Origin of the sequence: Pseudomonas sp. HD6422 (genome assembly GCF_025377065.1) — a bacterium.
In the GTDB taxonomy this organism is placed as follows: Bacteria; Pseudomonadota; Gammaproteobacteria; order Pseudomonadales; family Pseudomonadaceae; genus Aquipseudomonas; species Aquipseudomonas putida_U.
On sequence record NZ_JAHWIW010000023.1, the window covers coordinates 1 to 57,671 of the forward strand.

The 57,671-nt window shown below is 61.9% G+C and carries 44 protein-coding genes and 2 pseudogenes (1 of these 46 running past the window's edge); 25 read left to right on the top strand and 21 right to left on the bottom strand.

The window, feature by feature from the left end:
- Positions 1-607 precede the first annotated feature (607 nt).
- The 10 genes and pseudogenes from KY379_RS27440 to KY379_RS17250 all read left to right on the top strand — a co-directional run.
- Positions 608-1,573 (top strand): annotated as a pseudogene (locus KY379_RS27440) (HAMP domain-containing protein); the annotation flags it as partial.
- Positions 1,574-1,675: 102 nt separating this feature from the next.
- Positions 1,676-2,431, top strand: a complete 756-nt coding sequence (locus tag KY379_RS27445; protein WP_409977283.1) for a methyl-accepting chemotaxis protein — start codon at positions 1,676-1,678, stop codon at positions 2,429-2,431.
- An 83-nt stretch (positions 2,432-2,514) separates the two neighbouring features.
- Entirely contained in the window at positions 2,515-3,531 is a 1,017-nt protein-coding gene (locus KY379_RS17215) for an ABC transporter substrate-binding protein (protein ID WP_261240376.1), read from the top strand.
- A 77-nt stretch (positions 3,532-3,608) separates the two neighbouring features.
- Entirely contained in the window at positions 3,609-4,220 is a 612-nt protein-coding gene (locus tag KY379_RS17220; protein WP_261240375.1) for a cell wall hydrolase, read from the top strand.
- 244 nt (positions 4,221-4,464) lie between these two features.
- Positions 4,465-5,316 (top strand): CAP domain-containing protein, encoded by an 852-nt coding sequence (locus tag KY379_RS17225; protein ID WP_133326604.1) that lies wholly within the window; start codon positions 4,465-4,467, stop codon positions 5,314-5,316.
- A gap of 60 nt (positions 5,317-5,376) precedes the next feature.
- On the top strand, positions 5,377-5,988 hold the full coding sequence (locus tag KY379_RS17230) for a LysE family translocator (protein ID WP_261240374.1): 612 nt from the start codon (positions 5,377-5,379) through the stop codon (positions 5,986-5,988).
- A gap of 346 nt (positions 5,989-6,334) precedes the next feature.
- Complete coding sequence (locus KY379_RS17235; protein ID WP_261240372.1) at positions 6,335-8,539, top strand: TonB-dependent receptor; 2,205 nt, start codon at positions 6,335-6,337, stop codon at positions 8,537-8,539.
- 242 nt (positions 8,540-8,781) lie between these two features.
- Positions 8,782-11,199 (top strand): glucose/quinate/shikimate family membrane-bound PQQ-dependent dehydrogenase, encoded by a 2,418-nt coding sequence (locus KY379_RS17240; protein WP_261240371.1) that lies wholly within the window; start codon positions 8,782-8,784, stop codon positions 11,197-11,199.
- Between the two features lie 136 nt (positions 11,200-11,335).
- Positions 11,336-12,604: pseudogene (locus tag KY379_RS17245) on the top strand (carbohydrate porin).
- Positions 12,605-12,727: 123 nt separating this feature from the next.
- The gene (locus KY379_RS17250; RefSeq protein WP_196173569.1) at positions 12,728-13,294 is read left to right on the top strand and encodes a hypothetical protein; all 567 of its coding nucleotides are present in this window, start codon (positions 12,728-12,730) and stop codon (positions 13,292-13,294) included.
- A gap of 49 nt (positions 13,295-13,343) precedes the next feature.
- On the opposite strand, the gene KY379_RS17255 is transcribed toward KY379_RS17250, so the two are convergent.
- From KY379_RS17255 to KY379_RS17270, 4 genes are all read right to left on the bottom strand, one after another.
- On the bottom strand, positions 13,344-15,023 hold the full coding sequence (locus KY379_RS17255) for an MFS transporter (protein WP_261240368.1): 1,680 nt from the start codon (positions 15,021-15,023) through the stop codon (positions 13,344-13,346).
- A gap of 264 nt (positions 15,024-15,287) precedes the next feature.
- A complete protein-coding gene (gene catA / locus KY379_RS17260; protein WP_133326620.1) occupies positions 15,288-16,223 on the bottom strand; it encodes a catechol 1,2-dioxygenase in 936 nt (311 codons plus the stop codon).
- A 50-nt stretch (positions 16,224-16,273) separates the two neighbouring features.
- On the bottom strand, positions 16,274-16,564 hold the full coding sequence (gene catC / locus KY379_RS17265) for a muconolactone Delta-isomerase (protein ID WP_133326623.1): 291 nt from the start codon (positions 16,562-16,564) through the stop codon (positions 16,274-16,276).
- 85 nt (positions 16,565-16,649) lie between these two features.
- On the bottom strand, positions 16,650-17,771 hold the full coding sequence (locus KY379_RS17270) for a muconate cycloisomerase family protein (RefSeq protein WP_261240367.1): 1,122 nt from the start codon (positions 17,769-17,771) through the stop codon (positions 16,650-16,652).
- 131 nt (positions 17,772-17,902) lie between these two features.
- On the opposite strand from KY379_RS17270, the gene KY379_RS17275 reads away from it, so the two are divergent.
- The gene (locus KY379_RS17275) at positions 17,903-18,769 is read left to right on the top strand and encodes a LysR family transcriptional regulator (RefSeq protein ID WP_133326627.1); all 867 of its coding nucleotides are present in this window, start codon (positions 17,903-17,905) and stop codon (positions 18,767-18,769) included.
- Positions 18,770-18,794: 25 nt separating this feature from the next.
- On the opposite strand, the gene KY379_RS17280 is transcribed toward KY379_RS17275, so the two are convergent.
- On the bottom strand, positions 18,795-19,697 hold the full coding sequence (locus tag KY379_RS17280; RefSeq protein ID WP_133326629.1) for a LysR family transcriptional regulator: 903 nt from the start codon (positions 19,695-19,697) through the stop codon (positions 18,795-18,797).
- Between the two features lie 123 nt (positions 19,698-19,820).
- On the opposite strand from KY379_RS17280, the gene KY379_RS17285 reads away from it, so the two are divergent.
- Entirely contained in the window at positions 19,821-20,906 is a 1,086-nt protein-coding gene (locus KY379_RS17285; protein WP_261240366.1) for an AbrB family transcriptional regulator, read from the top strand.
- Positions 20,907-20,980: 74 nt separating this feature from the next.
- Here KY379_RS17285 and KY379_RS17290 read toward each other — a convergent pair whose 3' ends face one another.
- Complete coding sequence (locus KY379_RS17290) at positions 20,981-21,460, bottom strand: VOC family protein (RefSeq protein ID WP_261240365.1); 480 nt, start codon at positions 21,458-21,460, stop codon at positions 20,981-20,983.
- 258 nt (positions 21,461-21,718) lie between these two features.
- Between KY379_RS17290 and KY379_RS17295 the strand changes: the two genes are divergently transcribed.
- The 3 genes from KY379_RS17295 to KY379_RS17305 all read left to right on the top strand — a co-directional run bounded on the left by KY379_RS17295 (position 21,719) and on the right by KY379_RS17305 (position 23,942).
- Complete coding sequence (locus KY379_RS17295) at positions 21,719-22,369, top strand: TIGR04211 family SH3 domain-containing protein (RefSeq protein ID WP_133326635.1); 651 nt, start codon at positions 21,719-21,721, stop codon at positions 22,367-22,369.
- 81 nt (positions 22,370-22,450) lie between these two features.
- Positions 22,451-23,137: a GNAT family N-acetyltransferase gene (locus KY379_RS17300; protein ID WP_261240364.1), complete on the top strand. Its 687-nt coding sequence runs from the start codon at positions 22,451-22,453 to the stop codon at positions 23,135-23,137.
- A gap of 31 nt (positions 23,138-23,168) precedes the next feature.
- Positions 23,169-23,942 (top strand): NAD(P)-binding domain-containing protein, encoded by a 774-nt coding sequence (locus KY379_RS17305; protein WP_261240363.1) that lies wholly within the window; start codon positions 23,169-23,171, stop codon positions 23,940-23,942.
- A gap of 206 nt (positions 23,943-24,148) precedes the next feature.
- Here KY379_RS17305 and KY379_RS17310 read toward each other — a convergent pair whose 3' ends face one another.
- The 3 genes from KY379_RS17310 to KY379_RS17320 form a co-directional block, all read right to left on the bottom strand.
- Positions 24,149-27,076 (bottom strand): RHS repeat domain-containing protein, encoded by a 2,928-nt coding sequence (locus KY379_RS17310; RefSeq protein ID WP_261240362.1) that lies wholly within the window; start codon positions 27,074-27,076, stop codon positions 24,149-24,151.
- A gap of 26 nt (positions 27,077-27,102) precedes the next feature.
- Positions 27,103-31,449, bottom strand: coding sequence for a SpvB/TcaC N-terminal domain-containing protein (locus tag KY379_RS17315; RefSeq protein WP_261240360.1), 4,347 nt, complete (start codon positions 31,447-31,449; stop codon positions 27,103-27,105).
- Positions 31,450-31,538: 89 nt separating this feature from the next.
- Entirely contained in the window at positions 31,539-39,131 is a 7,593-nt protein-coding gene (locus KY379_RS17320; protein ID WP_306466503.1) for a neuraminidase-like domain-containing protein, read from the bottom strand.
- A gap of 304 nt (positions 39,132-39,435) precedes the next feature.
- Between KY379_RS17320 and KY379_RS17325 the strand changes: the two genes are divergently transcribed.
- Positions 39,436-39,753 carry a DUF2388 domain-containing protein gene (locus KY379_RS17325; protein WP_261240359.1) on the top strand — a complete coding sequence of 106 codons (318 nt, stop codon included), beginning with the start codon at positions 39,436-39,438 and terminating at the stop codon, positions 39,751-39,753.
- Between the two features lie 247 nt (positions 39,754-40,000).
- The gene (locus KY379_RS17330; RefSeq protein WP_133326650.1) at positions 40,001-40,339 is read left to right on the top strand and encodes a hypothetical protein; all 339 of its coding nucleotides are present in this window, start codon (positions 40,001-40,003) and stop codon (positions 40,337-40,339) included.
- A gap of 27 nt (positions 40,340-40,366) precedes the next feature.
- Here the strand turns inward: KY379_RS17330 and KY379_RS17335 are convergent, their stop codons facing one another.
- Positions 40,367-41,377, bottom strand: coding sequence for an AraC family transcriptional regulator (locus KY379_RS17335; RefSeq protein ID WP_261240356.1), 1,011 nt, complete (start codon positions 41,375-41,377; stop codon positions 40,367-40,369).
- A 168-nt stretch (positions 41,378-41,545) separates the two neighbouring features.
- Here KY379_RS17335 and KY379_RS17340 point away from each other — a divergent pair, with 168 nt between their 5' ends.
- The 3 genes from KY379_RS17340 to KY379_RS17350 are packed head-to-tail and all read left to right on the top strand — an operon-like array spanning position 41,546 to position 44,219.
- Positions 41,546-42,730 (top strand): acetyl-CoA C-acyltransferase family protein, encoded by a 1,185-nt coding sequence (locus tag KY379_RS17340; RefSeq protein ID WP_261240355.1) that lies wholly within the window; start codon positions 41,546-41,548, stop codon positions 42,728-42,730.
- Between the two features lie 13 nt (positions 42,731-42,743).
- The gene (locus KY379_RS17345; RefSeq protein ID WP_133326656.1) at positions 42,744-43,592 is read left to right on the top strand and encodes a 3-hydroxybutyryl-CoA dehydrogenase; all 849 of its coding nucleotides are present in this window, start codon (positions 42,744-42,746) and stop codon (positions 43,590-43,592) included.
- Positions 43,593-43,604: 12 nt separating this feature from the next.
- Complete coding sequence (locus tag KY379_RS17350; protein WP_261240353.1) at positions 43,605-44,219, top strand: TetR/AcrR family transcriptional regulator; 615 nt, start codon at positions 43,605-43,607, stop codon at positions 44,217-44,219.
- Here the strand turns inward: KY379_RS17350 and KY379_RS17355 are convergent.
- From KY379_RS17355 to KY379_RS17375, 5 genes are read right to left on the bottom strand one after another with little or no spacing between them, the layout of a single operon-like run.
- Positions 44,201-44,578 carry a response regulator gene (locus KY379_RS17355; protein ID WP_133326660.1) on the bottom strand — a complete coding sequence of 126 codons (378 nt, stop codon included), beginning with the start codon at positions 44,576-44,578 and terminating at the stop codon, positions 44,201-44,203. The two genes, KY379_RS17350 and KY379_RS17355, sit on opposite strands and share 19 nt — an antisense overlap.
- A 44-nt stretch (positions 44,579-44,622) precedes the next feature.
- Positions 44,623-45,849, bottom strand: coding sequence for a hybrid sensor histidine kinase/response regulator (locus KY379_RS17360; RefSeq protein ID WP_133326662.1), 1,227 nt, complete (start codon positions 45,847-45,849; stop codon positions 44,623-44,625).
- Complete coding sequence (locus KY379_RS17365; protein ID WP_133326664.1) at positions 45,819-46,418, bottom strand: chemotaxis protein CheB; 600 nt, start codon at positions 46,416-46,418, stop codon at positions 45,819-45,821. The genes KY379_RS17360 and KY379_RS17365 overlap by 31 nt, the downstream gene beginning before the upstream one ends.
- Positions 46,415-47,236, bottom strand: a complete 822-nt coding sequence (locus KY379_RS17370) for a CheR family methyltransferase (RefSeq protein WP_133326666.1) — start codon at positions 47,234-47,236, stop codon at positions 46,415-46,417. Before KY379_RS17370 ends, KY379_RS17365 begins: the two co-directional genes overlap by 4 nt.
- Positions 47,233-50,697 carry a response regulator gene (locus KY379_RS17375; RefSeq protein ID WP_261240350.1) on the bottom strand — a complete coding sequence of 1,155 codons (3,465 nt, stop codon included), beginning with the start codon at positions 50,695-50,697 and terminating at the stop codon, positions 47,233-47,235. The genes KY379_RS17370 and KY379_RS17375 overlap by 4 nt, the downstream gene beginning before the upstream one ends.
- 252 nt (positions 50,698-50,949) lie before the next feature.
- Here KY379_RS17375 and KY379_RS17380 point away from each other — a divergent pair, with 252 nt between their 5' ends.
- On the top strand, positions 50,950-51,300 hold the full coding sequence (locus tag KY379_RS17380) for a response regulator (protein WP_133326670.1): 351 nt from the start codon (positions 50,950-50,952) through the stop codon (positions 51,298-51,300).
- Positions 51,301-51,313: 13 nt separating this feature from the next.
- On the opposite strand, the gene cobF is transcribed toward KY379_RS17380, so the two are convergent.
- Together cobF and KY379_RS17390 are read right to left on the bottom strand one after the other, a co-directional pair.
- Positions 51,314-52,063: a precorrin-6A synthase (deacetylating) gene (gene cobF, locus KY379_RS17385; RefSeq protein ID WP_261240349.1), complete on the bottom strand. Its 750-nt coding sequence runs from the start codon at positions 52,061-52,063 to the stop codon at positions 51,314-51,316.
- A gap of 67 nt (positions 52,064-52,130) precedes the next feature.
- A complete protein-coding gene (locus tag KY379_RS17390) occupies positions 52,131-53,420 on the bottom strand; it encodes an OprD family porin (RefSeq protein WP_261240347.1) in 1,290 nt (429 codons plus the stop codon).
- Between the two features lie 355 nt (positions 53,421-53,775).
- Here KY379_RS17390 and KY379_RS17395 point away from each other — a divergent pair, with 355 nt between their 5' ends.
- The 3 genes from KY379_RS17395 (at position 53,776) to KY379_RS17405 (ending at position 55,229) form a co-directional block, all read left to right on the top strand.
- Positions 53,776-54,135, top strand: a complete 360-nt coding sequence (locus tag KY379_RS17395) for a histone-like nucleoid-structuring protein, MvaT/MvaU family (protein WP_133326676.1) — start codon at positions 53,776-53,778, stop codon at positions 54,133-54,135.
- Positions 54,136-54,363: 228 nt separating this feature from the next.
- Entirely contained in the window at positions 54,364-54,891 is a 528-nt protein-coding gene (gene gloA, locus KY379_RS17400; protein WP_133326678.1) for a lactoylglutathione lyase, read from the top strand.
- 95 nt (positions 54,892-54,986) lie between these two features.
- On the top strand, positions 54,987-55,229 hold the full coding sequence (locus KY379_RS17405; protein WP_133326680.1) for a hypothetical protein: 243 nt from the start codon (positions 54,987-54,989) through the stop codon (positions 55,227-55,229).
- 53 nt (positions 55,230-55,282) lie between these two features.
- Here the strand turns inward: KY379_RS17405 and KY379_RS17410 are convergent, their stop codons facing one another.
- Positions 55,283-56,104 carry a shikimate 5-dehydrogenase gene (locus tag KY379_RS17410; protein WP_133326682.1) on the bottom strand — a complete coding sequence of 274 codons (822 nt, stop codon included), beginning with the start codon at positions 56,102-56,104 and terminating at the stop codon, positions 55,283-55,285.
- A gap of 160 nt (positions 56,105-56,264) precedes the next feature.
- On the opposite strand from KY379_RS17410, the gene KY379_RS17415 reads away from it, so the two are divergent.
- The gene (locus tag KY379_RS17415; protein ID WP_133326684.1) at positions 56,265-56,597 is read left to right on the top strand and encodes a hypothetical protein; all 333 of its coding nucleotides are present in this window, start codon (positions 56,265-56,267) and stop codon (positions 56,595-56,597) included.
- Between the two features lie 375 nt (positions 56,598-56,972).
- Here the strand turns inward: KY379_RS17415 and KY379_RS17420 are convergent, their stop codons facing one another.
- The 3 genes from KY379_RS17420 to KY379_RS17430 form a co-directional block, all read right to left on the bottom strand.
- Positions 56,973-57,227, bottom strand: coding sequence for a hypothetical protein (locus KY379_RS17420; protein ID WP_261240345.1), 255 nt, complete (start codon positions 57,225-57,227; stop codon positions 56,973-56,975).
- Positions 57,227-57,520 (bottom strand): hypothetical protein, encoded by a 294-nt coding sequence (locus tag KY379_RS17425; protein ID WP_261240344.1) that lies wholly within the window; start codon positions 57,518-57,520, stop codon positions 57,227-57,229. The genes KY379_RS17420 and KY379_RS17425 overlap by 1 nt, the downstream gene beginning before the upstream one ends.
- A gap of 78 nt (positions 57,521-57,598) precedes the next feature.
- A protein-coding gene (locus KY379_RS17430; protein ID WP_133326690.1) for a hypothetical protein crosses the window boundary here: on the bottom strand, positions 57,599-57,671 show its final stretch. 134 nt of this gene lie beyond the right edge of the window; the window shows 73 of its 207 coding nt (coding positions 135-207); the start codon falls outside the window, past its right edge; its stop codon occupies positions 57,599-57,601.

The following is a 57,671-nucleotide window of genomic DNA, read 5'->3' on the forward strand; positions in this document are numbered from 1 at the left end:
GCGGGCCCGCAAGCCGCCGGAGCGAGGGGACCCCGAAGCGCAGCGTAGGGGCCGTATGTGGGAGCAAGCGGTTTTGCCTACTTTTCCCAAGAGAAAAGTAGGCCACCGAAGGCGGAAGGGGCCAGTAGCGCCGCTACACAAAACGGATCTTCCCCCAGTCTCAATGCCAAACCAGCCAGGCCCCCGGCCAATCCAGGAACAACCAAATCAAGCTCCCGCCTCAATAAAGTCGGCGTCAACGCTGCCGATACAAAGTCAGCCACACTTCATCTACAAGGGTCACTTCATGCCTCTGCGTCAACTCTCCATCCAGTGGAAGATCACGCTGCTCGCCGGCCTCTGCCTGGCCGGTATCGTCAGTCTGCTCGTCGGCCTTTCGCTTTACCGCATGGATCACAGCTCCGAGCTGGTCAAGGCAAGCAGCTCGCAGATGCTCGCCGAAGCAGCCCAGGCACGGATCGAATCGCAAGGCGAAGTGCAGGCTTTGAACATCCGTCGGCAATTCATGGATGCCTATCAATATGGCGCCGGTTTTGCCCGGCAGGTGCTATTCCTGCGCGAACAGGCGGAAAAGCGCTTCATCGATGCCTTCGACCTGCGCGAGGACATGACCCGCCAGGTCCACGCCGCCCTCCAGGCCAACCCCGAACTGCTCGGCCTGTCGCTGGTGTTCGAGCGCAACGCCCTGGACAACAAGGACAGCCTGTTCGTCAACCAGGAGGCTCTGGGCAGCAACGAGACCGGCCGTTTCGCCCTGTACTGGTCGCAGCCGCAGGCCGGTAAACTGACCTCGATGGCCCTGCCTGAACATGACATGGCCAATACCGAAGTCGGCGCAGCGGGCCAGCCGGCCAATGCCTGGTGGACCTGCCCACGGGAAACCGCCAAAGTCTGCCTGATCGAACCTTACTTCTATGACATCGAAGGCCAGCGTGTGCTGATGACCAGCATCGCCTTCCCGCTGCAGGTCGACGGCAAGGTCATCGCCACCCTGTCGGTGGATATCAACCTCAATAGCCTGCAGGCAGTGAGCCAGGAGGCCAGCCGCAGCCTTTACCAAGGCCGCACCACTGTCGGCATTCTCAGCCCGGCAGGCCTGCTCGCCGGCTACAGCGCCGATGCGAGCAAGCTGGCCCAGCGATTCGACCAGGTCGACCCACGCCAGGGCGCCGAGCTGATCGGCAAGCTGGCCAATGGAAAAATGACCATTGCCCATGACCAGCAACGCCTCAAGGTGCTGGCTGCTTTCGCGCCGATTCCCGGCAGCCGCCCGTGGGGCGTCATTCTGGATGTGCCGGAAGAGGCCCTGACCGGACCTGCCGATAGCCTCAAGCGAGAACTCGATGGACTCAACACCCGCGGCACACTGCTGGAACTGTGCCTGGGCCTGGCCGCAGCGGTGGCCGGACTGCTGCTGATCTGGCTGATGGCCCGCAGTGTGACACGACCGATCCTCGGCGTGGCTGCCATGCTCGAAGACATCGCCAGTGGCGAAGGCGACCTCACCCGCCGCCTCCATTACAACAAGCAGGACGAACTGGGCAAACTGGCCAGTTGGTTCAACCGCTTCCTCGACAAGCTGCAACCGATCATCGCCGAGGTCAAGCGCTCGGTGCAGGATGCCCGGGGCACCGCCGACCGCTCCTCGGCCATCGCCACCGAGACCAGTGCAGGCATGGAGCAGCAGTATCGCCAGGTCGATCAGGTGGCCACCGCGTCCAATGAAATGAGCGCCACTGCGCAAGATGTCGCCCGCAGCGCAGCGCAAGCCGCACAGGCGGCCCGTGACGCTGACCAGGCAACCCGTGAGGGCCTGGCGGTAATCGAGCACACCACTCGCAGTATCGACACCCTGGCCGCCGAGATGGCCAATGCCATGACCGAGGTCGAGGGTTTGGCGCAGAACAGCGAGCGCATCGGCTCGGTGCTCGAGGTAATCCGCTCGATCGCCGAGCAGACCAACCTGCTAGCCCTCAACGCGGCCATCGAGGCTGCCCGGGCCGGGGAAGCCGGACGCGGCTTCGCCGTGGTGGCCGACGAAGTCCGTAACCTCGCACGTCGTACCCAGGAGTCGGTGGAAGAAACCCGCCAAGTCATCGAAACCCTGCAAAACGGTACCCGTGAGGTGGTCGGGGCGATGGACAACAGTCATCGTCAGGCCCAGGGCGGTGTCGAACAGGTTGGCCAGGCAGTGACTGCGCTCGAACGTATCGGCCAGGCAGTGACGGTGATCACCGACATGAACCTGCAGATCGCCTCGGCCGCCGAGGAGCAGAGCGCGGTGGCCGAGGAAATCAACAGCAACGTCGCGACCATCCGCGATGTCACCGAGTCGCTGTCGGGGCAGGCGAATGAATCGGCCCGCGTCAGCCAGTCGTTGAACAGCCTGGCCAATCAGCAGCAGGCGCTGATGGACCAGTTCCGCGTCTGACCGCGTCGGCGGGGCCTGAACGGCCCCGCACGCTCGTCGTCTACACTTGGCGAACCGCAAGTATCTGCCATCGACGAGGGCTCATGAACAGAATGTCCACCCTAGTGGCTGGTTTGCTGCTGGCCATCGGCCTGGCCAGCAGCGAATCCGCCGCCTCGAAAGACCAACGCGACCCCATTCACTTCGGCGCCATCACTTGGGAAAGTGGCGCCTTCACCACCGAAGTCCTGCGCCTGATCGCCGAGCACGGTTACGGCTACCCGACCGACACCCTGCCCGGCAGCACCGTGAGCATGGAAGTCGCCCTGGCCCGCAACGACCTGCAGGTCATCGCCGAGGAATGGGCCGGACGCAGCCCTGCCTGGATCAAGGCCGAAAAGGAGGGAGAGGTGTTCGCCTTGGGCGACACGGTGAAGAACGCCGAGGAAGGTTGGTGGGTACCCGCCTATGTGATCAAAGGAGACCCCAAGCGTGACCTTGCGCCCCTGGCGCCAGACCTGCGCAGCGTCTATGACCTCAAGCGCTATCCCCAAGTGTTCCGCGATCCTGAGAGCCCCGACAAAGGCCGTTTTCTCAACAGCCCCAGCGGCTGGACCTCGGAAACGGTGAATAGCCAGAAACTGAAGGCCTACGGTCTCGATGACCTGTACAGCAATTTCCGCACCGGCTCCGGTGCTGCGCTGGATGCCGAGATCGCTTCGGCCATCCGCCGCGGCCAACCGGTACTGTTCTATTACTGGAGCCCCGCGCCTCTGATCGGCCGCTACGACCTGGTGCGCCTGACAGAACCTGCCTATGACGCCGACGCCTGGTCTACGCTGATGGATCCGCGCAACCCCAAACCGCGCGGTAGCCAATCCTTGCCGGCGAAGCTGTCGATTGGCGTGTCGAAGGCGTTTCGCGATGACTACCCCGATCTGGTCGCGGTCTTCGAGAAGGTCGACCTGCCCATCGACCGCCTGAACAAAGCCCTGGCACAGATGAGCGAAACCCGCCAGCCCTCCCGAGAAGCCGCGATCGAGTTCCTGCGTGCCAACCCGGACGTCTGGAAACCGTGGCTACCGGCCGAGCGTGCGGCCAAAGTCGAGGCTGGGTTGTAAGAGGCCATTGCCCCCTCAGGCCAGTTCGATTCCGTTTGGCTAGACTGTGAGTCAGCCCACAGTTCGAGTATTCGTCCATGCGCCTGACGGGAATGCTGATCGGTTTGACCGCAGCCTTGCTGGCTGCCTCTTTGTCCGCTGCAGAGGCAAACAAAGCGGCCGTCGCCGAAGACAAGGCCCAGGCGCTCGAAGAAAAGGTGGTGGAGGATGCCTCGCCCCCCAGATCGGACGAAAAGCTCACCTCGGGCGAAGTACGCGCGGTGGACCCGGCCGGGCAATCGCCGATGGATGATAGTATCACCTGCCTGGCCCGCACCCTCTATTGGGAAGCCAAGGGCGCCGACGACAAGGACATGCGTGGCGTCGCCAGCGTAGTGCTCAATCGCCTGGGTCATGAAGGCTTTCCCGACACCATCTGCGGCGTGGTCAAACAGGGCGTCGAACATCGCGCTTGCCAGTTTTCCTGGTGGTGCGACGGACGCCCCGACCAGGTCGAAGAGCCGCAGCGCTATGACATCGCCAAGGAGATCGCACGCAAGGCGCTCAACCAACAGCTCCAGGACTCCACCGGTGGCGCGCTGTACTTCCACGACCGCCAGGTCCACCCGGACTGGGCCAAGGTCTATCGCAAGACAGCCGAGACCCGCCACTTCATCTTCTACAAACCCAACCAGGCCCTGGCCCGCTGAACCCAGGCGCAAGGAACGGCCAGCGCCCGCTACGGTCGATGGTTGAAGGCAACACGCCAGATGGCAACAAGAACGATTCATGCTTGATCGCACTTTTCCCTACCAGGGAGGTCTATCCATGCTTTTGCCGCCAACACCCTTTGCCGGCTTTTTTTCGCTTTGCACATGACCGGGGCCAAAAGCGCCAGGCTTGTGTAGGATGAGCAGCGCAAACCACGACGCTGCCAGTCATAGGGAGATCCACATGCGCGTCCTGTCATCCGTTGCTGCCTTGTCGGCAGGGCTGGTCATCTCGACCTCGGCCCTGGCCGTAACCGGCGAAGAGGCGCAACTGATCGATTCGATCAACGTCTACCGCAGCCAGGCCCAACCCTGCGGCGACGGCGCGTCGCTGGAACTGCCCCCGCTCAACAGCGACACGCGGCTGGCCCTGTCGCCGGAAGGCACCCGCGACCTGCAGCAGGCCATGACCCGAGCGGCCTATCCGATGGTCAATGTCCAGGCGATCAGCCTGTCGGGTCCCCGCGACGCACGGGCGGCCATGCATGCCATCGAAGAAAGCTTCTGCCAAGTCGTCCTGGACCCGCAATTCGTCGACATCGGCGTCAGCCAGGAAGGTCGCGACTGGCGTATCGTGCTGGCCCGCCCCTTGCTCAGCGGACGCCTGGGAGACTGGCAGGCCGAAGGACAGAAACTGTTGCAAGAGGTCAACGCCGCACGCAAGGCTCCCCGCCAGTGCGGTGGGCAGCCGTTCGCTGCGGCACCGGCCCTCAGTTGGAACACCACGCTGGCCGGTGTCGCAGCCAGCCATACCCGAGCCATGGCCAACCAGAATTTCTTCGACCATATCGACCGCGACAATCGCACCCCGGGGGATCGTGCCGAGCTGGCAGGCTACCTGTACCAGCAGATCGGCGAGAACATCGCCGCGGGACGCGACAGCGCGCGCAAGGTCGTCGATGGCTGGCTGGCCAGCCCGGGCCACTGCGCCACGCTCATGAACCCGGACTTCCGGGAAATGGGTGCCGCCTACGCAACCGACCCCAAGAGCGACGCAGGCATCTATTGGACGGGCCTGTTCGGAACCCCGCAATGATCACCCCGGGCCGACGCCCGGCCGCACTGGCCGCTACATGACTGCACAAGGCTGACCCGCATGGCGCTCGACACCTGGTTCATCTACTTGCTTGCCAGCATTGGCTTGTCCCTCACTCCAGGCCCCAACAGTTTGCTCGCCTTGACCCACGGCGCCATCTACGGCGGCCGACGCACGCTGTTCACCATCGCCGGTGGCGTCATTGGCTTCAGTGCGCTGATCGCCCTGGCGATGTTCGGCCTGACCGCCTTGCTGCAAACCAGTGCCTCGCTGCTGACCGTCCTGAAATGGGTGGGCGGGGCCTACCTGGTGTGGCTTGGCATTCAGCTGTGGCGCAGCCCTGCGCTGCATCTGCAAAGCACCGCGCAGACGCCGAGGTTGAGCAACGCCGGTTTACTGCGCCATGGCTTGCTGTCAGCCATGGCCAACCCCAAGGTGCTGCTGTTCTATGGCGCCTTCCTACCGCAATTCATCGATCCGCAGCGTGACCTGCTGCTGCAGTTCGTGGTGATGGCTGCGACCTTTGCAGGGGTGGAGTGTGTGGTCGAGTATCTGTTGGCGCGCATGGCGTTTCGCATCCGCCCCTGGCTGGCCCGGGGGGGAAAACGCTTCAACCGCTGCTGCGGCAGCTTGTTCGCACTCATCGGCGTGGCGTTGCCACTGGGACGCTGAGCCTGTCAGGTGGCCATGAACATCTTCATCGCCAAGAATTTGTCCATAAGTGTCTCGGCATCCAAATCAGAGAACGGTCCTACAAACAGCGTGGACGGTCAAGAAGCGCGACATTGAGGCAATACGTCCATAGTGGAGTACCACCTCTACCGCGAGTTTCCCCATGACACCTACCAAACTGCCGACGCCCCTACCCACTCCAACCGTCTGGCTGGCCGTGTTCTACCGCGGCGACGCGCCCGCCCCTTCCGCCTGACCCCAAAACCCACCGACCCTCCTTTTGATGCCTGCCTGGCCTACCAGGCAGTGGTAGTGCGCTCGTGCGCCTGAAATCTGGACATCCGCTATGCACCTCACGATCCCCGACCGCCGTCTTCGTCATGTCTTCACCGCCTCCGCGCTCGGCCTGGGCTCCACCTCGACATGGGCCGACAGCCTATTCGAGCCACCCTCTACGCTCGAAGTGGCGGCCACCGAAATCATTGCACCGGCACCCGGGCTGCGTACCGAATTCTCGGCTTCGCACAAGCTTCCCGCCCCGTTGTTCGACACCCCGCAGACCATCACCGTGGTACCCGCGCCACTGATCGCCAACCAGCAGGCACTGGGCTTACGCCAGGTGCTGAGCAATGTCTCGGGCATCACGTTCAATGCCGGCGAAGGTGGCGGCGGCTCCGGTGACAGTATCAGCATCCGCGGCTTCTCGGCCGACAGCAATCTGTTGCTCGACGGCTTGCGCGATACTGCCCAGACCACCCGATCGGATACCTTCAACACCGAGCAGGTCGAAGTCATCAAGGGGCCCAACTCGGTGTTCGCCGGGGCCGGTACCACCGGCGGCAGCATCAATGTCATCAGCAAGGAGCCCGCACAGCGCGCGTTCACCCACCTGAGTACAGGATTGGGTAGCGACCACTACCAGCGCCTGACCCTGGACACCAACCAGCCGCTGCAGACCATCGGCGACAACAGCGCTGTTCGCTTGAACCTGATGCAGCACAAGAACCAGGTGCCTGGCCGGGACAGCATCAGACGCGAGCGCTGGGGCGTGGCCCCCAGTCTGAGCCTGGGCCTGAATGAAAGTACCCGGCTAACACTCAGCGCATCCCATCAGGTCGACGACAACCTCCCCGATTACGGCGTGCCAGCGCTCGATGGCCGGCGCCTGACAGGTGTTGAGCGCGACGCGTATTTCGGCTTGCAAGGTCTGGACAAGGAAGAGGTCGAGCACAGCCTCTTCACCCTCAAGCTGGAGCACGATTTCAATGATGAAGTACGCCTGCTGCACATGAATCGTTATAGCCGCCTCGAGCGCGATACCGTGGTCTCCGCCGCCCAGGTCGAAACCCGTGGGCTACCCGCTGGGCGCTATCGCCCGGCGGGGCCACAGGGTTACGGCCGCGACGCCACCACCGAACTGTGGATGAACCAGACCAGCCTGATCGGCAACGCCCGCTGGCTGAACATGACCCATGACTGGGTCGCGGGGGTGGAGCTGTCCCGCGAAACACTGGATCTCGAAACCTACAACCATGGCCTTGATAAAACGAGCTACCCCGCCAACGGCTATGCCCTCGGCAACCCACCGGGCCACTGGTCCGGCCACCTCGCTCGGACGACCACGCGCTACAACGAAAACACCCTGGACGCCTATGCGTTATATGTGTTCGACACCATTGCCCTGGACGAGCGCTGGGACCTGCACCTGGGCCTGCGCCAGGACCACCTCGTCGGCAAGACCGCTGCCTATTCCCCGGCACATGCCCGCACCTCGGCATTCAAGACCAGCGATAGCGTGCTCAGCAGCCGCGCCGGGCTGATCTACAAGCCCAACGAGATCGGCCGCATCTACGTCTCCTGGGGCAACTCCTTCGACCCGACCGTGGAACGCCTCACAGGCAACGGACGAGGCCTGGATGGCGACACCCAAGTGCTCTCACCCGAGCGCTCCCAAGCCTGGGAGCTTGGTAGCAAGTGGGCGTTGCTGGAGCACGCGCTGGAGCTCGATGCCGCGTTATTCCACATCGTCAAGCACAACGCCCGCGAAACACTGTCAGATGGCTCGACACAACTTTCTGGCAAGCAGCGGGTGCAAGGCTTGGAGGTGGGTCTGACCGGTCGCCTGAGCCCGCAGTGGAATGTGTTCGCCAATTTCACCTTCCTCGACAGTCAGGTCCTCGCAGCCGCTCCGGGCAATGCCAGCTCGGCGCGAAAAGGACAAGCGCTGGCCAACACGCCACCGCGCTCGCTGAACCTGTGGACCACCTATGAACTGAACGACGCCTGGACGCTGGGCTACGGCGCCCACCATGTCAGCCGGCGCAATGTCACCTCCAGTACCAACGCCAAGCTCGACGCCTTCTGGCTGCACAACGCGATGCTGAACTATCGGGTCGAGGAACGATTCGACATCCAGTTGAACGTCAACAACCTTTTCAACAAGACCTATGTCGAGCGGGTCCGCCAACGCAGCGGCTCTGCAGCACGCTCCTCGGCCATCGAGTACGGGGATGCCCGCGCAGCCGTCGTAACCGCCAGCTATCACTTCTGAACGATCCGGGCCTGCCTTCGCATGGCAGGCCCGGCGTTAGATGAATGCGTGAAGTTCAAGTCGTTTTGATTTGTGCCGTTTCAGCGTCCTACGTGCATTTTTCGCCGCTTTTTCTAGAATTTTCAGCACATTGACGCAAGTTCACGCCTGCGACAATCAGCCCCACAAGACAATGTACTAACTTGTTAATTAGCTTGCTAAGGGCTTAAACTGCGCCGATTCCACCAGCTGAGATCTCTGGCATGAACGAAACACCGCGCGCCTCTGGCGCCTCCACTTTCATCCTGGCCGGCCTGGGCGTGATCATCGCCCTGCTTGGCCTCCTTCTCGCGGCTGGCGGCATCAAGCTCGCTGGCCTCGGCGGCTCCTGGTACTTCCTGATCGGCGGACTGGTCATGGCCATTGCCGGGGTCCTGATCGCCCGACGCAAGCCTGCCGGAGCCTGGCTGTACGCCGCGTTCCTGCTGGGCACGGCGATCTGGGCGGTGATCGACGCCGGCCTGGTATTCTGGCCGCTGTTCTCTCGCCTGTTCATGTTCGCCGCGATCGGCATGGTCGTGGCGTTGGTCTACCCCATGCTGGCCCGTGCCAGCGGTGCTAGCGCCGGGCGTGGCGCCTATGGTCTGGCCGGCGTGTTGGCCGTGGTGCTGGCGATCGCCATCGGCAACATGTTCGTCGCGCACCCAAGCGTTGCACCTAACGGCAAAGGCCCGGGCATCACCCCGGTCGAAGCTGGCAAGGAGCAGAAGGACTGGGCCCACTACGGCAACACCGAAGGTGGCAGCCGCTTCGCCGCGCTGGACCAGATCAACCGCGACAACGTCGACAAGCTCAAGGTGGCCTGGACCTACCACACCGGTGACGTCGCCATCAGCGACGGCAACGGTGCCGAAGACCAGTTGACCCCGCTGCAGGTCGGCGACAAGGTGTTCATCTGCACTCCGCACAACAACCTCATCGCACTCGACGCCGACACTGGCAAAGAGCTGTGGAAAAATGAGATCAACGCCCAGTCCAAGGTCTGGCAACGCTGCCGCGGCATGGCCTACTTCGACGCCACCGCCGCGATCGCTCAGCCGACCCAGCCGAACAGCTCGCCGATCACCAGCGTCAGCGTCCCGGCCGGTGCCAACTGCCAGCGTCGCCTGCTGACCAACACCATCGACGGTCGCCTGATCGCCGTGGATGCGGACAGCGGTGAGTTCTGCCAGGGCTTCGGCAACAACGGCCAGGTCGACCTGAAGGCGGGCCTGGGTGACGTACCGGACTCTTACTACCAACTGTCCTCCGCGCCACTCATGGCCGGCACTACGGTAGTGGTCGGCGGTCGTGTTGCCGACAACGTCCAGACCGACATGCCAGGCGGCGTGATCCGCGGCTTCGACGTGATCACCGGGGCCATGAAGTGGGCCTTCGACCCAGGCAATCCAGAAGACCGCAAGGCGCCCGCGGACGGTAGCACCTACGTGCGCAGCACGCCGAACAGCTGGGCACCGATGTCCTACGACCCAGACATGAATACCGTCTTCCTGCCGATGGGCTCCTCGTCCACCGACATCTACGGTGTCGAACGTAGCAAGCTCGACCACACCTACGGTGCGTCGGTACTGGCGCTGGACGCCACCACCGGCAACCAGAAGTGGGTGTTCCAGACCGTGCACAACGACCTCTGGGACTTCGACCTGCCAATGCAGCCGAGCTTGATCGACTTCACCAAGGATGACGGTAAAACCGTCCCTGCAGTAGTGATCGGCACCAAGGCCGGGCAGATCTACGTGCTCGACCGGGCCACCGGCAAGCCGCTGACCCAGGTGGACGAAGTACCGGTCAAGCCGAGCAACATTCCTAACGAGCCCTACTCCCCGACCCAACCGAAATCGGTGGGCATGCCGCAAATCGGCGCGCAGACCCTGACCGAATCGGACATGTGGGGCGCTACCCCATACGACCAACTGCTGTGCCGCATCGACTTCAAGAAGATGCGCTACGACGGCCTGTACACTGCACCGGGCACCGACTTGTCGCTGAGCTTCCCAGGCTCGCTGGGCGGCATGAACTGGGGCAGCATCTCGACCGATCCGGTGCATGGTTTCATCTTCGTCAATGACATGCGCCTGGGCCTGTGGATCCAGATGATTCCGTCGCAGAACCAGGGCAAAACCTCTTCCGGCGGTGAAGCGCTGAACACCGGCATGGGTGCCGTGCCGCTCAAGGGTACCCCTTATGCGGTGAACAAGAACCGCTTCCTGTCGGTCGCAGGCATCCCTTGCCAGGCACCGCCTTTCGGCACCCTGAGCGCGATCGACATGAAGACCCGTCAGGTGGCCTGGCAGGTTCCGGTCGGTACGGTCGAGGACACCGGCCCCCTGGGTATCCGCATGCACCTGCCCATCAAGATCGGCTTGCCAACGCTGGGCGGTACCCTGTCCACCCAAGGCGGCCTGGTGTTCATCGCCGGCACCCAGGACTTCTACCTGCGCGCCTACGACAGCAGCAACGGTAACGAAATCTGGAAGGCCCGCCTGCCGGTCGGTAGCCAAGGTGGCCCGATGACCTACGTCTCGCCCAAGACCGGCAAGCAATACGTGGTGGTCACCGCCGGCGGTGCTCGCCAGTCGACCGATCGTGGCGACTACGTGATCTCTTACGCACTGCCATAACACTTCGTCGCAACCTTCACGGCGTTCGTCGCCACGGCAAACCCGCTCTACAGGTCACTGTGATCCCTGTAGAGCGGGTTTCTCGTGACGATGAACCGCCGCGAACGGGCCCTGAGAAACACTACGAGACACAGCAATGCCATCCGCTATTCGCATCACCCCTACCCTGTTGCTGGCCCTGGCCAGCACTTCTGCCCTGGCCGACGGCGACCTGCTCTCGCGCAGTACGATGACCGGCGACTGGGGCGGCCTGCGCCACCAGCTCGAAGATGAAGGCATCAAGTTCACCGGCGACTACAGCGGTGAAACCGCCTATAACGCCCACGGCGGTCTGCATCGCTCGGCGCGCTATTCGCAGAACGTCAAGCTGGGCGTGCAGTTCGACCTGTCGAAACTGTATGGTCTGGAGAACGGCGGCAAGGTCCAGCTGACCATCAACGACCGGCGCGGCAACAGCGCCTCCGAAGACCTGGTCGGCAACCGCCTGCCGATTCAGGAGAACTTCGGCGGCCTGTACACGCGCCTGACCGAACTGAGCTACGAGCGCACCCTGTTCACCCCGGCACTCAACGTCAAGCTTGGCTACATGGCCATGGGCAACGACGTCGGCGGACTGGACAGCGGCATCCTGTGCAACTTCATAAACGCCGGTTTCTGTGGACACCCGCTGAACATGTCCGGTGGCAGCGGCTGGGCAAACTACCCCAACGCCCATCTGGGCGTGCGGGTGAAATACGATCTGTCACCCGCGTGGCAACTTCGCGTGGCGGCGTTCAACGTCGACCCTGAAAGCAATGGTAACTCCAGCCGTGCCTGGCACCTGGGTCCCAAGCACACCACCGGTACCGTGGTGCCCGTGGAGCTGGTGTACAAGCTGCAGGGCGAGCTGCCGGGTGAGTACAAGCTGGGCTATTACTACGACAGCTCAGACGTCAAGCGCATCGGCAGCGACAAGGAAGTGTCCGGACGTGGCGGCCACTACCTGTTGATCGATCAGGCCGTGTAGAACGATGAAAACTCTGCAGGCCGCAGTCTGCATGCCTTCGGTCAATATTCGGCATCGAGCAAGGCGGCTTCGCCGTTCACCAAGTGGTATGGCGCCGGCGTCGTGCTGTACAAGCCGTTCGCAGGTCGTCCGCGCGATACCGTGGCCCTGGGCTATGGCCGTGCGGTGCCCAATCCACGCAGCCGCGACGTGCTCGAGGACGCCGCTCTCAACGCCGGCGAGCAGTTCCCCAACATCGACAATGCCGAACGGTTGATCGAACTGAGCTATGGCTATCAAGCCACCCCGTGGCTGAACCTGCGCCCTGATGTGCAATACATCATCGAGCCGGGCGCCTTCTCGGGCAAAGACATCGACAATGCCCTGGTGTTGGGCCTGCAAGTCAAGGCCACCTTCTGATCCCCCCGCAGCCGAGCCGGTCCGATGGACCAAGCTCGGCACTTTGAGCGCGGCCTCTGGCAGGGCGCAGTTGGGTTCGCTACATTTGCAGCTGTGACTTGTGCGCCACAACAAGGAAAACAGATGCGCCACGAATTCAGCGAAGTCCTCAACGACCTGGTGGATTATTTCCTGCTCGGCGACATCCAGGTGCTCGAACGCTTCAAGCTCGATCATCACCTGCCCGACGACCTGGCCACTGAATTCACCCGCACCGACAGCGGTGACCGAGCCGTGCGGGAAGGCGTGGTGGTACCACTGGCCGGGGTCGACAACCTGCCCTACCACATCCTCTTCACCCTCGACGGGCACAAGCCTGCGCTGCGGGAACCGGGCAGCCGTTTGAAGCACCAGCGCACCGGCTACATCCTGCGCGTCGAACACCGTGCCGTGATGCTCTATACCTGGCGCATCCTGCAGCACTTCACCAACAAGACGCTGGGCGACCTGTTGGCCCGCTACCAGGTGCCGGGGCGGCCGATCATCGAGATCGACAACGGTTGGTACGATGTCGAAGTGCTCGCGGGGGCCGTGGTGCGCGACGGGTTGTACGAGCCGGCGTTCGAGTTCGTGCTGAACAGGCGCACGCATCAGGGCGAGGCAGCCGTGGACACCAGCTATCTGTTCAATTTGCGCGGCTATTTCGATTGAGCCTGCAGACCGGCGCCGAGCAACGACGCCGGTACGCAGCATGACGACTTCACGCGTGATGGATATCCCGGTCCTTGGTTTCCGGTAGGAAGAAAATCCCCAGTACCGCTGTCATCACTGCAATCACGATCGGATACCACAATCCGTAGTAGATATCCCCCGTGGCGGCCACCATGGCGAACGCCACCGTCGGCAAGAACCCGCCGAACCAGCCGTTGCCGATGTGATACGGCAAGGACATGGAGGTGTAGCGAATGCGCGCTGGGAACAGCTCCACCAGCCAGGCGGCGATCGGTCCGTAGACCATGGTGACGTAGATCACCAGCACGGTCAGCAGCAACAACACCATCGGATAATGGATCTTCGCCGGATCGGCCTTCTCGGGGTAACCGGCTTCCTTCAGCGCCCCGCCGAGGGTGGCGGTGAACGCATCGTTCTGCACCTTGAAGTCGGCGGCTGCCAGCGCGGTGCCATCGAAGCTCGGCAACACACGCTCACCAATGCGGATCTGGGTCAGGCTACCTGGCTCGGCTGCCTCGTTGGTGTAGGGAATGGCGCGCTTGGCCAGCAGGCTCTTGGCGATGTCGCACGAACTGGTGAATTTGGCCTTACCCACCGGGTCGAACTGGAACGCGCACTGGTCAGGATCGGCCACCACCACCACGGGGTTCTGCTCCTGAGCCACGAACACGTCGGGGTTACCGTACTCGGTCAACGCCTTGAAGATCGGGAAGTAGGTGAGCGCAGCGATGATGCAACCGGCCATGATGATCTTCTTGCGCCCGATTCGGTCGGACAGGCTACCGAAGAAGATGAAGAACGGCGTGCCGATCAGCAACGACCCGGCGATCAGAAGGTTGGCCGTCTGTGGATCGATCTTGAGCATCTGCAACAGGAAGAACAGCGCGTAGAACTGCCCCGTGTACCACACCACAGCCTGGCCGGCGGTGCCGCCCAGCAGCGACATGATGACCACCTTGAGGTTGTCCCAGCGAGCGAAGGACTCGGTCAGCGGCGCCTTGGACGCCTTGCCCTCGGCCTTCATTTTCATGAACACCGGCGACTCGTTGAGCTGCATGCGGATGTATACCGAGACCGCCAGCAACAGGATCGACAGCAGGAACGGGATGCGCCAGCCCCAGGCTTCGAAGGCCTCGGTACCCAGTGCCGTGCGGCAGGCGAGGATCACCAGCAAGGACAGGAACAGGCCCAAGGTCGCGGTGGTCTGAATCCAGGCGGTGAAGAAGCCCCGCCGCCCCTTGGGCGCGTGTTCCGCCACGTAGGTCGCAGCGCCGCCGTATTCACCGCCCAACGCCAGGCCTTGCAGCAGACGCAAGGTGATGAGTATCACCGGCGCGGCCACGCCGATGACCGCGTAGCTGGGCAGCAAGCCCACCACTGCCGTGGACAGGCCCATGATGACGATGGTGATGAGAAAGGTGTACTTGCGCCCGATCATGTCGCCGAGCCGGCCGAACACGATGGCCCCGAACGGTCGGACGGCGAAGCCTGCGGCAAAGGCCAGCAAGGCGAAGATGAACGAGGTGGTTTCGTTGACGCCGGCGAAGAAATGCTTGGCGATGATCGCCGCCAGCGAGCCGTAGAGGTAGAAGTCGTACCACTCGAATACCGTGCCCAGGGACGACGCGAAGATGACCTTGCGCTCCTCCTTGGTGATACCGCGTTGGGGCGCGCTACTGCCCGTGGATGCGCTGTCGAGAACCGCCATGGGTTGCCTCCGTCTTGTCATTGTCGCAGGCCGGAGCACCTCACACCCATTTCACCTTCGTACCCAGGCCTCAGGGCTTGCAGCGGATCACCAGGCACAAGATGCCGGGCCTCGGATCACAGCAAGGTATCTGAAGCATAATCGGCTTTGCCGAGATATCCACTGGCCAGTACCCATGGCCTTGATCGCGATGACGCAAAACGAAAAAGCCCAGGCCCTCCCCGCACGGAAAGACCCGGGCCAAACCTTCACGATCCGCTTCGATCAGTTACCCTGCAAGGCCCGTGGCCGGTGACTGCGGGCTTCGGCTTCGGGAGCGTTGGCCGCCTGCAGGTGGAAGTCGAACGCCAGTTCGGCGAAGCGGTCACCCTGCACGCCACGGTCGCGCGCCGCCGCGGCGTCCTCGACGAAGCGCAGGTCGCCGATCAGCCCGTCGCGGGTCGCATAGGCGAAATCGTCCCACAGGTACTGATCACCGGCGAAGTTGATCTGCGTGGTCAGGTGGCGATGCCCCGGTGCGGAAATGAAGAAGTGCACGTGCGCCGGACGCTGGCCGTGACGGCCGAGCAAATCCAGGCATTCCTGGGTCGGACCCTGGGGATCGCAGCCATAGCCTGACGGCACGATCGAGCGGGCGCGGTAGCGGCCCTCGGCATCGGTGACGATGCGCCGGCGCAGGTTGTATTCGGACTGAGTCGAATCGAAGTAGGAATAGGTACCCTGGGTGTTGGCATGCCACAGATCGACGGTGGCTCCGGCCAGCGGCTTGCCTTCGGCGTCGAACACCTGGCCCTGGAGGAACATCACCACACCTGGGTCGGTCCCGTCGTCCATGCGCGCCTCGCCCTCGGACAGCGGCGCGCCAGCGACGTACAACGGGCCTTCGATGGTACGTGGAGTGCCACCGGTGAGACCGGCTTCGGCATCCTTGGCGTCCTGCAGCAGGTCGAGGAAGTGCTCGATGCCCAGACCTGCGGCCAGCAGGCCGGCTTCATTACGCCCACCGAGGCGGTTGAGATAGTCGACGGCGTGCCAGAACTCGTCCTCGCTGATCTCCAGGTCTTCGATCATGCGCGCGGTGTCCTGCAGCAGGCGCAGGATGATCTGCTTGACGCGGGGATTACCCTCGGCATGGCCTAGGCCTGCCACTTCTTCGAAGAAGGACTTGATGTCGGCAGTATGGGAAATTTTCACGGTCATGGTGTTTACCTCGAATTGTTCTTGTCAGGTAGTCGCTGGGTCAGGTCGGATCAGCGGTCGTCGGCGTGGATCGACGACGGGTGGCGACACAGGCCATCCACCTCGATGTCCATGTAGGGGAACAGCGGCAGTTGCATCAAAGTGTCGTGCAATGCTTCGACGCTTGGCACATCGAACACGCTGTAGTTGGCATAGTGGCCGGCGATGCGCCACAGGTGGCGCCAGGTGCCCTCGCGTTGCAGACGCTGGGCCAGTTCCTTCTCGTCGGCCTTCAGTCGTGCAGCCTTGGCCGGGTCCATGTCGACGGGCAGTTTCACGGTCATCTTCACGTGGAACAGCATGTAGTTCTCTCCTGTCTTGCGATATGTCTGGAGGCTTACGCGGCCCGATCCCGAAGGGATCGGCGTATGACCTCAACCCGTGGTTTCAGCGGCGGGCAAAGCGCGCCAAGCGTTGCTCATCGAGCGTCAGACCAAGCCCCGGCGTACGCGGCACATGCAGTTGGAAATCGCGGTACTGCGGCGGCTCGTTGACGATTTCCTCGGTCAGCAGCAGTGGCCCGAACAACTCGGTGCCCCAGGTCAACTGGCGCAGGGTGAGGAAGGCATGTGCCGAAGCCAGGGTTCCGATCGAACCTTCCAGCATGGTCCCGCCGTACAGCGCGATACCGGCCGCCTCGGCGATCTGCGCGGTACGCAGCACGGCGCGTGGGCCGCCGTTCTTGGCGATCTTCAAGGCGAAAATGCTCGCCGCACCGTCGGCGGCGAGGCTGAAGGCGTCCTCGACGCTTTCGATCGACTCGTCAGCCATGATCGGCGCCGGGCTGCGCTGGTTCAGGCGCACCTGGCCACCGCGGTTGATGCGCGAGATCGGTTGCTCGATCAGGTCGATGCCGTTGTCGCCCAGTACCTGGCAGGCATGGATTGCCTGGGACTCGTCCCAGTACTGATTGACGTCGACGCGGACACTGGCACGCTCGCCCAGTTCACGCTTGATCGCCACCACGTGCTTGAGGTCCTGCTCGAGCGGGTTGGCGCCGATCTTGAGTTTGAACAGACGATGGCGGCGCACCTCCAGCATGTGTTCGGCCTCGGCGATGTCGCGGGCGGTATCGCCACTGGCCAGGGTCCAGGCCACCTCCAGGCTGTCACGCACCCGTCCACCGAGCAGTTCGCTGACCGGTAGACCAAGGCGCTTGCCCTGGGCATCGAGCAAGGCACTCTCGAGGCCGGATTTGGCGAAGGTGTTGCCTTTGGCCAGCTTGTCCAGCTTGAGCATGGCCGCATTGATATTGTCCGCCGGCAGGCCGATCAGCGCCGGTGCCAGGTGTGCATCGATGTTCGCCTTGATGCCCTCGGGGCTTTCGTAGCCATAGGCCAGGCCGCCGATGGTAGTGGCCTCGCCGATACCTTCGACACCGTCGCTGCAGCGCAGGCGCAAGACCACCAGGGTCTGCTGCTGCATGGTGTGCATGGCCAGCTTGTGCGGGCGGATGGTAGGCAAGTCGACGATGATCGCGTCGATGCGCTCGATCAGGGCATGAGTCATGGTTCACAGGTTCCGGCTAGTCGGCGCGCACACTGCGCGGCCGCCACATTTACTTGATGATTCAAGCATTGCGCGAGACCCTGCCCATCGTCCAATATCAAATGAATCTCCCACGATACCCTGGAGGTCTGATGGAGCTGCGCCACCTTCGCTACTTCAAGGTCCTGGCCGAAACGCTGAACTTCACCCGCGCCGCCGAATTGCTGCACATCGCCCAACCTCCGCTCAGCCGGCAGATCAGCCAGCTCGAAGATCAATTGGGGACCTTGCTGGTGGTGCGTGAGCGACCGTTACGCTTGACCGAGGCCGGGCGCTACTTCTACGAGCAGACCTGCACGCTGTTGCAGCAACTGCAGACCGTGGGCGACAACACCCGGCGCATCGGCCAGGGCCAGCGTCAATGGCTGGGCATCGGTTTTGCCCCCTCGACCCTGTACACGGTGCTGCCCGAATTGATCCGCGAGCTGCGCAAGGATGCCGAACTGGAACTCGGGCTAAACGAAATGACCACTGTGCAACAGGTCGAGGCGTTGAAGAACGGGCGCATCGACATCGGCTTCGGCCGCATCCGTATCGACGACCCGGCTATCACCCAGCAGGTGCTGCGCGAGGACCCGCTGGTAGCGGTACTGCCCAAGGGCCATGCCCTGGCAGGCACAGCGCTGACCTTGGAACAACTGGCGCGGGAACCGTTCATCCTCTACCCGGCCAACCCTCGGCCAAGTTATGCCGACCACGTGATGGCGCTGTTCGCCCACCACGGCCTGAGCGTCAAGGTCAGCCAATGGGCCAATGAACTGCAAACCGCCATCGGCCTGGTTGCCGTGGGCCTTGGCGTGACCCTGGTGCCGGAGTCGGTACAGCAACAGCATCGCCCGGATATCGCCTACGCCAGCCTGCTCGACAGCAGTGCGGTCAGCCCGATCATTCTCAGTCGTCGCAAGGGCGACAGCAGCGCGATGGTCCAGCGTTGCCTGTCCTTGCTTGGCCAACGCTGAGTCCGGCCAGAGGGTAGCGTCGGCTTCAGTCGCGCTCGAAAAAACTGCGCCCCTGCTCCTTGAGCAATGTCACCAGCGCCGCCGCCGCTGGCGGCAGGTAACCTTCGCTGCGAACCGACACCGCCACGGTCCGGCGCATGGTGGTCGCCTCCAAGGGCACTTCCCGCAGCCAGGACTGGCCGATGCCATACGCCAAGGTTTCCCGCGCGGCGAAGCTCAGCAGCTGGGTGCGCGCAATCAGGCGTGGCAACAATGACAGGGCATTGGTTTCGATCTGCACCTGGGGCGCCGGCAGACGATTGGCAAGAAACACGTTGTCGATCCAGCGCCTGGCCATCACCGTCGGACCACCGAGCACCCAGCGGTACTGGCACAGATCCTCCAGGACGACAGGTCCGGCGAACACCGGATGATCGACACTGGCCACCACGATGGCTTCGTCCTCGAGGATGGCGTGGGTGGTGAACTGCGGATCGTCGGCGATCTGCGGCGAGATGATCACATCCAGGCGCCCTGCTCGCAGCGACGCCTTGAGCACGTCATCCTGGGCAATCGACAGTTTGAGCGTGACGTCCGGCGCCCGCTCCAGCAGCGCGGCGGTCAGGTGAGGCAACAGGTGATCGGACATGCTCGCCGCACAGCCCAGGCGAATGTTGCCCACCAGCCCGTTGGCGAAGTCACGCACCTCCCGCTCGGTTTCGGCGATGTTCAGCTGCAGTTGCTTGCCTCGGGTCAGCAGCAACTGGCCCACCTCGGTCAGCTTGATGCGCCGGCCATCGCGTTGGAACAGCCGCGTGCCCAGCGATTCCTCGAGGCGCTGGATGCTCTTGCTCAATGCCGGTTGGCTGCGATTGAGGCGTTCGGCAGCACGCCCGAGATGGCCGAGCTCGGCGATGGTTTCGAAATAGGTCAGGTCACGCAGGTCCATGATTCATGAATGTCAGTTATAGGTTCATCAAAAGTAGAAAATAGACTTGATCGGTTGCGCCGTCGATAATTTTCCGCGCTGGCGCTGTCAGCCTGCGTTATCGCTGTGCAAGGAGTATCGACATTGCAGATCGCCCCATCCGGCTCATCCAAGACGCTCTTCCAATGGCTCGCCCTGCTGCTCTGCGCGGCAGCTGTCGGGCAACTGCTGCATCATCTGGCCGTACCGGCCGGGTTGTTCCTCGGCCCTATGTTGGTGGCCATCCTGTTCGGCGTATCGGGTGCAAGACTGAGCCTGAATCGACAGGTATTTCGCTTCGGCCAAGGTTGCGTCGGTCTGCTGGTCGCCCATTCGGTGACCTGGGCGGTGCTGGTGTCTGTGGCGCAATCATGGCCATTGATGTTGCTCGCGACGCTGATCACCGTCGTGCTCAGCACCTTGGTCGGCCTGGGCACCGTGCGCTTGGGCGGCATTCCCGGTAGCACCGCAGCCTGGGGCACGGCGCCGGGAGCGGCGTCGGCGATGGTGTCGATGGCTGAGGAAAACGGCGCCGATGCCCGTGTGGTGGCGACCATGCAGTATGTGCGGGTGGTGTGCGTGGTGATGATCGGTTCACTGGTCAGTCATCTGTTGGGGGCCACCCCCGGGAGTGGCGCGGTCGCCAATGCTCCGGCGCTGAACGAAGGCCCGCACCTCATCAATATCCTGGCAAGCGTGGCAGTGGTGCTGCTGGGTCTGGTCGTAGGCAATCGCATGCCTGCCGGTGCATTGCTCGCCCCGCTGCTGATCGGGGGAGCATTGCAACTGAGCGGAGCGCTCACAATATCCCTCCCGGAGCCGTTGCTGGCCTTCGCCTACGGCGCTATCGGTTGCTACATCGGCCTGCGTTTCGATCGCCCGACCGTGCGCTACGTGTGGAAACGCCTGCCGACCATGGTCGCCGGTGCAGTGGCGCTGATCCTGCTGTGCGCAGCGTGCGCCTGGGGACTGGCCATGGCCATGGGTACGGACTTCCTGTCCATGTACCTGGCGACCAGCCCGGGCGGCTTGGATGCGATGGCGATCATCGCGGTGGAAACCCATGCCGATGTCGGCCTGGTATTGGCGATGCAGACATTGCGGCTGTTCGGCGTCATCCTCACCGGAGCCTATTGCGCCCGGCAGATCATTCGCTGGACCCAGTCCGTCGAGGGGACACGACAGATGTGAAAATCTCCTTTGCGATTAATACCAATTCTCAACCACCGCTCGACTTCTGAAGGCCCTCAGCCTGAAATTAGCACTCAACCACGCAGCGCCGCCTCTATCCGGGCCACGTCGATCTTGCCCATGGTCATCATCGCCGCGAAGGCTCGTCTGGCGGCAGCAGGGTCGGGGTCGGCGATGGCGGCCAGAAGCACCCGCGGGGTTATCTGCCACGATATGCCCCATTTATCCTTGCACCAGCCGCACTCACTTGCCTGACCGCCATTGTCGACGATCGCTTGCCACAGGCGGTCAGTCTCGGCCTGGTCTTCGGTGCAGACCTGAAATGAAAACGCTTCGCTGTGACGAAACGTCGGGCCGCCGTTGAGCCCGACACAGGGTATACCCATGACGCTGAACTCCACGGTGATCACATCGCCCTGCTTACCCGAGGGATAGTCATCGGGGGCGAGGTGAACGGCCGTTACTCGACTTCCGGGGAAGGTTGCGGCGTAGAAGTTGGCGGCCTCCTCGGCATCGCGGTCGAACCACAGGCAGACCGTGTTCTTGGCAATCATGGCAAGACTCCTGACTCAGCGTGAACACTGAGTTTAGGCGCCAGGTCCGACCGGCAGAATGCAGTTGGTCGCGCCGGCCTCTATGGCCACCGGCAACGACCCGGCAACCCCCAACCTGTAACATCCTGCAGACATTTCCGACCTAAAGCAGTGAACCAGCCCGCAAAAAAACGGTCTTTGCCTGACGGTCAACTCACCGACCGGTTCGTTGGCCCAATCACCGGGCCTGTTTTTGTCCTGCTGCAGCGAAGACCCCACATGCCTGATTCCCGTCCCGCTTCCTCCGCCCTGCCCGTGCTGCGTGGCAGCCTTCTCGCCGCCCTGGTAGCCCTGGCTATCCCGGCGCATGCCGAAGAGCCGGCCAGCGACGCGCGCTGGGTCAGCGACAGCTTGAGCACCTATGTGCGCAGCGGCCCCACCGATGGTCATCGCATCGTCGGTACGCTCAAATCCGGACAGAAGCTCACCCTGCTCGGCAGCCAGGGCAACTACAGCCAGGTGCGAGGGCAAAATGGCGACGTGGTCTGGATCCTCACCAGCGACCTGCAGTCGGTGCCCGGACAGGGCGAACGCCTGCCCCAGCTCGACGCCCAGGTCGCCGAGTTGTCCGCACAGCTCAAGACCATCGATGACAGCTGGAAGAACCGCGTACAGGGCATGCAGGAAACCCTCGACTCGCGCAAGAAGCTGATCGACGAACTGGAAGCGCGCAACCAGGCGCTGGGCGAGCAGCTCGACCAGAGCCAATCGAGCCTGCGAGACACCCAGGCACGACTGGGCGACGAAAACAAGCAGGTGATGATGCGCTACATGGTCTACGGCGGCAGCATCGCCGGGGCCGGCCTGCTGGCGGGGCTGATCTTGCCGGCGCTGACCCGTGGCCGCAAGAAGAACGACCGCTGGTTCTGAGGCCTGCTCGGCAAAAACGGTTAAACTGGGCAGCGCGCGCCAAGCCGCGCCTGTTCACCCCGAGCCGGAGCCTTTCTACCGATGTTTATCCTGAGCCGCCTCGACAGCGTGCCGCCCGAATCCTTCCAGAACCAGATCCGCGAGCTGGTCATCCATCACGTGAGCACCTTGAGCAGCGTCGCCATCAGCCCGGACAACGCCCTCTACCCGCTGTACCAGTACGGCGTCGGCATGGAGGTGCATCAGTACCTGCAAGCCATGGACGGCACCCGTGGGCTCAAGGTCGAGCTGACCCTGGCGCTGGACGCAGAAGCCCCCGAGCAGATGCTCGGATTCGCTCTGACCCTGCCGGCCCAGGACGATCCGCAGGCCTGCGTCCTGGCGTTTCTGGTGGTGTCGCCCGCGCATCGCCGTCAGGGCATCGCCCGCGCGCTGCTCGAAGACCTGCAAGCGCGCTACGCCTGTGTGGAGCTCGACTCGCTGCCAGCCCAGGTCGCCTGGTTCGAGGCGCTGGGTATGCAGGTGGTGGCTGCCAATGGGCCGCAGGTGTTGATGAGCAGCACCGGCCAGGCCAGCGGCGCACTGATCGGCCGCCTGGATATCGCCCCGATCTACCAAAGCGCCGAGGTGATGCAGATTCACACTTACCTGCTCAACCAACAGGGCGAGGATGCGATGCTCGAGGCCGAGCAGCAACGCGACGAGCACCTCGACGCCCTGACCGAGCAGGCACAGGCCTGCGAGGGCGTGCGCAAACGTCTGCACTGAGCTGACCGACAACGCTGAACAAGGAGGTTGCATGCATAAGCTGGGCATTCTCGGGGTTGGCGAGTTGACCGAGAAAGTGGTGCATGGCCTGCGCCGTGCCGGCTTCGCCGAGGCCATCTTGCTGTCACCGCGTAACGCCGCACGTGCCGCGGCCCTGGAAGCCGAGCACAGTTGCCAGGTGCTGGCGAGCAATCAGGCGGTGGTGGACGAGGCGGACTGGGTGATTGTCGGTGTACGCCCCGACGCCCTCTCGCAACTGGCCAGCGAAGTCAGCCTGCGCCCGGGGCAGCGGCTGGTGTCGCTGGTCGCGGGTATCGATCTGGCGCACCTTGCGGCCGCTTTCCCAGGCGCTCATTGCCTGCGCGGCATGCTGTCATACAGTGCGCAGTACAACGCGTCGACGGTGGTTGTCTGCCCAGCGGATCCCCAGACGGAGCAGTGCCTGAGCCTGCTGGGCGAGCTGGTGGTGCTGGCGGATGAGCCCGCGTTCGAGCTGGCCACCGTGGCGGCCTGCATGAATGGCTGGTTCTACTTCTTGCTGGACGATCTGCAGCAGTGGCTGAGCGACAAGGGCCTGCCCCCTGAACAGGCGCGTGCGTTGGTGCTGGGCAACATGCAGGACTGCATCACCGCTGGAAAAAGGCAGCCGGAGCAAAGCCTCAAGGCACTCGGTGAAGCGATCGCCACACCGGGTACGTTCACCGCGGATGGCTTGGCGGTGCTGAGGCAACAGCCGGGAAGCGCGAGCTGGGGGACGGCATGCGAGGTGGTGCTGGATGGATTGTCGTCACGCTCTCGGCGGTAATAGAACGGCCTGGCACAGCGCTAGCGAAGACGCAACCGACCCGCAGTCCAGGCTGATTCTGCGAGTCGGAGGCGGAATTCGGACGCCGTGTCATTGGTTGTTCACGACCATTTCACGGCTCTCACCACATACGCGATTACACCGTTCTAAGTCCTGTGAGATGTCCGGGATACCATGTAAAAACGAGAAAGTTCAAGTTCTGGGGTTTACCACGGTCTTTCGTTCGCTTCCAAAGGGACCACCGTACGTTTAGTGTAGGGACGCGCTGTATGGACGGTGTTACCTAGCATCAGGATTACTACCCTTTTCGGCTCGCCATTGAAGTCGACCCTATATACCCTCGCGTTAGTAGGGCCGGAGTTGGGCTTACCTATTACATCACCCGAGACCAACGCTGTCATAATAAATGGCGTTATCTGGTCGCTAGCAATCCCTCTCTCGTTGAATTCGTCCTCGTGCTCCTCGAGGATGTGGCGTTCGCCCCACCCTTGATGATTACCCTTGGATTGTGTTTCGCCAAGACGCATGTGCACCACCGCACCTACCGCATCTCGGCCGGGCCGCTGACCTACGGCTACCAGATCCGCTGGTAGTTCGGGTCTGTGGTGTCGAATCTGTCTGTGAATCGTTGAATCGAGCATGCCCCATTGCCCATTCAAGCTTATTTGCGGGACCCGCTCCACTCTAGGTCTGACCTCGCGCGCACGCCGCTCGACCCTTTGCATGCCTGCATCGTCGGCATCAATTTTATCTCTAGCAGCTGCTGCTTTACGCAGCTCTTTTCGTTTCCTGTTTTTCTCGGTGTTCGTCTTCTTGTCAGCCGTCGCCTGAGGATCTACCGAGGCGTTTGACGGACCAGGATGCGGCGATTCGTTGTCTTCGGGTGCAGTGGACGCCGCAGGTGATGGACTTCGCTCTGGTGCAGGAGACGCCGGAGGAGATGGGCTTGGGGATGAGTTCGAACTGCTACTTGCCGATGCGTTCTGCTCCCCGAGTCCCATGAAACCTTTGACCGCGTTGACAGCCCCTTTAGCCGCGTTGAAAACCGAAAGCATCAAGCCGTCATTGTCCACCAGTGCCATAGGATTGTTAGCCACCATCGCATACAGGTTCAGCCCATCCACCGTGCCCGCCGGATCCGCGCTCAGCCAGCGCCCAGCCCAGGGTTGGTAGTAGCGGTACCCGTAATAGTAGAGCCCAGTGGCATCGCGCTCCTTGCCGCTGTAGCGCACGGTCTTGTAGCGCCCTTGAGCCTCGCTACGAGCAGCCCAAGCAGCGGTGCCGCCAAACGGGTAATACACCTCCTGGCTGATGACCGCCCCGTCCCCATCGACTTCCAGGCTGGCACTGCCCAGATGGTCGGCATAGGCATAGCGCAGCTGATCGTTGTCGATATCGTCTGGCTTGCCGCTGATCCAGCGCAGCGCGCGGACCTGGGCCGCATCGCCAGCGACGACCGACGCCACCTGCAAATCCTCGCTGAGCCTGTCGTCGTTCGAGGTGCGGCGCAGCTCTAATCCAGGCAGGTAGAGCACCCGTTGGCGTTGCGTCGTCCCTGCATGCAATTGCGAGCTGACCTTGAGGATGCGTTGATTGCCGATATCGTAGCGATAGCTTTCCTGATCGCTCACGCCCCCTTCGCGGATGACAGATGCGACACTGTGCAGCTCCCCACGCAGCGTCCAGGCCAACTGTTGCCCCGGCGCCAGCACTTTCTGCAGCCCGCCTGGCGTGAACAACCGATCGACCTGGCCCGGGTCTTCGGTCAAGGCGTTGGTCACCCCTCGGTTGCTGCGGTCGCTGATGGTGATGTCGAGGGTGTAGTTGTTGCCACTGGCCGGGGCACTGTGGCGAATGCGCAAGAGGTTGCCGGCGCTGTCGTAGTCGTACGTGCGTGTGTACTGGGTGAACGTCGCGTTATCGAGCGCCTGGCGCTCTGGCAGCTGGCGGCCTTGCCGAGCGGCGTTGGCCATCTCTCGTCCGGTCGCGCTGGCCAATTGGTAGAGGCTGTCGTAGCTGTAGGTGCATTCAGGTTCTATCTTCTGATTGCGCCAGAAGCGAATATCCTCGGCATCGTCGCGCACCTTGAGCACATTGCCGACCGGGTCGTAATCGTAACGCAGGTTCTGCAATACCTTGGCGCCCAAAGCATGCCCTTGCGGGCGCTCGGTGCGGATCCCGGCAAGACGTTGGGTGCGTGGCTCGTAGCGGTAACGGGTGATCAGCCCGTTACCATGCTCTTCATGCAGTTTCTGGCCCGCCGCCGAGTAACTCATGGTCTTGAGAATGACCTGTCGGCGGCTGCCCTGCAGGGTCAACCAGGTGCCCTTGAGCAATCCCGCCACATCGTAGGCTTGCTCCTGAACGTTGCCCGCGGCATCGGTGCTGGTCAGCACCGCCCCCGTGGCATCGGCAGAAGCGCTAGTGCTCGCCGCTTGGTCGGGTGGCTGCAATGCGGCCATCCAGTGCTCGACATCGCGGCCTTGCCAATCGGCAGTCACCAGCGGGTCGTCGGCGTCGGCGAGCAGGCGGCGAGTGACCCGCTGGGGTACGCCCGTGAGGGTGATGGCGTGGGTCTGCGTCAATCCCGCGGTGTCAAAATGCAGGCTGACTTGACCGGCCAGGTTGACGGCCTGTTCCGCTGCGCTGGTGCCGGCATAGACGATGCGCTCGATGCGACACTCGGGCCGGCCTGCGACCTGCTCGCTGATGCCCAGTGGGCGCCCGGCCCGGGTGGCGGTCTCGTAATGCCAGGTGCGGGTCACTGCTTGGCTGCGGTCTTCCTGGCCCAGCTCGTCTTCCGCAACCTGAGTGACGGCCAATCTGGGCCGGCCTGCGGCATCGACCAATTGCACGGTCACACCGGTATCGACGCTGCGGGTGCGCAGTGGCTGGCCGCCGAGGTCGTATTGCCAGGTGAAGTTGTTCAGGCCCGCAGCGTGCAGCCGCGGGTCACAGCTTTGTACCTTGAATCCTCGCGCGTCATAACGATGCCGAGTGATTCGGGTGTCGGTCTGTTGCAGTCTGGTCGGGTGGCGGTGGTAGCTGATTTCCCGTACGACCAGTCCGCGATTGTCCCGCACCGTCACGGTCGGGGTGTTGCGATGTACAGCGTTGTGGGTGATGACAGGCATCGATGTACTCCTTTTGCCTGGGCAATTCATTGAACCGTGTCGTTTTCATCTTCCGAGACGGTGAACCAGGGATAGAACTGCGTACGCCGTTCCCAGCCCGCCGCAGTCACCACGCGAATCACACGCCCACGGGCGTCGTACAGGTGGGTATCGGCGTACAGACCTTCACGGGCGGTGTCGTCACGCACCAGGCGCCAGTCGTTGAGGTAATACGGCATCCAGGTGCGCACCGGTTGCCCCTTGTTGTCGTACTCGGTCTTGCCGCTCACTGCCCAGCGCACGGGTGCGTGGGCGAAGACGGCCTTGCCTTGGGCGTCGGTCTGCAACCGGCCCTCGGAAGTCCGCACCAGAGCCTCGCCCGGGGCGCTCAGCACCGCGCTCTGCAACGCGCGCCCTGCCCCATCGCCATGGCTGATGCTCAGGCGCACCTGCTGCTGCGGATCGCCATCGTAACGGTCGGTCTGCAAGGTAATGACATGGGGCGGTTGACGTTCCTCTGCCAGGTTTGGTGCCGGTAAGCCATGGCGTTGCAGATGACGACGCAAGGCGAGCTCGCCCATGCGGGTCGGCAGGACCCGGCCATCGCGGTCACGGGCCCACGGCATCCAGCTGTCGGTGACCTGCCGGTGCGCAGTAGCCACCGGTACATCGCCACCGCGCAGGGCCAGCATGGCCTCCACGGTTTGCGGCAAGGTGAACGACTGGCTGCCATAGCCCGTGGCGACACCGTTCTCGCTACCACGCATGCGAGACTCCACCACCCGGCCAAGCGCATCGAGGCACACCTGTTGCACGTTCGAATTGGCATCGGTGATCGAGACCGGAGTAATGAAACGCCAGTCATAGCGCACCGAGCTCTGCAGGCCAGCCGCATCGGTGATCCGGGTTACCGCCACTGCATGCGGGCTCCATTCGACCTGACCTTGCCCCATCATTTCGCTCTCACGGGTGCCGGAAAACCGATAGAACATCTCCGGACCGTCGTAACGAGCAAAGTCATGGCGACCGACATGGACCTGGGTGCCATCCTCCGGCAAGGTCACCGGGTGGTAGCCACACGCTTCCAACCAAGCTCCCACCCCCTGACTCGGCAGGTTATCCCGAAGAACATCCAACGCGGCCTCATCGAGCAAAGCGGTCTCGGTAAAGGCCACCAATGCCTGGCGCACCGGCAGGTCACTGAGCGCGCCTTGGGCGTCGCACCAACGGGCGCGGCTGTAACTTATCAGCGTCGTTTGACCCAGGCTCGCCAACGGCCCTCCCGCGGCCAGCAGGCTTTCGACATCGAAGCCGCCCTGGGCGATTGCTGTGGCAGGCAACGCCAGGACATCGGTGCGAACGGTTTCGGCGAGGCCGGAGACATGGCAGTGACCATCCTCGAGGCTGTGCACCTTGGTCCGCGACAGGGTCAGCCACAGCTTGTCTTGCTGCGGATCACGGCTCGCTGCTTCCAGCCCCTCTGGCAGGTCCTCGGGGTAAATCGATCCGCCTGGGCGGGACTGGCGCGGATAGCAGAGTTCGGCGCTTTGCAGAACGTGGCCCTGGCTGTCCTGGGCCAGGATCACGCGCTGGGTGACGACCGGGTCCTGAGCGATGCGTTCGGTGGCGAACGTCAGGGTTTCCACTTCCGTGACCAGCGCCGCGGGCCGGTCAGGGTGAGCGGTCGGATACACCCGTACCTGCCAGCGACGGCGCTCGATGGCATAGGGTATCGATGCCCGCTCGCTGCCATCGAGCCCATAGGTTTCGCGGCGCAGCGATCTGCCCCGCAGGGCACGCAGCAACCAACGACGCGCGGCCCCCTCCGGCTCGAACGGCACCTCCCGCCCACCTTGCAGCTGGGTGAAGCGTAGCGCTCGGGTGGCAAACGCAGACTCGACACTGTCAGGGTTGGAAAATGCCCCTGGAGTATCGGTGTCATGCGCGTCGCTGCCACTGAGGAACCAGTGGTGCACCTGGGCCGGTGGTGAGCGTTCCGCTGCGTTGCCTTGGGCATTTTCCAGGGTGTCGGTCTGGATCAAGCGGGTAAAGCCCCGAAATTCGCGCTCCTGACAGTCCCACACCCCGCCCTGGTAGCGCATGCCGGTGACGGTGCGCAAACCGCTGATTTCGTCGAGTGTGGTCACCTGGCACAACGTATGGACCGGGAACGGCAGGTGGCACACCGCCGGGCGGCCCTGGCCTTGCAGCTCGGCTTTTTCATCGAGCCAAGCTTGCGCGGAACTGCGATAGTCGAACAGCACACGACTGCCGCTGTTGTCACAGACCTCGGCCAACAACCAAGGCCGTCGACCATTGAAGCGATAAACCCAGGAACGGGGTTGCATGTGCGTCCGGGTCAGCACCAGTTCGGCGCTGCCCTGCCCCCGCAGATCGACCAACTGCAGCTTGCAGGTGTCATCCAGCACCACGCCATCGGGCGCCATCACGCACGCCCCTTCGACGAAGCAGTTACCTGACTGGTTGACGAACACCCGCACCCGGTCGGATTGCACATACAGAATATCCACCGTGCCGCTGCCGTCCGTATCCCCCAGCAGTACCCGACTCGCGGAGAAGCCCTCGATGGCGAAACCCGGCATCTCGACCGGTTCGGCAAAGCTGCCATGCCCCTTGGCAGGCCAGTAGCGCACACCCCTTTCGGTGATTTCGAGCATCTGCTGCAAGCCACTGCCTGTCAGGTCGGCAAAGGCCACCATGCGGTCCTCGCCACCGACGATGGGCAACGCGCTGCCGTGGTTGACCTCTTGCGCAGCCCTCCAACCTGCTCCGCGTTGCTTGGCATACAGACGCACACTGCGCGGGCCGACCATGACCAGATCCTGGCAACCATCGCCCGAGAGGTCGACCAACTGCGCGGCGCCATGGGCCAATTCGCCCGGCATCGCGTCCATGCTGATGAAATCGCTCCACTGGCCGTCGGGACCCAGTGTGAAACTGCCGCGCATACCCGGTAGGTTGACCAACCATTGGGGCCGACCACTGCTGTCCAGGTCGGCCAATTGCCCGATGCCGAGCCGGGCGCTGGGCGCCTGCGGGAGCAGTTGCGGCTGCCCCCAGGTAACGGCATCGATTGTTTCATCCGCCTTGCGCTTTGGCGCCCGGTACCACCACGCATTGCCATCCAGATACAGCAGGCCGGGTATTCCTTCGCCGTAAAGGTCGGCCAACTGCCAGCGCGGCACATGGAACCCGTCGAGTTCGGGCACGGACTCCCAATGCGAACCCTCGCGCCCAGGCTCGCTGAGCTCGAACTCGACTGGGGGCAGCAGCAACGGCGTGCCATCGGCCTCGTAGGCGACTCGCTGCGCCGACTGCAGCAACGAGGTCACACCACTTTGCTCGTAGCTCAGATGCAGGCGTGACACGAGCTCCGGGGTCGTGTCCGCCTGACCTGCCATCATCCCGGTGCGATGCCAGAGCAATACATCGTGGCAGAGCCGACGCACACGCTGATCGAATCCCCAGCGCCAATGCGAGAAACAGTCCTCTCGGGCGGGCCACGGCGCTGTCGCCTGAAACGTCGGGCGTGTCTGCACATCGGTGCCACGCTCGCCATAGTCGAACAGCATCAGGGTCATGAAATCCTGGGCGCGGAAGGCACCTTGTGGAATCAGCAGCCAGTCACAGGGCGTCGCATTCAGGGCATGGACAGCGCTCAGATAGCAGTCGGTGGCCTGACCGTGAGCGGCCAGCTCGGCTGGCTCGCAACCGGCATCGTCCTCCTTGCGGTACTCGTACACCACGTGCTCGCCAGTCACGCTGACGGTCTCTTCGGCGTACCAACAGGCCACATGCGCCGGTGCTTGCGGATCGGCCAGGCGGGCCGAGGGCGACCAGCCGAACAGCGTGATGCTGCCGTCGGCGTGGTACTGCAACCAGAACCCAGGCGAATCGGGTTGCGTCGTGGCACGCCAGTGCTCCAGACGCTCGTCGCGGCCACCGCTGCGGCGCACCCAAGGCGTTACGTGGTGCTCTGCGGGGACGGTCGAAAAAGGCAGGTTGGCCTCGGTGCGAAGGCCTTTCGCGTCACGCAGGATCTCATCGCCGTCGGCACCAAGCAGGCGGTCGCTGTCGCTGTACCGGGGCGTGCCGAGGCGGGTCATGCGGCTGATGCTGGCGGGGCTACACCGCCAGCCAGCACCGAACGCACCATTACCGCCTTCGGAGCTATAGGCAAGCGTCAACGAGGGTGTCAGGGTGCGCCCTGCTGGCAATGGCAACGGTAGTGTCCAGCCTGCTGCGCCGTCGGCGCCTCCAATGGACAGCATGCCGCTGTCTGGCGATACCGTCCCGCCGCCCTTGGGCAAAGACGGCGGGGAGAACATAGGCTCGCGGCTGGCACCGACGGCGGTGTCAGTTGTATCGGTCATGGTCTTGCTCCTTGCGGCCATCCCGCGACAGCGGGACAGCCAGCATTGAAAGAGATGAGCGGGAGGGCACGGGCGCACCCTCCCAGGCTTCAGCGAACGGTGAACTGCACGTCCAGAATGATGTTGTTCAGGCTCTCCAGGAGGGCCTTCTGGTCCTTGTTGGCACTTCGGAACTCCAGTGTCAGCGAGGTCTCGTTAGCATCGGCCCGCGCCGGGATGTGCAGCCCTTCGAACGGCAACAACTGGGCGCCCTGGCGCATGAACGGATAGCCATTGAGCTCGTTGAACAACCCGGTGTCCTTGACGGCATGGGAAATGGCGCTCTGGTTGCACCCGATCGGCAAGCCTCTGGCAGAGGTCGTGAGCCGTGCATGCACGTTCTGGTACGGTCCCATCAACCCAGGCAGGGTGACGGCGATGCTGCGAATACGCCGCGATTTGGATTGTTCGAAGCCCGCCGCAAGGTTGAGCGATTTGAGGCCAACCTGGATCGACAACAAGCCTTCGCTAGTCATGGACAGTTCGCACAGTGCCAGGCTGGCATCGACATCCACGGTTTTCCCGGTAATGAGCGCCTTGACCGCCTCACCCAGGGTGACGTCCTGTTTACCCACCTTGAGATTGCCGCGCATGAGCTTGGCCAACGAAACGGTGCGGGTGACTTCCATCTCACGCATTTGCCACTGGGTCCAGGCGTTGTCCATCTGCCCCAACGCCAGCATCAATCCCTCGCCACACAGCAGGCCGGCCCACGCCCCATTCCAGGTGCCGGTGCGCAGGTAGGTGGTGGTGGGGTCGTCCATCTCCCATTGCAGCGCTTTCTGCGCCATGAGGCAGCGAGTCACCGCAAGGTCGTAGTAGGTGTAGAAAATGCTCGCCAGGCGGGCGCGCAGCCAGCTGTACATGGCCTTGCCGGTGAATTTGCCATGGTGCAGGGCCAATTGCGCCTCGGCATGGGCAGACTGCGTACGCAGGAGCTCAAGCTGCATCTGGGCGGAAGTTTCACGCACGTCCAAGGCTTCGAGCTGCGCCTGGATCATCGCCATGTCTTTTTCTGCCGTCTTGCACTGATAATTCCAATCATTGCGCCGGCGTCGATAGGCTTCTTCCTGGCTGATCCGCGAAGCCGCGATGGTCTGAATCCTGGCGTAGACTTCAGCGCCGTGGGATGCTGCTTTCAGCGGCGCGGAAAGCCTATGGCCTCCGTTGGCCATACCGTAAACGTTTGGAGCGGTATCGAACAGAGCACTCGCCGCCATGAGCAGGCTGCCACCCGCTGATATCGTTCCGGCGGCGGTCTGCAGGTTCAGTGCGTGCATTTCTCGGCTACTGATGTCCTCTTCGTACAGATCCAGATAGTGGTTACGTCGCAACGTCGCGGTTTCCAGCGATTTCTCCAGGGTCACGCGTTCGGCAGTGAGCTCGTTGAGCTTCTGCTTGAACAGCGCCACGTTGTTCTGCGCCAGCTCCGCGCCCTGAGTAGTGAGCAAGCTGGCCAGCGCCTCGGCGTCCTGGCGCTCGAGAATGCCCTGCATGGTGCTGCCGAACTGGATCAGTTGGCTGACCATGGTGCGAGCGCCGTCGAGCAGGTGGGTGAAACGCAGGGCCGGTACATCGTTGAACTCAGGCAGCGTCCCCTCGCCTCCAGCCTGGGCAGCGACTGCCGCGGCCAGCATTGCCTTGGGGTCGGCGCGCTCGGCGTACAACGGCAGGTTCAAAGGCTGGCCATCCAGGCTCAGATTGTTGCGCAGGTTGTAAAGCCGCAGGCGCAGGGTTTCCCAATAGCCCAACATCACCCGGTTGGCTTCTGGCAGGAAATCCACCTGCCCAGACGCCTTGCCTGCGGTGCTCTGCCCGCCACGCGTCAGGCACTCCAACTGGTCGAGCCGTCGGTTGCATGCTTCGGACGAAGCCAGTTGCCCCAGCAATGGCTCTTTCCAACCGGTTGCCGGCGGCGTCCAGGGCGCGTCCCCCAGCAGCTCCAGGGCTCGCTGGTACCACATCTTGGCCTGCGCCAGGCTGTCTCGTTCCAGCTTGCGATACGCGGCATCGCCACGGCCGATATTGATATCCAACAGCCGCATGAATGCATTGAGTTTGTAATGCATCGGATCGTTCTGGGCCACGGCATCCGGGTCCAGCGAACGCAGCGGCTCATCGTTCCACGAAGTGTCTTCTTCCAGAGGACGTACGTTCCACATGCGCGAGGTGTGCCCAGCCCCACTGACATGACCCAGTGGGTTGAAGATATAACGGAGCCATTGTTCAGCGTGGTCGTAGCGTTCTTCCTGGAGGAACCGCTGCATCACCATCATCGGTGCGTAGTAGAACAACTCCCAGAAATACAGCGCGTTCGCGCCGGTGAAGTCCATCGGCACCGGCGCACCGCGTGGCATGACCTCCACAGTCTTGACATTGTTCTTGCTCAGCGTGCCATTGCCGGCCAGGTCTGTGTCGGAACTCTGCAGCACTTTCAGATCGGAACTGTCGATGATGATCGACTGCCTTTCAGTGTTGTGCTTTTGCTTGTGGTAGCGAATTTGCAGATAGTAGCGCTTGGTTTCCTGATATGTTGCACCCGAAGCGAACGTCACATCCGCAACTGTCTCCGCTTCATCACTGAGCGTCCCTTTCCACAGCACCGTATGCTGTTTGCTCGCGTGAGCCAGTACGATCTCGACGCTACGGTTGCCGTGGGACTTCTCGATGTAGTTAGGCAGCGTCAGGCGCGCCGTCACACCGATGCCCGGCTCGGACAGATTCTGGGTGGTGTAGCTGAGGATCTGGTCCAGGCCGGAAACCGCTCGTTCGGTCAACTGACGAGCAAACAGCGTGTTCAGCCGAGTGACCCAACCCCTGCGTTCTAGATACTGGGCGCCATCCGCTGTGGCGCCGATAACAGCGGTGCGCAGATTATCCGGAGCCTTGTTAACATGAATCAAGTAGTCGCGATAATTACCGGTGCCAAATTGGAACCGGACTTTATGCGCGGCTCCGTCCGTATCTTTCCAATCCGCCATACTCCCGATGGGCGCGCGGATATTGAAGTGAATCGAGTAGCTACTCTCGAAAGGGTCGTAGTTTCGCGTCGCTTTACTGGTATAGAAGTGACTGCGGTCAGCGCTGTAGACGGTGCACGACACCTGCGAAGCCGGAACTATCCCCATCCTCCTTACATAGGAACTCGGCTGTAGTTTCCTGACGGAGCTGGGCACAGCGTTCAGCAACTGAAGCAAGCTATATGTTTTATTGACAACCGAAAACCTTCCTTGGAAATCAACGCTCGCAGACGCTAAACTAAGAGACATGTTCACCTGAAACTTCATGCAGCGATAATGACCGGTATCATCAAGGACATCCTCGATGTCAGCGCTTTTTTTATGATGATGATCCCTGACGCTCGTTACGAAGTCAGAGCCGAACACCGCCTCTCGGAAATGCCACGCTTTCACGCAGAAGTACACATACCGCGCGCTGCCTTCTGAGCGCGAGATGGCAGCACCATGCGGGCTATCGACCAGCATCTCGCACATCGAGTTATCGTTGGCCAATTCCGGATAACGCGTCACCAAAGCTGTTGCCCATTTGTTGGGAAAACGGGGCCGTTGAGCATCAACGTCCAATGTGCAACCGAAGGTCAGTTCATAATTCTGGCAATGATCATCCAAGTGGATCTGTGGCTGCTGAGACAGCCTGGTGGAGAATACCGAGAAACCTGTGGGTGGAACCGACCCCGCCGCCGGCAACATACCCGGCTGGATTACCGGATCGCTGCTTTCGTCATAGATTGCGCACATGCCGACATGGCGCTCGGTGTCCAGCCATTCTTTGACCCGGGTAACGACAGGCGCTATTTCTATCGGCTTCGACTTCAGATCGTCATGAATTTCAAGCCCCGGCAGTCTGACGTTACGCGGTTGCGGATCACCTTTACGGCTGTAGAGCGCCATCGTCAGGCAGTTACGTCCAGGCCTGGCGCAGAGCAGCAATGCAAGGTCTTGCTCCTCAATGGCCCCATGGATGTCGATAGGGTAGGCCAGTGGAGTGCTCCAGTTGCCATCGTAGCGCCGCCACGACAACTTGAAAGACCAACGCGATACGGTGGTTTTCGGTGCACCCTTTTCATCGCGGTCAATGACCTGGCTCTCGCGCTCCACCCAGCCCAGATACAAGCGCTCGCGGAACACCACTGGCCGAATGAGGCCTCCCACTACCTGGGGAGTAAGGTCGATCTTGGTCCAACTGCTCCATGCGTTGGCCGGCAGCACTCCATCCACGCCCCGCTTGCTTTCGTCTAGCGTACGCCACCAATACTCACCCACTGTGCCCCGACCACGCCCAACGAAATAAGATCGACCACTGTCTTCCTTACGACTGTCATGATACCCACTGACGGTTTCAAGGTCCGCTACCTGCTCGAAGGCGCTGAGATAGCCTTGGAACGCATCGCCGACCGTGTCGTGGTTGATCTGTGCTTGCCCCAGGGCTTGAAGCATGTCGTCCATGGCCTGGGTCTGGCCGATCCGCACGATGGGGTCGATGTAGTTCTCCGGGTAGTACATCAGCATCTGCCCGGCAGACCAGGTGGCATAGCGGGCGTTCCAACGTGTCCAGTCACGGAAGAAATCGCGGCTCACGACCTCGCTGACCAATTCCGACTTGTCCTCCGGCTGGGTCAGGCAGCGGTGAATGAACGCTTGCACCGCCGTCGTTGCCTCGGCTATACGCGAGGTGATGACCTGCGACCCATTGGCAGTATCGAGCAGCAGGTACTGATCGAGCCGGTCACGGGTCAGCTTTTCTCGGGCAGCGACGAATCCGCTCAGCGCATGGCTCATGGGGGCAAGCACTTCGGACTGGACCTGCGCCATTCGCGAAGCGTTCAGGCCGGCCACGAATGCATTGGCCACTTTGGCCCACAAAGCCCAGTCCTCCTTGCTGTTTGTTGACTTCGCGAAATTCAGTTTCAGCAGATCGCCTAGCGCGACAGGCATCACGTCCAGCGCACTGGCCAGCCCGGTCCACTGACGCAACGCATCGATTTCGCCCCAGTGGGACAGCTTCTTCGCATCTTTCACCTGTTTGCACTGTTGCGCTTGTTCCGCTGCCTGGGCAAGCGCTGCCGGCGCCATGCCACTGGCCTTGGCCAGAATATCTACCGTTACATCCTCCTCCGCGCTCAGGGCCGCAATCAATGCGCCCCCGGCACCCTCCGGATCGGGCAGATGCTTTAACCAGTCGCTGAAGTCGGCCAAGGCCGTGACCGTGTCCAGCGAGAGCTTCAGTACGGTTACGCGCTCGCTTTCGCTTTGCGGGGCACCCATCAGTCGCCAAGGCCTTTTCACCAGCATGTCCAGGGGATCGGCGCCCACGTCGCAGGCATGCACTATCAACGCCCTTTGTGCCAGGCCGTAAATGAAGGCAGTAAGACCCGCAAGACCCACCGCAGCATCGTTTTCACGCAAGGTGGTACAGGCGCTCAACAGAGTGAGACCACCCGGTTCACCTTGGTCGGCCCACTGCAACAGCGCCAGCGCTGCCTTTTCGGCGCCAAGATTGAACGTAGAGGCGATCACCGGAGCAAGGGCGCGCCTATACGCTTCGAGGCAGAGGGCATCCGAGGGCGCATCAGGCAGTTGGACGCGATCGAGCGCGGCCTTCATGTCGCGCTGCAGGTTGAGGATCTGGGCACTGGCGGCGATGTCGGTTACCGGTCGTGTCATCAAGTGCAGGTCATGTACCGTCCAGTTGCGCTTGGCCAACCACTTCACGGCTGCCGAAAGCTTTTGCAACAATTGCAGCCAGTCATCCGCCGACTCGTTGAAAAGCCTGTCCGGCAACCCGATCAAGGTCAGCAGTTGGCGCAACTCGGCAGGCCTCAGACGGTGCAGGCGTGCCCACAGGCTCAGGGTATAAAGTCTGGAAACCTGGCTTTTTGTCTTTCGGACCGAGACGGTTGCGCCCTCGGCTGCAGCCAAACACAAACCGAGTTCGTTTAGCCCCTCCTCGTCCACCTGACAAGCTCTTCGCAAAGTGGCCAGTGCGTTGCCATCCTTCTGTTGCGCCAAATTCGGGTTCAGAGACACCGGCTTTTCGTCAAACAGGAAACCTCCAGGCACCAAGGGAGGATTGTTGAAAAGCCGATCGAATTGGCTGGTCTCGCCCTGGCGGGCAGTCGTCGAGATGTCCCCGCCCGCCAGCAGCAGTGCGTCTTCATGGGAGATACCGTATTCACGTACCGACTGGGCCGACTGGAACAGGACTGCCAGCGTGTCTTCGGTAATTTGCTTGGGATCGACACTGTCTATGATGTCTTCGAGCACACGGCGGGGGAGTTGCGTGGCTTTGTGCAGACAGATGAGCTTATACAACCTGAGCAGATACAGGGCTGGGCTTATGCGTTCAAAATGGAAGCGGTGCATGAAAGTATAATATTTTGACGCACCGCACTGGGTTTCGACGATGAAAGGTTCGGTTAGGAGATCATAGGCATAGTTAAAAGTCGTCCTGTACTCCTTACCCTCAATTAACGTTTCGTCGCCATGGTCCGACGACGAAAGCTTTGCCCAATATTTTGCTTCACCGTTGAACTCACTAACTCGAAACCAGTCATAACCTTTGACAATTTTTTTATACTTTACCGCAACTTCCCAGCGATCATTACCAATCGGATATAGCCGTAAAAATTCAACGCGCCCCTGGTCTCTAACTGCCTCGACAGTCAGCTTTACTATTTTGCCGTCAAGCCGGACATTCAAAGTATTGTCAACATATTCCGAGTGGTCCAGCGATCCCATGAAATCCTGCAACTCGGCATCCGACAAACCCGACCAGGCTCGAAGCTGGTACGGATGCATCATCGTCTCAGGGCTTGTCTCAGGAAAATATTTGGTAAACTTTTCGCTGGCGTTGTCGTCGTTGATGGGGTCGATGAGAAACTGGTACAAGGCTGGCGGAATATCATAGTGGATGCTCGCCAGGGAGCCCTTGGGAATTTTCTGCAAGACCAGCGGTGCCTCCCTCAGATACTGCAGATCGGGGCTCTTGTGGGTCAACACCGCGCGCAGCCTGCCGTAATGATGATGATAGGGCAGGCAACTGTTAGCCAAATCATCGGCAAGCCCGCGTAGCACTGCACTTTCATTGCCTTCTTCAACAAGGCTTATGGCCTTGTCCAACAGAATATCGTTGGACAGGCTCAGTGCGCTCACCGGCGCATCCAGGTTGGTCTGGCTGAGCACCAGCGTCTTCAGGTCCGGGCGACGCGTATCTATGTGCCAAGCGCTCTCCTTGGGATAAAGGGACTGCGCATGGTGATACAACTGCACCAGATAGGCGGCAGGCGAGAATTTCGAAGCGACATCGCTCGGGCTGGCATAGCGGATCGCGCGGTTACCGAATAGATCCAGGTAATTGGAAGTGTGAGGATCGGGGGTCTGCTGAATCACTGTAGGCAACAGTGGCGAAGCATGGGTCAGCACTTTCTTTTCCATGATCAACGCATTGTCACGGGCATCGCTCGCGTCGGCGTGTAGCACCTCGACTTGAACATCATCGATAGGCGCATCCGCTTCCAAAGCGGACTGAAGTTCGGCAGTCGACAGTTCCGCCATCGCGGCCAATGATTCGAATCCCGCTTTTTTTACTTTAGAGATATTTTCTTGGGAGTAGGTATCGGACATAGTCTTCTTTTCTCGGTAAGTTATCGACAGTGATATTCAGCGTGAAGCACCGAACACCCGAACAAATACTACCGATGCAAGTTTTCAGTCGAACCTGGTATATCTACCAGATAGGAAAAGATACCCCCAGAAACAAGCCGTAAGTTTATTTACCGCAAAGTCCGCACTTTTGCCGCGGCGCAACGCCATCCGCGGGCCGGAAGGGAGGTCAGCCGGGAATGGCGCAGGGAACTCCGCAACGATTCCAGCTCTCTCATGTAATGAGCGGTAACCAATCTGGCCTCACATTCCTGGAGAATCCAACATGCGCCACCTATTGCTCGCCCCCGCACTGCTGCTCCTGCTTCCGGCCGGTGCCGCACTGGCCCGCGTCGATGCAGGCGATGTCGCCACTTCGGCCGGTGTTTCGGCTTCGCTGTATTCGACCTTCAAGGACGACAAGCGCATCATCCCTGCCCGTGACGAACTGTCGGCTTTCGTCGCCAGCGGTGGGAAGATTCGTGGCGCGTATGTCGAATCCGCACTGGAACAAGTGCGCAAGGACAACCCAGGCCTGCAGGCCAGTGACGAAGAACTGGCCCAAGCGATACTTTCGCAGGACGAGCCAGTAGCGGGCCGTTAAGGGTATTGTCGCTGTTCTTTTGCGCTAACGAGGTCGAGCGCCGCTGAAGCGGCGCTCGACTGCTTGGCCTGGAGCCTCCAAGCGAACCAGCACAAGGACTCAAATCCTTTTCGGACTTTTCCTTCAGGTTTTTCGGACGCGACGTACTTGTCGCCCATCGTTGCAAAAAACATCATCGCCTCTGGATGACGCGAGGCCGCAGGGATACAGCGGCCCGGCGCCAGCTCGCAATCCAGAGGAGGCCCGCATGCACCCCCACAACCGCTCGATAGCCGAATTGCGCAGCAATCTACGCGAATTGCTTGCACACGACGTCAGCAATCCCGATGAAGACCCTCACTGGTCAGGCGTGATGTTCTTTTGCGTCACCGACGAACGTACCCGCCAACTGATCGAGCGCATCGAGTTACTGGCCAGTGAAGTATTCTTCGATGCTTGCGGCCGCGCCATCCCCCAACGCTTGCGCAGCATTGCAGTCGACGGCGTGCTGATAAAGGAAAAGCGCAAGGTGGCCGATGACCAGACAGTGATCCGCATCACCCTGGCCGATCAAGGCTACATCACCGTCAGCACCACACGCTTCTGAATACAGCCTTGGCCTGCGAAGCAATGTTCAGCGCCCGAGCAACCGCGCCCGATAACTACCAGGGCTGTGCCCGGTCCACTTCTTGAACGCCCGGTGAAATGCGCTGGGTTCCTGAAAACCGGTCTGCTCAGCGATCTCGGCAATGCTCAACACACCCTCACGCAAGTGCTCGAAGGCCATCGCGCGGCGTACTTCGTCCTTGATCTGCTGGTACGAGCGCCCCTCTCGCTCCAGCTGACGGCGGAAAGTGCTGGCACTGAGGCCCTGTTGCTCGGCCAGGGTGGCCAGCGTTGGCCATTGGCCGTAGCGCCGTGCACGTAAGTGGCGATATACCTCGGCGACCCGGTCGTTCTGGTTGCGAAAGCGGATCACCAGGCCTTGGGGCGCTGTGCGCAGAAAGCTCTTCAGGCCCGCCAGGTCCTGCACCACCGGCAGTCTCAGGTAATCGCTGCTGAACTCGACCTCGGTGCGTCCGCTGCCCAGACGCAGGTCCGGCCCCCACAACAGCAAGTCGTCCTCCTGGGCCGGGCGCGCCAAGGCGAACTCGGTGCGATCGATGGCGATGCGTCGACCGGCCAGCCAACAGAGCAGACTGACGACCAACGCTAAATAAGTTTCCTCCGCGTACACCCGGGTCAAAGGGTCGGCGATGTGCGACTGCACACTGATCACCACACGCCCGCCACGCACCGTCACGCCCGCCTCAAAGTCACGCAGGAACAGCGCGAAGGAACCGATGCACTGGCGCACGGCCTTTTCCAGGTTCGGCTCGAGGATCAGACCACGACAGATCAGAGCGAAGCTGCCCAGTGGCATGCCGTGGCTGTCGAGATTGAAGAATTCATCGTCGAGCAAATGGATCATGTCCAGCCACAACCGGGCGAATGCCTGGGCCGGCACCCGGGCCAGGGGGTCGGCCATGACGTTCGGGTCGATACCGACCGCGCGCAGACGCGCATCGCGAACTTCAGGACGGTCGCGCAGCGCGTGGAACATGGCATTGAGGAAGTACACGGCGACCGAATCGCTTTCGCGCATGACAGGCTTCGCTGTTGGGATCGAGTGGTAAAAAGTGCCACGGTGGCTGAGCAGTTACGACATAGGCGCCAACTTGGGCTTTGCCTAGACTCAGACCACACTTCGGGACATCCGCCATTCTCGCAGAGCCTGGGTCGGTCCCGCCACGCCTTCGCATTCGGAGCTCCTATGAACAACTCGGAAATCTACGTCGTCAGTGCCGTGCGCACTGCCATTGGCAGCTTTGGCGGCGCACTCAAGGACCTGCCTCTGGCGGATCTGGCCACCCTCGCGGCCCGTGCCGCCATCGAGCGCTCCGGCTTGGAAGCCGCGCAAGTCGGCCATGTGGTAATGGGCAACGTGATGCCGACCGAACCCCGCGATGCCTACCTGAGCCGGGTGGCAGCCATGAACGCCGGCATCCCGAAAGACACCCCCGCATTCAATGTCAATCGCCTGTGCGGTTCGGGCCTGCAATCGATCGTCTCGGCAGCGCAGTGCCTGCTGCTGGGCGATGCCGAAGTGGCGCTGGCCCTCGGTGCCGAATCCATGAGCCGCGGTCCGTACCTGCTGCCCCAGGCACGTTGGGGTGCACGCATGGGCGACCTCAAGGGTATCGACTACACCGTCGGCATCCTGCAGGACCCCTTCGAGCATTTCCATATGGGGATCACCGCGGAAAACGTCGCGGCCAAGCATGGCATCACTCGCCAGATGCAGGACGAACTGGCGCTCACCAGCCAGCGCCGCGCCGCCCAGGCCATCGCCGAAGGACGCTTCGCCAGCCAGATCGTGCCGATCGAACTGAAAAACCGTAAGGGGACCATTGAGTTCAGCGTCGACGAGCATGTCCGTGGCGATGTCACCGCCGAGCAACTGGCCGGCATGAAGAGCGTGTTCAAGCAGGACGGCACCGTGACCGCCGGCAATGCCAGCGGCATCAACGATGGCGCCGCCGGTCTGATGCTGGCCAGCGCTGAAGCGGTGCGCCGCCTCGGCCTCAAGCCACTGGCACGCCTGGTGGCCTACGCCCATGCTGGCGTCGAGCCGGAACTGATGGGCCTGGGGCCGATTCCGGCGACCCGTGCCGTGCTGAAAAAGGCCGGTCTCAGCGTAACCGATCTGGATGTCATCGAGTCCAACGAAGCCTTCGCCGCCCAGGCCTGCGCCGTGGCTCGCGAGTTGGATTTCAATCCGCAGAAGGTCAATCCGAACGGCTCCGGCATCTCCCTCGGCCACCCGGTCGGCGCCTCCGGCACGATCATCGCCACCAAGGCCATCCACGAACTGCAGCGTATCCAGGGCCGCTACGCCCTGGCCACCATGTGCATCGGCGGCGGCCAGGGCATCGCCGTGGTCTTCGAGCGCGTTTGAGAGAGACGACGACATGAGCATTGAACAGATCGCAGTGATTGGCGCAGGCACCATGGGCAACGGCATTGCTCAGGTGTGTGCGGTGGCGGGCTATCAGGTACTGCTGGTGGACGTGTCCGACGCAGCGCTGGAACGTGGCGTCGCCACCTTGAGCAAGAACCTCGAGCGTCAGGTCAACAAGGGCACGCTGGGTGCCGATCTCGCCGAGGTGGCCAAGACCCGTATCCGCACCAGCACCGACTATTCCCAGCTGGCCGGTGCGCAGCTGGTGATCGAGGCAGCGACGGAAAACCTGCAGCTCAAGCAGCGAATCCTGGCGCAGGTGGCGGCCAACGTCGAGGCCACGTGCCTGATCGCCACCAACACGTCCTCGCTATCGGTGACCCAGCTGGCGGCGAGCATCGAGCACCCCGAGCGCTTCATCGGTGTGCACTTCTTCAATCCGGTGCCGATGATGGCGCTGGTCGAGATCATCCGCGGCCTGCAGACCAGCGACCAGACTTACGCCCAGGCCTTGCTGGTGACCGAGAAGCTCGGCAAGTCTCCGATCACTGCGGGCAACCGCCCTGGCTTCGTGGTCAACCGCATCCTGGTGCCGATGATCAACGAAGCGATCTTCGTGCGCCAGGAAGGCCTGGCCAGCGCCGAAGACATCGACACCGGCATGCGCCTGGGCTGCAACCAGCCGATCGGCCCGCTGGCCCTGGCCGACCTGATCGGCCTGGATACCTTGCTGGCAATCATGGAGGCCTTCCATGAGGGCTACAACGACAGCAAGTACCGTCCTGCGCCGCTGCTCAAGGAAATGGTCGCGGCCGGCTGGCTCGGCCGCAAGAGCGGCCGCGGTTTCTTCACCTACTGAGGTCAGAGCGCCATGCCCGCCGCCAATACCGCTCCGCGCTGTGCCAACTTCGAAGAGCGACGCGACCGGGCCCTGGCGCTGTTCGCCGAGAAGGGTTTCGGCCAGGTCAGCATGCGCGAACTGGCAGCGCATGTCGGCTTGACGGCCGGGTCGCTCTACCACCATTTTCCGAGCAAGCAGGAGCTATTGTTCGACCTGATCGAGGAGCTCTACGAAGAGCTCCAGGCCAGCCTGGAGCTTGGGCGCAGGGCCATGGCGCGCGGAGGTTCGGCGTTGTCATGCCTGATTGCCGCGCACTGGCAACTGCATGCCGAGCGGCCGCTGCAATTTCGCCTGGCCGAGCGCGACTTCTGCTGCTTGAGTCAGGCGCAGCAAGCGTGCCTGACGCTGCAGCGCAAGCACTACGAAGCTGGATTGCTGTGTCTGCTGGCGCCACGGACGACGCTGGACGCAGCGGCGCTGGAGACTACCGCGCAAGTACTGGCGACATTGTTGAACCAATTGCCAGGGATGTTGCACGCCTTGCCGCAAAAGCAGGCGCTGGACTTGATGGAGAGCCTGCTGACGGTGAGCATCGAGCGCACCCTGCCGAGCCGTGCCGGTCAGACTCAGCGCAGCAACGCCTGAATCTGCTCGTGCAAGGTATCGAGATCGAACGGCTTGGCCAGGATCGGCGCCTTGCGGGTGATCGGGCTGCCGGACTCGAGCACTTCCGCCGGATAGCCGCTGATGAAAATGACCTTGAGGTCCGGGCGCAGCTTTACCGCAGGCTCAGCGATCTCAACGCCCGAAATGCCCCCCGGAAGTCGAAAGTCCGTGACCATCAGGTCCAGGTGAGGTTTGCTTGCCAGGATCGCAAACGCCTGTTCGCCGTCCTCGGCCACCAACACGTGGTAGCCCACCCCTGCCAGGTAGTCCCGCAGGATCATGCGAATGGCCGGTTCGTCCTCGACAACCAACACTACATCTTGTGCATCTTCACTCATGATAACGCCTTGAAAAACTCGAAGTTGGCCATCTGACCCCAGGTTCAGGCAGAGGTTGCCCGCGCCTGGGCGTTTTGTTCGGTGCTGTTCGCCAACGGCAACTGAATGCTGAACGTGGCGCCCTCGCCTTCGGTACTGTCGACCTGAATGCACCCGCCATGGGCGTGGACGATCTGTTCGGAGATGTACAGTCCAAGACCCAGACCGCCACTGGCCTGATGAGCCGCGACCCGCTCGAACTGCTGGAAGATCCGTTGCTGGTTGGCCGCACTGACGCCGATGCCTTGGTCCTGCACCTGCACCCAAGCCATGGCGTCGCGCTCGAACACCCGAACCTGGATCGGCTTGCGCTCACCATAGCGCAAGGCATTGGACAGCAGATTGGCCAGCACCTGCTCGATACGGAACTCGTCCCACTCCCCCACCACCGGTTCACAGGACTGCAATTCTATCTGGGTTTCCAACGCCGCGGCCTGGGCCGAGAAGCTCTCCACCAGGCCACGCGCCAGTTGGCTCAGGTCGAAAGCCTTGGGCCGCAACGACAATTTGCCGGTGCGGATCCTCGAGACATCGAGCATGTCCTCGATCAGCCGGATCAGGCTGTTGATCTGGCGCTCGTCCCGTTCGACCATGGCCTGCAGCTTGTCTTGACTGAAAGCGTCGATGTTGCCGCGCGCCAGGTGCATCTTGCGTAACTGGGTTTCCAGAATCAGTCCATTCAATGGCGTGCGCACTTCGTGGGAGACGATCGACATGAAATCGTCGCGCATGCGCACCGCGTGCTCCAATTCGCCACGCGCCACCTGCAACTGGGCAAGCAGCTGTTCCTGCTCCTGGCGGCTCTGCTCCAACGCCTGCAACTGGCGATCCAGGGCTTTGCGTTGGCGATAGAGTTCGACGAACACGGTGACCTTGCTCTTGACCGCCAAGGTCTCCAGCGGCTTGTGCAGGAAGTCCACCGCGCCGCTTTCGTAGCCCTTGAAGGCGTAATTCATTTCACGCCCGGCGGCGGTGACGAAGACGATGGGAATGTGCCGGGTCTTTTCCGTACCGCGCATCAGCTCGGCCAGCTCGAAGCCGTTCATGCCTGGCATCTGCACATCGAGAATAGCCAGGGCGAACTCGTGCTCGAGTAGCAGCGACAGGGCCTGCTCAGCCGACTGTGCCTGGTGCACCTCGCGGTCCTCGCCGTGGATCAGGGCGGCGAGAGCCAGCAGGTTTTCCGGCAGATCGTCGACGATCAGCAGTTTGGCGAGGATGGTGCTTGGCATGCGCTGGGTTCCAAGGTCGAGAGCAAACGCTCGATACCACTCAGGGTCAGGATCAGGTCCGGCTGGTGCAGGGCCAGTGCGGCCTCCGGCATCAGCGAGACCTGTGCGTCGTCGGGGTCCTGGACCACTGTCCGGCCCCCTTGGCTGTGGATGTAGGCAAGGCCTTCGGCGCCGTCCTCGTTGGCACCGGTAAGCAATACGCCGAGCAGGTCGCTGCCATAGGCGTCGGCCGCCGAGGTGAAGAGAAAGTCGATGGCCGGTCGGGAGAAATGCACAGGGTCCTCCTGGCTTAACGAGAAGGTCAGGTCGTGCTCCACCGAGACGTGATAACCGGGGCCTGCCACATAGATCAGCCCGGGCTCGATCGGCTCCTTGTCGCGCGCCTCGCGCACCGGCCGGCGCAGGCGTCGTTGCAGCACCTCGGCAAGCTGGCTATGGCGGTCACCCGGCAGGTGCAGCACGCACAGCACCGGCGGGGCGAAGCCCATCGGCAACCCGCCAAGTACCTTGAACAGCGCTGCGACGCCGCCCGCCGAGGCACCGATGACCACCGCTCGTACAGTGTTCATGATTTGCGGAAGATCCGTTCGGGTTTGACCCAAGGCTCGAAGCGGTCATGGTAGGACGAGAAGTCCACCGATTCCTTACTGCCCAGGACAAGAAAGCCGCGGTGGCACAACGATTCGTGGAACAGGCCCAAGGCGCGGTCCTGCAGTGCCTTGTTGAAGTAAATAAGCACGTTGCGACAGGAAACCAGCTGAGTTTCCGAGAACACACTGTCGGTGGCCAGGCTGTGATCGGCGAAGGTCACGTTGTCGCGCAGGCTGCTGTCCATGATGGCGCTACCATAGGCGGCGGTGTAGTACTCGGCGAAATCGCGCCGGCCGCCAGCCAGGCGATAGTTCTCGGCATACTGCTGCATGTTCTGCATCGAGTAGATGCCCTGCTTGGCCTTTTCCAGCGAGCTTGGGTTGATGTCGGTGGCGTAGAGGATGGTGCGCTCGAGCAGACCCTCTTCGCGCAGCAGAATCGCCATCGAATAGACCTCCTCCCCCGTGCTGCAGCCGGCGATCCACACCTTGATCGATGGCCAGGTGCGCAGCAGCGGCACCACCTCGTTGCGCAGCGCCAGGAAGTGGCTGGGGTCACGGAACATCTCGCTGACCGGGATCGTCAGGTACTGCAACAATTGCATGAACATACTCGGATCGTGCAGCACCCGCTCCTGCAGCGCCGATACCGTGCGGCAGTCGAACTGACGCAAGGCATGGGCGATCCGGCGCTTGATCGAAGCGCCGGAATAATTGCGAAAGTCGTAGCTGTACTTGAGGTATATGGCCTCGATCAGCAAGCGAATCTCGATATCGGTGTTGCGTTCGCTAGTCAAATTCGCTCCAGTTGCGGAAGCCATACGCGGATCAACGAGAACAGGCGGTCCAGGTCGATCGGCTTGGCCAGGTAATCATTGGCACCGGCTTGCAGGCAACGATGCTGGTCGTCTTTCATCGCCTTGGCGGTCACGGCGATGATCGGCAGCTTGCGCCAGCGCGGTTGCTGACGGATCAAGCGGGTAGCCTCGAAGCCGTCCATCTCCGGCATCATCACGTCCATCAGCACCAGGTCGATGTCCTCGTGCTGCTCGAGACGCTCGATCGCCTCGCGGCCATTACGACCGATCTCGACGATCGCCCCTTTGTGCTCCAGGGCGCTGGTGAGGGCGAAAATGTTGCGCACGTCATCGTCGACCAGCAAGATGCGCCGCCCCTCGAACACCTTGTCGCGGCTGCGTGCAGTCTTGAGCATGCGCTGGCGTTCATGGGACAGCTGCGATTCGACTTTGTGCAGGAACAACGTTACCTCATCGAGCAGACGTTCCGGCGAGCGTGCGCCCTTGATGATGATCGAGCGCGAATACTTGAGCAGGTCGGCTTCTTCCTCCCGGGTGAGATTGCGTCCGGTGTACACGATCACCGGCGGGAAGGCGCGGATATCTTCGGCGGTCATGCGCTTGAGCAACTCGTTGCCCAGCATGTCGGGCAACTTGAGGTCGATGATCATGCAGTCGTAGATGTTCTCGCGCAACAGCGCCAACGCATCCTGCGCCATCGCCACCGCAGTGATTTCGATGTCGTCGTCGCCGATCAGGCGGGCGATGCTCTCGCGCTGCAGGTCGTCGTCTTCCACCAGCAGGATATGCTTGAGCTTCTGGGTCAGCTTGGCCTCCAGGCGCGCGAACACTTCCTTGAGCTCCTCGCGGCTGGTGGGTTTCACCGCGTAGCCGACAGCCCCCATGTGCATGGCCGCCTCGACCCGATCTTCCACGGAGATGATATGCACCGGGATGTGTCGGGTGCCGGCGAGCTCCTTGAGGCGCTGCAGCACGGTAAGGCCGGAATGATCAGGCAGGCGCATGTCGAGCAGGATCGCATCAGGGACGAACTGCGCGGCAAGTTCGAAACCTTCATCGGCGCCCTGGGCCACCAGGCAGCTGTAGCCTAGCTCGTGTGCCAGATCGTAGAGGATGCGGGCGAAGTTCGGTTCATCTTCGATCACCAGGATACAGCGATTGGCGAACGGCGCCCGCTCGCGGTCATCGGCGAACGTCGGAGCCAGGCGCATCGGCACCGCCGGTGCGGCTTGAGGAGGCGGAGGAAGGCTGTCGACGGCCGGACGCAGGCTGAGCGCTTCGACCTCCTCGTCCTGGACCTCATAGCGCTCGGGCACCACCAGGCTGAACACGCTGCCTTGGCCCAGCGCACTCTGCACACTGATCTGGCCACCCAGCAAATGGGCCAGATCGCGGGAAATCGACAGGCCCAGGCCCGTGCCGCCATAACGGCGGTTGCTGGTGCCATCGACCTGGTGGAAGGCACCGAAGATGGCCTGTTGCTGGTCGGGAGCGATGCCGATGCCGCTGTCGCGCACGGCGAACACGATACCGTTGGCAGGCTCATGGCTGATGCTCAGGCTAACCTGCCCGCGCTCGGTGAACTTGATGGCATTGGACAGCAGGTTCTTGAGAATTTGCTCCAGGCGCTGGCGATCGGTGAACAAAGTGGCCGGCACCTGGCGATCGACCGTGACCTCGAACGCCAGCCCCTTGTGCTCGGCCAACGGCAGGAACATGCCCCGCAGCCCTTCCACCAGACGCTCGAGCTGAGTGGTCTCGGGGCGCATCTCGAGCTTGCCGGCCTCGACCTTGGCGATGTCGAGGATATCGTTGATCAGGTTGAGCAGGTCATTACCGGCCGAGTAGATGGATTCGGCGAACTTGACCTGTTCGGCGCTGAGGTTGCCCTCGCCGTTCTCGGCCAACAACTTGGCCAGGATCAACGAGCTGTTGAGCGGCGTACGCAGCTCATGGGACATGTTGGCAAGGAACTCCGACTTGTACTTGCTCGAACGCTGCAGTTCGTCGGCGCGAGCCTGCAGTTCCTGCTGGGCCTGGCTCAACTCGCCATTCTTGCGGTCGAGTGCCTCGGTACGCTCGGCCAGTTGCTCGTTGGTCTGCTCCAGCTCCGCCTGCTGAGTCTCCAGATGGGCTTGGGACTCCTTGAGCACACGGGACTGCTCTTCGAGCTCCTCGTTGGCGGTCTTGAGCTCTTCCTGCTGAACCTGCAGTTCTTCGTTGAGCTGCTGGGTTTCGGCCAGCACTTCCTGCAGCCGCTGGCGATAACGGGCGCTCTCGATGGAGGTACCGAGGTTGTCGGCGACGTGCTCGAGCAACTCGCCGTCGCGAGCCTGCAACGGGCGCAGGAAGCCCAGTTCGAGCACGCCATTGACCTGGCCATCGTGGGCCGCCGGTGCCACCAGGGCGCTGCGCGGCAAGCCACTGCCAAGGCCGGAGCTCAGCGGATAGAAATCGTCGGGGACACCGTCAAGTTCGATCAGCCTGCCTTGGCGTACCGATTGGGCAAGCAAACCTTCATGCTCACCCAGTACCTGCTCGCGCGCCTGTTCCTGGGCATCCAGACCATAACTGGCGACGCGTCGCAGACAGCCATGCTCATCACGCACGTAGAAAGCCCCGACCACGCTGCCCAGGTAGCCGGCAAAGAAGCGCAGGATGTTGTCGCCGAGCATCGGCAGGGTCAACTGTCCCAGAACCTGCTCAGCCAGTTGGGTCTGGCCGTTACGCAGCCAGGCCTGGTGCTCCAGGCCCGCCGCCGAACGTTGCTGGGCCTGCAGGTTTTCCACATAGCTGGTCGACAGCGCCAGCAGATCGCGCCGACCGAGGTAAGCCAACAGCACCGAAAGACCGACGATCAGCAGGACGAAGGCGGAGATGACGAACGTGGTCACGGCGCTGACTTTTTCGTTGCGAGCCATGCGCAGTTGCTGTTCGGTGGCGACGAAGTTTTCGAACTCGCTCCGGATCTGGTCGGTGATGCGCTTCCCGCGTCCATTGGTAAGGGCCGTCTGGTAATCGCCTTGGGCACGACGCGACGCAATCATTTCAGCGCCGAAATCATTCCAGGCTTGCTGCAGACCAATCAGCCGGTCGATACGGTCGACCTGCTGGGGGTTGTCCTCGACCAGGCCGCGCAGGCTGCGCAAGCTGCTGGAGATGCGCGGCTTGGCGACCTCGTAGGGGTCGAGAAAGCGCTCGTCACCGGTGATCAGGAAGCCGCGCATGCCGGTTTCCATGTCGATCGACAGTTTCAGCGTTTCATTGGCGTTGCCGATCACCCGGTCGGTATGCTCGACCCACTGCATGGCCGACAGCAGGTAGTAGATGACCGCGACGAACGCCACGGCTCCCAGCAAGCCCACCCCCAGGGGCAGACCTATATTGCGGCTCAACAGCTTGCGGAAGCTTTGTTGGTCCATCGTGGCTGCTTGAATCATGTAGTAACGCCCGAGCGAAAGAATTCCATTGATCGATATGGCCAGAAGTGCCTGTTGTGATGCCCGTTGCCCTCACCGGCATTAGGCGAGTCTAACCAGCTTTGCCACATTCGGCAGGGCATTTAGCCAGTATTTGAATCGCCCATGTCGCAATCGTTCCATCGACTTGCATCGGTCTGTATCCTTTACGGAACTTCTGGTGCTTCCCGACGCACAGAACAAAGACATTCATCATCTGTACAGGATCAAACCATGCACCTTCTGGTTGTCGAGGACGACGGTATCGTACGCATGCTCATGGTCGAAGTGCTCACCGAGCTCGGATACCTCGTCATCGAGGCGGAGACTGCTTCTGCCGCTTTGAAAGTCCTGGAAAACCCCGACCAGCAACTGGCACTGCTGATGACCGATGTCGGTCTGCCAGACATGCGTGGCGAGGAACTCGCAACCACGGCCCGCAAACTGCGCCCTCAGTTGCCGGTGCTGTTTGCCAGCGGCTACGCGGAAAACGTCAACGTGCCCCAGGGCATGCACTTGATCGGCAAACCGTTCAGCATTGACCAACTGCGAGACAAGGTATCGGCGATCATCGGTCAGCCCTGAGCCGGTCGCCCCCTCACAGTTGACGGCGTAGCAGATAAGTATCCATGATCCACCCCTTGCGTAGACGTTCGCGTTCACGCACTTCAAGTATCTGAGCCTTCACTGCCAGCAACGGCCCGGCTATCAGCACTTCGTCCTCGGTACCCAGGTAAGCCCCCCAATAGATCATCAGCTGCGGATCGTCCAGCGCGGCCAAGGCGCACTGCCCATCGAGCATCACCACCGCATTGTCGATCGCCCCCAGCTCGGCGAGCCGCCGCCCCGGCAACAGGGTCAGCGGCTCGCCGATGCGGTTGAGCGGAATCTGGTGCCGGGCAGCCAGCGCCTGGACACTGCTGATTCCGGGTATGACTTCCACACGCAGACTGATCCCACGCTCGCGCACCAGGTCGAGTATGCGCAAGGTGCTGTCGTACAACCCCGGCTCGCCCCACAGCAGAAAGGCGCCGATGTCCCCCGGCGTGAGCTCATCGAGAAACAGCCGAGCGTACAATGCCGCACGTCGATGGTGCCACTGCCGCACCGCCGCCACGTAATCGACGCGCCCAACCTCACGGGTAGGGTCGGCCAGGTGAACCAGGCGGTAGCCGCCTTCGGGACGATAGCGCGCGAGAATCTGGGTGCGCAGCGTCGAAAGCGCAGCCTTGCCTTCGCCCTTGTCGAGGACGAAAAACACCGTGGCACGCCGCATCGCATCCACCGCTTCGAACGTCACCTGACGCGGATCGCCAGGGCCGATGCCAATCAGCAACAGATCTTTCATGTCAAGAATTCGCCCTGCTACGCCTTGCAGCCATTGTCCGCTGCGGGCATCGAATTGGCAAAGTGCCTCAGAACAGCGAGACGTTGTAGCTGACGATGACCCGGGTTTCATCCATGTCGCGCGCCCACTGCTCATAGTTGCTGCGGTAGGTCGAATTACGCAGACGCACGCTGACATTCTTGAACGCGCCACTTTGCACCTGGTACCTGAGCTCGGTATCGCGCTCCCACTCCTTCCCTTGCTCGACGCTGCCCGGCACCTTGATATGGTCTCCGTTGATGTAGCGCGTGAAGAACGTCAGGCCGGGTACGCCGAGCGCCTTGAAATCGTAGTCGTAGCGCAATTGCCAGGATCGCTCCTGAGCCGCGGCGAAGTCGTTGACCTGGGCGTAGTTGACCAGATACGGGTTGCTGCCATCGAGATAGGGCATGGCGCTCTGGCCGTACATGCGCTGCCAGCCGGCACTGAGCTTGTGACCGCCCAGGCCGTAGGCAAGCATGCCGCTGAAGGCGCGGTGCTCGATCTGGCCGGCGCGGGCGTTGCCGATATCATCGCTCTTGATCAGGCGCAGGTCGGCCGAGAGCTGGCCAACAGCCAGCGGTTGCGCGGCAACCAGGCCGAGAAAGTGCTGACGATAGATATCTTCGAGCCTGGCGACCTGGTACTGGGCGCTGATCCGGTCATTGAAGCGGTAGTCGATTCCGGCAAGATCGAAGTGATCCGCCTCGATTGCGCAGGCGTAGCGTTTGTTCTTGCAGTGCACGCGGATGTCCTGGCGGTCAGTGGAGTCGCGCGCGGTGTAGGCGTTCAGCCGGGCCAGGGTGAACCTCAGGTCGTGCACCTGCTCGGAGGTCAGCCAGGCGCCATGGAACAACGTCGGCAGCAAACGTCCGTCGTTGTATTTCAACAGTGCCACGTCCGGCATCATCGAGCCGACCTTCAGTACAGTGTCGGAGACCTTGAGCTTGGCCGCCAGCCCCAACTTCGCATAGCGGTCGGCCGAGCCACGCGGATCGTGCCCTAACGACGGCAGCAAGCCGCTGTTACTGTCACCCGGGCTGGAGTCGAGCTTGAAACCGATCATACCCAGCGCGTCCACGCCAAATCGAACGGGGCCGTCGGTATAACCGGACTGTACGTTGAGAATGAAACCCTGCGCGGCCTCTTCGCGCTTGGATGCCCCTTGACCGGAACTGCTATGACCATCGCGAAAGTCACGATTGAAATAAATCGTGCGCGCTTCGAGCTTGGCGCTGCTGTCTTCAATAAAACCGCCGGCCTGGGCCTGGGCGCCAGTACACAACAGCAACACGCCTGCAACACGGCGGCCAGGAACGAGCAAAAACGGGGCAAACATGCGAGGAACATCCAGATCAAAGTACAGAAAACACCAGGCTGGCGAGCGACCGTGGCGTCGAAACGAGAATGGCGAACATTCTCGCCGGGCATCTGAAATTTTCTCGCGATGGCTCTATCTCAGACCATTGGACATTGGTATAGCGAGGCCGCCCGGTGTCTTTGAACACCTTGAGCCCAGCGTACAGAAAACTTGGAAAGTTCCAGATAGCATTATAAAAAGTTGCGGTTTACCCTCTGTAACTCAACGTCTACACTCATTCTTAGCGAACAGCCTTACCCACCTGCGTGGCCAGCGGTTAGTCTCTTCAATGTTCGTCACGCCATGCCACCGACGAAAGACAGGAGTGATTACAGTGTCCAGACTTGCAGAGTTTCGTGCTGCCGAAAAAGCGCTCCAGGAACAGATGGCGCAACTGGAGGCGCTAAAAAAGGATGCCGGCCTCAAACGCGAAATCGAATTCGAGCAGAAACTAGTCGGCCTGATGAAAAGCTATGACAAGAGCCTGCGCGATATAGTCGCCATTCTCGACCCCAAGGCGGGCTCCAAAGTATCTGCGGCACCGGCCAAGCAACAACGACGCCCACGGGTGGTGAAGGTGTATGAAAACCCTCACACCGGCGAGTTGATCGAGACCAAAGGCGGCAATCACCGTGGCCTCAAGGCCTGGAAGGAACAGTACGGGGCCAGTACGGTGGAAAGTTGGGTACGCTGATGAAACGTCAACGCGTGCTTCACACTTTTTTCACAACGAACTGGGCAGTATCGAGACAGCTAAAGGACTAGCGACCCCATCACGCGCCCGCACATGCGGGCCTCTATTCCAGCGCCCTGCCCCGTGCAGGGCGCTTTCATTTGCGCAATCGGTTCACTGCCGTATCATGGTCGGCCTGTCTGTTTTGCCAGGGCCCGGTACCCTGGCCCCCGTTGATGGAGCCCCCCAATGAGCCTGCACGATCTGCAATCCCTGCCTGGCGTCACCGCGCAACCGGATACCGCCACCGCGCAATTCGTCTTCAACCACACCATGTTGCGAGTCAAGGACATCGAGAAATCACTGGACTTCTACACCCGCGTGCTCGGCTTTCGCGTGGTGGACAAACGTGACTTCCCGGAAGCGGCGTTCAGCCTTTACTTCCTTGCCCTGGTCGACCCGGGACAGATTCCGGCCGACGATGCCGAACGTCATCAGTGGATGAAGTCGATCCCCGGCGTGCTGGAGTTGACCCACAACCACGGCACCGAGAACGACGCCGATTTCGCCTATCACGATGGCAACACCGACCCGCGCGGCTTCGGACACATCTGCATCTCGGTACCAGACGTGCGAGCTGCCTGTGCACGCTTCGAAACCCTGGGTGTGCCATTCCAGAAACGCCTGCAAGACGGGCGCATGAACCACCTGGCCTTCATCAAGGACCCGGACGGCTACTGGGTCGAAGTGATCCAGCCTGGCGAACTCAAAGGCTGACCGCAAGTCGTTCGCATTCGTCGGACCGGGAACTCCTGGCCTCTCGCTGTGGTATATGGAAGTAACGGCTTCCAAACCACAGCGAGGTAAGGACGATGCAATCTCTTCACTGTGAATACCGCGACCACACCATCACCGCCAGCGTGATGCCCCATCCCGACTCTCCCCTGCCCTATGCCGCAGGCTGCCTGATCACCGATCCTGACAGGCATACCAGCCGGCGCATCTCGATGCCGATGAAGTTCTTCTCCGACCTGGAAAACGCCCAGCATGTGTCTCTGGCCTACGGGCGGGCACTGGTCGATGAGCGACTGGACGGCGGTCACAAAGCCTTCTGACCCAGCGATCGCGACCTTGGGCGCCGGAAGGTGCTCAAGGTCGCGCCAGAAATCTAGCTTGCCCGCGCATAGGCGACGGCAGCAGCCACCTGCGCTCGCGTCGGTCGAACGCCGGTGTACAGCACGAACTGCTCCAACGCCTGCAAGGCAATGACGTCCAAGCCGGTAATCACCGGCTTACCTTGAGCTTCGGCACGCTGAATCAGCGGTGTGCGCGCCGGCATGGCTACCACGTCGAATACCCGCTCGGCGGCGTCAATGGCGGTTTGGGGAAATGCCAGCTGGTCGGCTTCGGGCCCCCCAGCCATGCCGATCGGCGTGACATTGACCAGCATCGGCGGGCACAGATCGCCGAGTTCGGCGACCCAGCGATATCCGCACATGTCCGCCAGCTGGCGCCCAGCCTGCTCGTTGCGTGCAACGATCACCCCCTCGCCGAAGCCCGCATCGCGGAACGCGCTGGCCACGGCCTTGGCCATGCCACCGCTGCCACGCAGGGCAAACGCGGTACTGGGGTCTATCTGGTGTTGTTCGAGCAATTGGCGCACTGCCAGGTAGTCGGTGTTGTAGGCCTTCAACCAGCCATCGCAGTTGACCAAGGTGTTGACCGAGTCGATGGCCGCCGCCGACGGATCGATCTCGTCCACCAGCGCCATGCAGGCTTCCTTGTAGGGCATCGAAACCCCACACCCACGAATACCCAAGGCCCGGATACCGGCTACTGCCCCAGGCAGGTCCTGGGTGGTCATGGCCTTGTAGTAATAGTCCAGGCCCAACTGCTGATAGAGATGATTGTGAAAGCGCACGCCAAATGTGCCGGGGCGTCCCGCCAGGGAAATGCACAGCACGGTATCTCTGCTTGGGATCGTCGCCATGACCTGCTCCTCTCTCGCGACTGAAACGTTTTTGCAGCGTAACAGAGGTCGCCGTCGGTCGTCCCTTACACAACCTTTACGCTTCCCCTGTGCTCCATTGACAGTCCACGCAGTCATAGTAATAGAGCCCCAGGTACGGGGGTCTTTGCGAGGATTTTCCATGAACCGTCTCATTCCCGGAATCGCCCTGCTGGTCGGCGCCCTGGCCATCAGCGGGCAAGCGTCTGCCCATGGCGGCGGCGGTGGCTGGCATGGCGCCGGGCCGGTACTCGGTGCGGCGGTGGTAGGCGCAGTGGTGGGTGCGGCAGTCTATGGAGGCCGAGACCGTACTGTCTACGTCCAGCCGCAGCCGGTTTACTACCCACCGGCACCTGTCTACGTGCAGGCGCCACCGCCGCCGGTGTACTACCAGCCCGTCTATGCACCGCCGCCACCGCCCGCGTATCGCTACTACGGTCCGCCACCGGTGTACTATGGCCCACCACGTTGGTGAGCCGCTGCACAGGCCAACAGAGCCCGCCCTCCGGCGGGCTCTGCTTTAATACTCGCCCGACGAGCGGCGCCCGCAAAACCGTTCCAGCATGAAGGTTTTTTCATAAGGCGGACGGCGCACAACGAGCAATCGACAGCGCTTGAGCCATACTCCAGAGATGATTTTTGCGTTTTTGCGAGTTTCTGAAAGTGGAGAAAGCCCGTGTTTACGGGCTCTTCATCCCTCCCCGCCACTCTGCTTTCCCCTCAAAAACGCATTCATTGGTACAAAAATTGGTACGAGATTTCGACCACCTCGGCCAGTGTTTCCTAGGCGACTCATGGACCGTTTCTACCCTCCCCGGCGTCCCGCCGATCACGATCCGTTCTGGACCGTTCACTTACCACTCATCTGATCTTTCGGGCCGAGCAACCCAGGCCCCATATCAAACTCATGCTCGAGCAGTGCCCACAGTCGGGCCGACTCGACGAACTCCAGCATGTCGGAAAGACCGCCCGCATCCACATCCTCCCGGCGCTGAGCGGCAAATGCCATCTCGCAAAGAACCATCGCTCGGCCATCCGGATCGGTAATCAGGGCGCTCTGGTCGTTCAGCTCGGCCAGCCAGGCCTGCGGCAGAGAGCTACCCATCATCGCGACCTGCACCACCACGACTGCGCATACAGCACGCCGTCGATCTCTTCCACGCCAGTGAGGCTCAGGCCGCCCTGGGCCATGGACGTGACCCTGGCGTCGTGCAGGCGCGGGATCACGTCAGGCCCGGGCGTCGGATTGAACACCCAGGCCTGCGTCGAGATCCGACCCAGTGGCCGGCTGTGGTTCGCGCCCATATGGAGGTCGGCCTTCAGGGGCTGAAGCTTGCGCAGCTGCTCTGGAGGGATGGCCACGCCGTTCGCGCGGCGCCGGACAAGGTAGACGTACATGGCTGCACCGATACTGTATATAGATACAGTATCGTAGCCAGGATATTGAGCCTTCGGCAACAGCCGGCCAGCGGATCCTCAGTGGGGCTTGTCGCCATCCTTGCCGAATGCGCGCATCTGGTACTCGGTGACGGCCTGGAATTGGGCTTCC

Bases quoted from the DNA above. Each gene is read 5' to 3' on its own strand.
- KY379_RS17425 (WP_261240344.1), bottom strand. From the start codon at position 57,520: ATGTACGTCTACCTTGTCCGGCGCCGCGCGAACGGCGTGGCCATCCCT.
- KY379_RS17355 (WP_133326660.1), bottom strand. From the start codon at position 44,578: ATGAGTGAAGATGCACAAGATGTAGTGTTGGTTGTCGAGGACGAACCG.
- KY379_RS17220 (WP_261240375.1), top strand. From the start codon at position 3,609: ATGCGCCTGACGGGAATGCTGATCGGTTTGACCGCAGCCTTGCTGGCT.
- KY379_RS17330 (WP_133326650.1), top strand. From the start codon at position 40,001: ATGCACCCCCACAACCGCTCGATAGCCGAATTGCGCAGCAATCTACGC.
- KY379_RS27445 (WP_409977283.1), top strand. From the start codon at position 1,676: ATGGAGCAGCAGTATCGCCAGGTCGATCAGGTGGCCACCGCGTCCAAT.
- KY379_RS17365 (WP_133326664.1), bottom strand. From the start codon at position 46,418: ATGAACACTGTACGAGCGGTGGTCATCGGTGCCTCGGCGGGCGGCGTC.
- KY379_RS17415 (WP_133326684.1), top strand. From the start codon at position 56,265: ATGAACCGTCTCATTCCCGGAATCGCCCTGCTGGTCGGCGCCCTGGCC.
- cobF (WP_261240349.1), bottom strand. From the start codon at position 52,063: ATGAAAGATCTGTTGCTGATTGGCATCGGCCCTGGCGATCCGCGTCAG.
- KY379_RS17420 (WP_261240345.1), bottom strand. From the start codon at position 57,227: ATGGGTAGCTCTCTGCCGCAGGCCTGGCTGGCCGAGCTGAACGACCAG.
- KY379_RS17325 (WP_261240359.1), top strand. From the start codon at position 39,436: ATGCGCCACCTATTGCTCGCCCCCGCACTGCTGCTCCTGCTTCCGGCC.
- KY379_RS17255 (WP_261240368.1), bottom strand. From the start codon at position 15,023: ATGGCGGTTCTCGACAGCGCATCCACGGGCAGTAGCGCGCCCCAACGC.
- KY379_RS17275 (WP_133326627.1), top strand. From the start codon at position 17,903: ATGGAGCTGCGCCACCTTCGCTACTTCAAGGTCCTGGCCGAAACGCTG.
- KY379_RS17305 (WP_261240363.1), top strand. From the start codon at position 23,169: ATGCATAAGCTGGGCATTCTCGGGGTTGGCGAGTTGACCGAGAAAGTG.
- KY379_RS17335 (WP_261240356.1), bottom strand. From the start codon at position 41,377: ATGCGCGAAAGCGATTCGGTCGCCGTGTACTTCCTCAATGCCATGTTC.
- KY379_RS17410 (WP_133326682.1), bottom strand. From the start codon at position 56,104: ATGGCGACGATCCCAAGCAGAGATACCGTGCTGTGCATTTCCCTGGCG.
- gloA (WP_133326678.1), top strand. From the start codon at position 54,364: ATGAGCCTGCACGATCTGCAATCCCTGCCTGGCGTCACCGCGCAACCG.
- KY379_RS17360 (WP_133326662.1), bottom strand. From the start codon at position 45,849: ATGCCAAGCACCATCCTCGCCAAACTGCTGATCGTCGACGATCTGCCG.
- KY379_RS17280 (WP_133326629.1), bottom strand. From the start codon at position 19,697: ATGGACCTGCGTGACCTGACCTATTTCGAAACCATCGCCGAGCTCGGC.
- KY379_RS17315 (WP_261240360.1), bottom strand. From the start codon at position 31,449: ATGACCGATACAACTGACACCGCCGTCGGTGCCAGCCGCGAGCCTATG.
- KY379_RS17290 (WP_261240365.1), bottom strand. From the start codon at position 21,460: ATGATTGCCAAGAACACGGTCTGCCTGTGGTTCGACCGCGATGCCGAG.
- catA (WP_133326620.1), bottom strand. From the start codon at position 16,223: ATGACCGTGAAAATTTCCCATACTGCCGACATCAAGTCCTTCTTCGAA.
- KY379_RS17300 (WP_261240364.1), top strand. From the start codon at position 22,451: ATGTTTATCCTGAGCCGCCTCGACAGCGTGCCGCCCGAATCCTTCCAG.
- KY379_RS17250 (WP_196173569.1), top strand. From the start codon at position 12,728: ATGCGCCACGAATTCAGCGAAGTCCTCAACGACCTGGTGGATTATTTC.
- catC (WP_133326623.1), bottom strand. From the start codon at position 16,564: ATGCTGTTCCACGTGAAGATGACCGTGAAACTGCCCGTCGACATGGAC.
- KY379_RS17390 (WP_261240347.1), bottom strand. From the start codon at position 53,420: ATGTTTGCCCCGTTTTTGCTCGTTCCTGGCCGCCGTGTTGCAGGCGTG.
- KY379_RS17225 (WP_133326604.1), top strand. From the start codon at position 4,465: ATGCGCGTCCTGTCATCCGTTGCTGCCTTGTCGGCAGGGCTGGTCATC.
- KY379_RS17215 (WP_261240376.1), top strand. From the start codon at position 2,515: ATGAACAGAATGTCCACCCTAGTGGCTGGTTTGCTGCTGGCCATCGGC.
- KY379_RS17340 (WP_261240355.1), top strand. From the start codon at position 41,546: ATGAACAACTCGGAAATCTACGTCGTCAGTGCCGTGCGCACTGCCATT.
- KY379_RS17375 (WP_261240350.1), bottom strand. From the start codon at position 50,697: ATGATTCAAGCAGCCACGATGGACCAACAAAGCTTCCGCAAGCTGTTG.
- KY379_RS17230 (WP_261240374.1), top strand. From the start codon at position 5,377: ATGGCGCTCGACACCTGGTTCATCTACTTGCTTGCCAGCATTGGCTTG.
- KY379_RS17295 (WP_133326635.1), top strand. From the start codon at position 21,719: ATGCCTGATTCCCGTCCCGCTTCCTCCGCCCTGCCCGTGCTGCGTGGC.
- KY379_RS17310 (WP_261240362.1), bottom strand. From the start codon at position 27,076: ATGCCTGTCATCACCCACAACGCTGTACATCGCAACACCCCGACCGTG.
- KY379_RS17350 (WP_261240353.1), top strand. From the start codon at position 43,605: ATGCCCGCCGCCAATACCGCTCCGCGCTGTGCCAACTTCGAAGAGCGA.
- KY379_RS17405 (WP_133326680.1), top strand. From the start codon at position 54,987: ATGCAATCTCTTCACTGTGAATACCGCGACCACACCATCACCGCCAGC.
- KY379_RS17345 (WP_133326656.1), top strand. From the start codon at position 42,744: ATGAGCATTGAACAGATCGCAGTGATTGGCGCAGGCACCATGGGCAAC.
- KY379_RS17320 (WP_306466503.1), bottom strand. From the start codon at position 39,131: ATGTCCGATACCTACTCCCAAGAAAATATCTCTAAAGTAAAAAAAGCG.
- KY379_RS17240 (WP_261240371.1), top strand. From the start codon at position 8,782: ATGAACGAAACACCGCGCGCCTCTGGCGCCTCCACTTTCATCCTGGCC.
- KY379_RS17235 (WP_261240372.1), top strand. From the start codon at position 6,335: ATGCACCTCACGATCCCCGACCGCCGTCTTCGTCATGTCTTCACCGCC.
- KY379_RS17380 (WP_133326670.1), top strand. From the start codon at position 50,950: ATGCACCTTCTGGTTGTCGAGGACGACGGTATCGTACGCATGCTCATG.
- KY379_RS17270 (WP_261240367.1), bottom strand. From the start codon at position 17,771: ATGACTCATGCCCTGATCGAGCGCATCGACGCGATCATCGTCGACTTG.